The organism is Duganella sp. P38, from assembly GCF_050859475.1.
Classification (GTDB): Bacteria; Pseudomonadota; Gammaproteobacteria; order Burkholderiales; family Burkholderiaceae_D; genus Rugamonas.
Map to the genome: position 1 here is coordinate 3,908,069 of NZ_CP193936.1, position 54,093 is coordinate 3,962,161.

The 54,093-nt window shown below is 64.9% G+C and carries 58 protein-coding genes, 1 tRNA gene and 3 pseudogenes (1 of these 62 running past the window's edge); 35 read left to right on the forward strand and 27 right to left on the reverse strand.

Translation table 11 applies throughout. The annotated features are described in order from the left end of the window. Positions 1–75: 75 nt before the first annotated feature. The 6 genes from ACRQ5J_RS18115 to ssuE form a co-directional block, all read right to left on the reverse strand. A complete protein-coding gene (locus tag ACRQ5J_RS18115) occupies positions 76–642 on the reverse strand; it encodes a YceI family protein (protein WP_432378612.1) in 567 nt (188 codons plus the stop codon). A 272-nt stretch (positions 643–914) separates the two neighbouring features. Beyond that, positions 915–1,727 (reverse strand): ATP-binding cassette domain-containing protein, encoded by an 813-nt coding sequence (locus tag ACRQ5J_RS18120; protein WP_432378614.1) that lies wholly within the window; start codon positions 1,725–1,727, stop codon positions 915–917. 9 nt (positions 1,728–1,736) lie between these two features. Beyond that, on the reverse strand, positions 1,737–2,507 hold the full coding sequence (ssuC, locus tag ACRQ5J_RS18125) for an aliphatic sulfonate ABC transporter permease SsuC (protein WP_432378615.1): 771 nt from the start codon (positions 2,505–2,507) through the stop codon (positions 1,737–1,739). Between the two features lies 1 nt (position 2,508). Next, complete coding sequence (gene ssuD, locus ACRQ5J_RS18130; RefSeq protein ID WP_432383681.1) at positions 2,509–3,654, reverse strand: FMNH2-dependent alkanesulfonate monooxygenase; 1,146 nt, start codon at positions 3,652–3,654, stop codon at positions 2,509–2,511. Between the two features lie 15 nt (positions 3,655–3,669). Then, the gene (locus ACRQ5J_RS18135; protein WP_432378617.1) at positions 3,670–4,653 is read right to left on the reverse strand and encodes a sulfonate ABC transporter substrate-binding protein; all 984 of its coding nucleotides are present in this window, start codon (positions 4,651–4,653) and stop codon (positions 3,670–3,672) included. Between the two features lie 9 nt (positions 4,654–4,662). Next, positions 4,663–5,250, reverse strand: coding sequence for an NADPH-dependent FMN reductase (gene ssuE, locus ACRQ5J_RS18140; RefSeq protein WP_432378619.1), 588 nt, complete (start codon positions 5,248–5,250; stop codon positions 4,663–4,665). A gap of 194 nt (positions 5,251–5,444) precedes the next feature. Between ssuE and ACRQ5J_RS18145 the strand changes: the two genes are divergently transcribed. The 6 genes from ACRQ5J_RS18145 to ACRQ5J_RS18170 are packed head-to-tail and all read left to right on the forward strand — an operon-like array spanning position 5,445 to position 10,984. Further along, positions 5,445–6,641: an acyl-CoA dehydrogenase family protein gene (locus ACRQ5J_RS18145; RefSeq protein WP_432378620.1), complete on the forward strand. Its 1,197-nt coding sequence runs from the start codon at positions 5,445–5,447 to the stop codon at positions 6,639–6,641. Between the two features lies 1 nt (position 6,642). Next, positions 6,643–7,443, forward strand: a complete 801-nt coding sequence (locus ACRQ5J_RS18150) for a methionine ABC transporter ATP-binding protein (RefSeq protein WP_432378622.1) — start codon at positions 6,643–6,645, stop codon at positions 7,441–7,443. After that, positions 7,436–8,128, forward strand: coding sequence for a methionine ABC transporter permease (locus ACRQ5J_RS18155; protein ID WP_432378624.1), 693 nt, complete (start codon positions 7,436–7,438; stop codon positions 8,126–8,128). The genes ACRQ5J_RS18150 and ACRQ5J_RS18155 overlap by 8 nt, the downstream gene beginning before the upstream one ends. 14 nt (positions 8,129–8,142) lie before the next feature. Further along, complete coding sequence (locus ACRQ5J_RS18160) at positions 8,143–8,955, forward strand: MetQ/NlpA family ABC transporter substrate-binding protein (RefSeq protein WP_432378626.1); 813 nt, start codon at positions 8,143–8,145, stop codon at positions 8,953–8,955. Next, on the forward strand, positions 8,955–10,295 hold the full coding sequence (locus ACRQ5J_RS18165) for an LLM class flavin-dependent oxidoreductase (protein WP_432378628.1): 1,341 nt from the start codon (positions 8,955–8,957) through the stop codon (positions 10,293–10,295). The genes ACRQ5J_RS18160 and ACRQ5J_RS18165 overlap by 1 nt, the downstream gene beginning before the upstream one ends. Beyond that, positions 10,292–10,984: a hypothetical protein gene (locus tag ACRQ5J_RS18170; RefSeq protein ID WP_432378630.1), complete on the forward strand. Its 693-nt coding sequence runs from the start codon at positions 10,292–10,294 to the stop codon at positions 10,982–10,984. Before ACRQ5J_RS18165 ends, ACRQ5J_RS18170 begins: the two co-directional genes overlap by 4 nt. Here ACRQ5J_RS18170 and ACRQ5J_RS18175 read toward each other — a convergent pair. Then, on the reverse strand, positions 10,961–11,191 hold the full coding sequence (locus ACRQ5J_RS18175; protein WP_432378632.1) for a hypothetical protein: 231 nt from the start codon (positions 11,189–11,191) through the stop codon (positions 10,961–10,963). The genes ACRQ5J_RS18170 and ACRQ5J_RS18175 overlap by 24 nt on opposite strands. A 114-nt stretch (positions 11,192–11,305) precedes the next feature. Here ACRQ5J_RS18175 and ACRQ5J_RS18180 point away from each other — a divergent pair, with 114 nt between their 5' ends. Beyond that, positions 11,306–12,136: a hypothetical protein gene (locus tag ACRQ5J_RS18180; protein WP_432378634.1), complete on the forward strand. Its 831-nt coding sequence runs from the start codon at positions 11,306–11,308 to the stop codon at positions 12,134–12,136. A gap of 9 nt (positions 12,137–12,145) precedes the next feature. Continuing rightward, on the forward strand, positions 12,146–12,583 hold the full coding sequence (locus ACRQ5J_RS18185; protein WP_432378636.1) for a hypothetical protein: 438 nt from the start codon (positions 12,146–12,148) through the stop codon (positions 12,581–12,583). Here the strand turns inward: ACRQ5J_RS18185 and epsC are convergent. Further along, complete coding sequence (epsC, locus tag ACRQ5J_RS18190) at positions 12,580–13,503, reverse strand: serine O-acetyltransferase EpsC (protein WP_432378638.1); 924 nt, start codon at positions 13,501–13,503, stop codon at positions 12,580–12,582. The genes ACRQ5J_RS18185 and epsC overlap by 4 nt on opposite strands. 149 nt (positions 13,504–13,652) lie before the next feature. On the opposite strand from epsC, the gene ACRQ5J_RS18195 reads away from it, so the two are divergent. Further along, positions 13,653–14,837 (forward strand): multidrug effflux MFS transporter, encoded by a 1,185-nt coding sequence (locus tag ACRQ5J_RS18195; RefSeq protein ID WP_432378639.1) that lies wholly within the window; start codon positions 13,653–13,655, stop codon positions 14,835–14,837. Positions 14,838–15,091: 254 nt separating this feature from the next. On the opposite strand, the gene ACRQ5J_RS18200 is transcribed toward ACRQ5J_RS18195, so the two are convergent. Continuing rightward, complete coding sequence (locus tag ACRQ5J_RS18200; protein WP_432378641.1) at positions 15,092–15,349, reverse strand: hypothetical protein; 258 nt, start codon at positions 15,347–15,349, stop codon at positions 15,092–15,094. A gap of 79 nt (positions 15,350–15,428) precedes the next feature. Between ACRQ5J_RS18200 and ACRQ5J_RS18205 the strand changes: the two are divergent. Then, positions 15,429–15,883: pseudogene (locus ACRQ5J_RS18205) on the forward strand (RrF2 family transcriptional regulator). On the opposite strand, the pseudogene ACRQ5J_RS18210 reads toward ACRQ5J_RS18205, so the two are convergent. Next, positions 15,880–16,745: pseudogene (locus ACRQ5J_RS18210) on the reverse strand (dipeptidase). The pseudogenes ACRQ5J_RS18205 and ACRQ5J_RS18210 overlap by 4 nt on opposite strands. 104 nt (positions 16,746–16,849) lie before the next feature. On the opposite strand from ACRQ5J_RS18210, the gene ACRQ5J_RS18215 reads away from it, so the two are divergent. Then, positions 16,850–16,990 (forward strand): hypothetical protein, encoded by a 141-nt coding sequence (locus tag ACRQ5J_RS18215; RefSeq protein ID WP_432378643.1) that lies wholly within the window; start codon positions 16,850–16,852, stop codon positions 16,988–16,990. On the opposite strand, the gene ACRQ5J_RS18220 is transcribed toward ACRQ5J_RS18215, so the two are convergent. The 4 genes from ACRQ5J_RS18220 to ACRQ5J_RS18235 form a co-directional block, all read right to left on the reverse strand. Continuing rightward, the gene (locus ACRQ5J_RS18220; RefSeq protein ID WP_432378645.1) at positions 16,987–17,457 is read right to left on the reverse strand and encodes a DUF6644 family protein; all 471 of its coding nucleotides are present in this window, start codon (positions 17,455–17,457) and stop codon (positions 16,987–16,989) included. The genes ACRQ5J_RS18215 and ACRQ5J_RS18220 overlap by 4 nt on opposite strands. Before the next feature lie 10 nt (positions 17,458–17,467). Next, the gene (locus ACRQ5J_RS18225) at positions 17,468–17,947 is read right to left on the reverse strand and encodes a DUF6644 family protein (protein WP_432378647.1); all 480 of its coding nucleotides are present in this window, start codon (positions 17,945–17,947) and stop codon (positions 17,468–17,470) included. A gap of 18 nt (positions 17,948–17,965) precedes the next feature. Beyond that, entirely contained in the window at positions 17,966–20,539 is a 2,574-nt protein-coding gene (locus tag ACRQ5J_RS18230; protein WP_432378649.1) for a TonB-dependent receptor plug domain-containing protein, read from the reverse strand. Between the two features lie 187 nt (positions 20,540–20,726). Further along, positions 20,727–21,170 carry a DUF6152 family protein gene (locus tag ACRQ5J_RS18235; RefSeq protein ID WP_432378651.1) on the reverse strand — a complete coding sequence of 148 codons (444 nt, stop codon included), beginning with the start codon at positions 21,168–21,170 and terminating at the stop codon, positions 20,727–20,729. A 156-nt stretch (positions 21,171–21,326) separates the two neighbouring features. Here ACRQ5J_RS18235 and ACRQ5J_RS18240 point away from each other — a divergent pair, with 156 nt between their 5' ends. The 3 genes from ACRQ5J_RS18240 to ACRQ5J_RS18250 all read left to right on the forward strand — a co-directional run bounded on the left by ACRQ5J_RS18240 (position 21,327) and on the right by ACRQ5J_RS18250 (position 23,822). Then, positions 21,327–22,310 (forward strand): hypothetical protein, encoded by a 984-nt coding sequence (locus tag ACRQ5J_RS18240; RefSeq protein WP_432378653.1) that lies wholly within the window; start codon positions 21,327–21,329, stop codon positions 22,308–22,310. Next, entirely contained in the window at positions 22,307–23,167 is an 861-nt protein-coding gene (locus ACRQ5J_RS18245; RefSeq protein ID WP_432378655.1) for a hypothetical protein, read from the forward strand. The genes ACRQ5J_RS18240 and ACRQ5J_RS18245 overlap by 4 nt, the downstream gene beginning before the upstream one ends. Before the next feature lie 79 nt (positions 23,168–23,246). Next, positions 23,247–23,822, forward strand: coding sequence for a cytochrome c (locus ACRQ5J_RS18250; RefSeq protein WP_432378657.1), 576 nt, complete (start codon positions 23,247–23,249; stop codon positions 23,820–23,822). 3 nt (positions 23,823–23,825) lie between these two features. On the opposite strand, the gene ACRQ5J_RS18255 is transcribed toward ACRQ5J_RS18250, so the two are convergent. After that, positions 23,826–24,497 (reverse strand): GntR family transcriptional regulator, encoded by a 672-nt coding sequence (locus ACRQ5J_RS18255; RefSeq protein ID WP_432378659.1) that lies wholly within the window; start codon positions 24,495–24,497, stop codon positions 23,826–23,828. A gap of 113 nt (positions 24,498–24,610) precedes the next feature. Between ACRQ5J_RS18255 and dctP the strand changes: the two genes are divergently transcribed. The 10 genes and pseudogenes from dctP (at position 24,611) to ACRQ5J_RS18305 (ending at position 33,850) form a co-directional block, all read left to right on the forward strand. Further along, positions 24,611–25,627 carry a TRAP transporter substrate-binding protein DctP gene (gene dctP, locus ACRQ5J_RS18260; RefSeq protein WP_432378660.1) on the forward strand — a complete coding sequence of 339 codons (1,017 nt, stop codon included), beginning with the start codon at positions 24,611–24,613 and terminating at the stop codon, positions 25,625–25,627. Beyond that, positions 25,624–26,181, forward strand: coding sequence for a TRAP transporter small permease (locus ACRQ5J_RS18265; protein WP_432378662.1), 558 nt, complete (start codon positions 25,624–25,626; stop codon positions 26,179–26,181). Before dctP ends, ACRQ5J_RS18265 begins: the two co-directional genes overlap by 4 nt. Beyond that, on the forward strand, positions 26,178–27,527 hold the full coding sequence (locus ACRQ5J_RS18270) for a TRAP transporter large permease (RefSeq protein WP_432378664.1): 1,350 nt from the start codon (positions 26,178–26,180) through the stop codon (positions 27,525–27,527). The genes ACRQ5J_RS18265 and ACRQ5J_RS18270 overlap by 4 nt, the downstream gene beginning before the upstream one ends. A 1-nt stretch (position 27,528) precedes the next feature. Continuing rightward, positions 27,529–29,181, forward strand: a complete 1,653-nt coding sequence (gene mdcA, locus ACRQ5J_RS18275) for a malonate decarboxylase subunit alpha (RefSeq protein WP_432378666.1) — start codon at positions 27,529–27,531, stop codon at positions 29,179–29,181. An 81-nt stretch (positions 29,182–29,262) separates the two neighbouring features. Further along, on the forward strand, positions 29,263–29,577 hold the full coding sequence (mdcC, locus tag ACRQ5J_RS18280; RefSeq protein ID WP_432378667.1) for a malonate decarboxylase acyl carrier protein: 315 nt from the start codon (positions 29,263–29,265) through the stop codon (positions 29,575–29,577). Then, positions 29,574–30,473, forward strand: coding sequence for a biotin-independent malonate decarboxylase subunit beta (locus ACRQ5J_RS18285; protein ID WP_432378669.1), 900 nt, complete (start codon positions 29,574–29,576; stop codon positions 30,471–30,473). The genes mdcC and ACRQ5J_RS18285 overlap by 4 nt, the downstream gene beginning before the upstream one ends. Position 30,474: 1 nt before the next feature. Then, positions 30,475–31,191 (forward strand): biotin-independent malonate decarboxylase subunit gamma, encoded by a 717-nt coding sequence (locus tag ACRQ5J_RS18290; RefSeq protein WP_432378671.1) that lies wholly within the window; start codon positions 30,475–30,477, stop codon positions 31,189–31,191. Then, on the forward strand, positions 31,175–31,930 hold the full coding sequence (mdcG, locus tag ACRQ5J_RS18295) for a malonate decarboxylase holo-[acyl-carrier-protein] synthase (RefSeq protein WP_432378673.1): 756 nt from the start codon (positions 31,175–31,177) through the stop codon (positions 31,928–31,930). The genes ACRQ5J_RS18290 and mdcG overlap by 17 nt, the downstream gene beginning before the upstream one ends. A gap of 47 nt (positions 31,931–31,977) precedes the next feature. Then, positions 31,978–32,945, forward strand: a pseudogene (locus tag ACRQ5J_RS18300) (triphosphoribosyl-dephospho-CoA synthase). After that, a complete protein-coding gene (locus ACRQ5J_RS18305; protein WP_432378675.1) occupies positions 32,942–33,850 on the forward strand; it encodes an ACP S-malonyltransferase in 909 nt (302 codons plus the stop codon). Before ACRQ5J_RS18300 ends, ACRQ5J_RS18305 begins: the two are co-directional and overlap by 4 nt. On the opposite strand, the gene trxC is transcribed toward ACRQ5J_RS18305, so the two are convergent. The 3 genes from trxC to ACRQ5J_RS18320 form a co-directional block, all read right to left on the reverse strand. After that, positions 33,847–34,305, reverse strand: coding sequence for a thioredoxin TrxC (gene trxC / locus ACRQ5J_RS18310; protein ID WP_432378677.1), 459 nt, complete (start codon positions 34,303–34,305; stop codon positions 33,847–33,849). The genes ACRQ5J_RS18305 and trxC overlap by 4 nt on opposite strands. A gap of 117 nt (positions 34,306–34,422) precedes the next feature. Then, on the reverse strand, positions 34,423–35,055 hold the full coding sequence (locus tag ACRQ5J_RS18315) for a phasin family protein (protein WP_432378679.1): 633 nt from the start codon (positions 35,053–35,055) through the stop codon (positions 34,423–34,425). A gap of 162 nt (positions 35,056–35,217) precedes the next feature. Next, a complete protein-coding gene (locus tag ACRQ5J_RS18320) occupies positions 35,218–36,846 on the reverse strand; it encodes an OFA family MFS transporter (RefSeq protein ID WP_432378681.1) in 1,629 nt (542 codons plus the stop codon). Between the two features lie 183 nt (positions 36,847–37,029). Between ACRQ5J_RS18320 and ACRQ5J_RS18325 the strand changes: the two genes are divergently transcribed. Continuing rightward, positions 37,030–37,356, forward strand: a complete 327-nt coding sequence (locus tag ACRQ5J_RS18325) for a flagellar basal body rod C-terminal domain-containing protein (RefSeq protein WP_432378683.1) — start codon at positions 37,030–37,032, stop codon at positions 37,354–37,356. A 34-nt stretch (positions 37,357–37,390) separates the two neighbouring features. After that, a complete protein-coding gene (locus tag ACRQ5J_RS18330) occupies positions 37,391–38,947 on the forward strand; it encodes a class I adenylate-forming enzyme family protein (RefSeq protein WP_432378685.1) in 1,557 nt (518 codons plus the stop codon). Here the strand turns inward: ACRQ5J_RS18330 and ACRQ5J_RS18335 are convergent. After that, positions 38,930–39,901: an Lnb N-terminal periplasmic domain-containing protein gene (locus ACRQ5J_RS18335; protein WP_432378687.1), complete on the reverse strand. Its 972-nt coding sequence runs from the start codon at positions 39,899–39,901 to the stop codon at positions 38,930–38,932. The two genes, ACRQ5J_RS18330 and ACRQ5J_RS18335, sit on opposite strands and share 18 nt — an antisense overlap. Before the next feature lie 222 nt (positions 39,902–40,123). Between ACRQ5J_RS18335 and ACRQ5J_RS18340 the strand changes: the two genes are divergently transcribed. Beyond that, positions 40,124–41,026 (forward strand): LysR family transcriptional regulator, encoded by a 903-nt coding sequence (locus ACRQ5J_RS18340; RefSeq protein WP_432378689.1) that lies wholly within the window; start codon positions 40,124–40,126, stop codon positions 41,024–41,026. On the opposite strand, the gene ACRQ5J_RS18345 is transcribed toward ACRQ5J_RS18340, so the two are convergent. Both ACRQ5J_RS18345 and ACRQ5J_RS18350 read right to left on the reverse strand, forming a co-directional pair. Further along, complete coding sequence (locus tag ACRQ5J_RS18345; RefSeq protein WP_432378690.1) at positions 40,998–41,465, reverse strand: DUF421 domain-containing protein; 468 nt, start codon at positions 41,463–41,465, stop codon at positions 40,998–41,000. The two genes, ACRQ5J_RS18340 and ACRQ5J_RS18345, sit on opposite strands and share 29 nt — an antisense overlap. Positions 41,466–41,584: 119 nt before the next feature. Then, the gene (locus ACRQ5J_RS18350) at positions 41,585–42,052 is read right to left on the reverse strand and encodes a KGG domain-containing protein (protein ID WP_432378692.1); all 468 of its coding nucleotides are present in this window, start codon (positions 42,050–42,052) and stop codon (positions 41,585–41,587) included. Positions 42,053–42,334: 282 nt separating this feature from the next. Here ACRQ5J_RS18350 and ACRQ5J_RS18355 point away from each other — a divergent pair, with 282 nt between their 5' ends. The 3 genes from ACRQ5J_RS18355 to ACRQ5J_RS18365 all read left to right on the forward strand — a co-directional run bounded on the left by ACRQ5J_RS18355 (position 42,335) and on the right by ACRQ5J_RS18365 (position 44,420). Then, entirely contained in the window at positions 42,335–42,502 is a 168-nt protein-coding gene (locus ACRQ5J_RS18355) for a hypothetical protein (protein ID WP_432378694.1), read from the forward strand. A 118-nt stretch (positions 42,503–42,620) separates the two neighbouring features. Further along, complete coding sequence (locus ACRQ5J_RS18360; RefSeq protein WP_432378696.1) at positions 42,621–43,616, forward strand: gamma-glutamyl-gamma-aminobutyrate hydrolase family protein; 996 nt, start codon at positions 42,621–42,623, stop codon at positions 43,614–43,616. 75 nt (positions 43,617–43,691) lie between these two features. After that, positions 43,692–44,420, forward strand: coding sequence for a substrate-binding periplasmic protein (locus ACRQ5J_RS18365; protein WP_432378698.1), 729 nt, complete (start codon positions 43,692–43,694; stop codon positions 44,418–44,420). Between the two features lies 1 nt (position 44,421). Here the strand turns inward: ACRQ5J_RS18365 and ACRQ5J_RS18370 are convergent, their stop codons facing one another. Together ACRQ5J_RS18370 and ACRQ5J_RS18375 are read right to left on the reverse strand one after the other, a co-directional pair. Further along, positions 44,422–45,540, reverse strand: coding sequence for a YbdK family carboxylate-amine ligase (locus tag ACRQ5J_RS18370; RefSeq protein WP_432378699.1), 1,119 nt, complete (start codon positions 45,538–45,540; stop codon positions 44,422–44,424). Continuing rightward, positions 45,540–46,724 carry a cation:proton antiporter gene (locus tag ACRQ5J_RS18375; protein ID WP_432378701.1) on the reverse strand — a complete coding sequence of 395 codons (1,185 nt, stop codon included), beginning with the start codon at positions 46,722–46,724 and terminating at the stop codon, positions 45,540–45,542. The genes ACRQ5J_RS18370 and ACRQ5J_RS18375 overlap by 1 nt, the downstream gene beginning before the upstream one ends. 87 nt (positions 46,725–46,811) lie before the next feature. On the opposite strand from ACRQ5J_RS18375, the gene fghA reads away from it, so the two are divergent. After that, positions 46,812–47,654: an S-formylglutathione hydrolase gene (fghA, locus tag ACRQ5J_RS18380; protein ID WP_432378703.1), complete on the forward strand. Its 843-nt coding sequence runs from the start codon at positions 46,812–46,814 to the stop codon at positions 47,652–47,654. Here fghA and ACRQ5J_RS18385 read toward each other — a convergent pair. From ACRQ5J_RS18385 to ACRQ5J_RS18395, 3 genes are all read right to left on the reverse strand, one after another. After that, positions 47,644–48,225 carry a DJ-1/PfpI family protein gene (locus tag ACRQ5J_RS18385; RefSeq protein ID WP_432378705.1) on the reverse strand — a complete coding sequence of 194 codons (582 nt, stop codon included), beginning with the start codon at positions 48,223–48,225 and terminating at the stop codon, positions 47,644–47,646. The two genes, fghA and ACRQ5J_RS18385, sit on opposite strands and share 11 nt — an antisense overlap. 73 nt (positions 48,226–48,298) lie before the next feature. Next, complete coding sequence (locus tag ACRQ5J_RS18390) at positions 48,299–49,264, reverse strand: chemotaxis protein (protein ID WP_432378707.1); 966 nt, start codon at positions 49,262–49,264, stop codon at positions 48,299–48,301. Between the two features lie 146 nt (positions 49,265–49,410). Continuing rightward, a tRNA-Gly gene (locus ACRQ5J_RS18395) sits at positions 49,411–49,486 on the reverse strand. Between the two features lie 121 nt (positions 49,487–49,607). On the opposite strand from ACRQ5J_RS18395, the gene ACRQ5J_RS18400 reads away from it, so the two are divergent. The 3 genes from ACRQ5J_RS18400 to ACRQ5J_RS18410 are packed head-to-tail and all read left to right on the forward strand — an operon-like array spanning position 49,608 to position 53,003. Next, on the forward strand, positions 49,608–51,242 hold the full coding sequence (locus ACRQ5J_RS18400; protein ID WP_432378708.1) for a Na+/H+ antiporter: 1,635 nt from the start codon (positions 49,608–49,610) through the stop codon (positions 51,240–51,242). A gap of 1 nt (position 51,243) precedes the next feature. Beyond that, entirely contained in the window at positions 51,244–52,302 is a 1,059-nt protein-coding gene (locus tag ACRQ5J_RS18405) for a sensor histidine kinase (RefSeq protein WP_432378709.1), read from the forward strand. Next, positions 52,290–53,003, forward strand: a complete 714-nt coding sequence (locus ACRQ5J_RS18410; RefSeq protein ID WP_432378710.1) for a LytR/AlgR family response regulator transcription factor — start codon at positions 52,290–52,292, stop codon at positions 53,001–53,003. The genes ACRQ5J_RS18405 and ACRQ5J_RS18410 overlap by 13 nt, the downstream gene beginning before the upstream one ends. A 32-nt stretch (positions 53,004–53,035) precedes the next feature. Here ACRQ5J_RS18410 and ACRQ5J_RS18415 read toward each other — a convergent pair whose 3' ends face one another. Continuing rightward, on the reverse strand, positions 53,036–53,911 hold the full coding sequence (locus ACRQ5J_RS18415) for a LysR family transcriptional regulator (RefSeq protein ID WP_432378712.1): 876 nt from the start codon (positions 53,909–53,911) through the stop codon (positions 53,036–53,038). A gap of 97 nt (positions 53,912–54,008) precedes the next feature. Here ACRQ5J_RS18415 and ACRQ5J_RS18420 point away from each other — a divergent pair, with 97 nt between their 5' ends. Continuing rightward, positions 54,009–54,093: the beginning of an MFS transporter gene (locus tag ACRQ5J_RS18420; RefSeq protein WP_432378713.1), read on the forward strand. It continues 1,145 nt past the right edge of the window; only the first 85 of its 1,230 coding nucleotides appear in the window; it begins with the start codon at positions 54,009–54,011; its stop codon lies beyond the right edge, outside the window.

Consider the following 54,093-nt stretch of genomic DNA (forward strand, 5'->3'; position numbering starts at 1 on the left):
AAAAAAATGCCGGCGCGGTGAGTGTGCCGCGCCGGCAGCGTGTCAGAGAATTGAGGCGAGCTCAGTTCTCTTGAATTAGTCTTTCAGTGCTTCGATGGCGAAGGTCAGGGTCACGTCGTCGCCCACGTTCGGGGCGTAAGCGCCGGCGTTGAACTCGGTGCGCTTGATGGTCGCGGTAGCGTTGGCGCCGCAAGCCTGTTTCTTGGCCATCGGGTGTTCAGCGCACTTGAAGTGGGTGATGGTCAGGGTGACCGGCTTGGTCACGCCCTTGACGGTCAGGTTGCCTTCGACGGTGGCTGGCACGTCGCCTTTGAAGTTGACCTTGGTCGACTTGTAGGTGATGGTCGGGTACTTGGCGGTGTCCAGGAATTGCTCGCCCTGGATGTGCTGGTCGAACAGCTTCGAGCCGGTGTCGACCGATTTGGCGTCGATCGTGGCTTCCACCGAACCGGTCTTGGCGGCGCGGTCGATGGTGAACTTGGCTTTGGTGTTGTTGAAGCGGCTTTGCTGGGTCGAGAAACCCAGGTGGCTGTAGCTGAAGCTGGAGAAGGTGTGGTGTTCATCCGACGAGTAGCTTTCAGGCGCGGCAAAGGCGGACATCGACAAACCAGCGGCGATCAGCAGGGCAACAATTTTTTTCATTTAGAAACTCCTAATGTGGGGAACAAGATTGTTCGAGTGAGGACGATTATGCTCGCCACACCTAAAGTTGTAAAACGAAAAATTTACCGCTTTACTATCGATAAAATCGATCATGTGTGTGCGGTTATCATAGCGGAATGGCTGGCGGGAGGGGATCTGCCGAAAGGCGGGTCGGGTGATTACCCGGCGGAGTAAAGCTTCCATGGGTTCCGGCCTGCGCCGGAACGACGGCTACGTCGTCCCGGCGCAGGCCGGGACCCATACTGAGCGAATCAGGCCGCGATGGCCGGCGCGACAGCGGTCTGATTGAGGATGCGGCCCAACAAGCGCTGCTCCAGCGCCGCAAACGCCGCGTTGCCGCGCGCGCGCGGGCGCGGCAATTCAACCTTCATATCCAGCGTAATCCGGCCCTCCTCGATCAGCACCACGCGATCGGCCAGCGCCAGCGCCTCCTGCACATCATGCGTGACCAGCACGGCGGTAAAGCCGCGCGCCAGCCACAACGATTCGATCAACTGCTGCATCTCGATCCGAGTCAACGCATCGAGCGCCCCCAGCGGCTCGTCGAGCAGCAGCAACTGCGGCTCATGCAGCAGCGCGCGCGCCAGCGCCACCCGCTGCCGCTGACCGCCGGACAACTCGGCCGGCCAGTCATCGGCGCGCTCGGCCAGGCCAACGGTCGCCAGCGTGGCCGCCGCCGCGTTCAGCGAGCGCGGCAAGCCGATCGCCACATTCTCCAGCACCGTTTTCCACGGCAGCAGACGGGCCTCCTGGAACATGATGCGGATGCTGGCCGCGATGCTGCCGTTCCCTACCCGGACGCTGCCCTGCTCCACCGTCTCCAGCCCGGCGACAGCGCGCAGCAGCGTGCTCTTGCCGCAACCGCTGCGGCCGACAATGGCGACAAACTCGCCCGGCTGCAAATTCAGGTCCACATCATGCAGCACCTGGCGCGGGCCGAAGGCCTTGCCGACGCCGTCCAGATTGAGCGCAACGCCCTGCCGGCGCGGCGGCTGCGCCGAAGTCCAGGTCGCGCTCTCGCGCGGCAAGGCGCCGGTATCGAATAAAGCGGTCGAAATAAACATGGGTTCTCCTTAACGGTAGGCCGGGTTCCAGCGCAGGAAATGCTTCTCCATCGCGCGCGACACCAGATCGGCCGCCTTGCCCAGCAAGGCATACAGCAGAATGCCGACCAGCACCACATCGGTCTGCAGGAATTCGCGGGCGTTCATGGTCATGTAGCCGATGCCGGCCTGGGCGGAAATCGTCTCCGCCACAATCAGCAGCACCCACACCAGGCCAAGCGAGAAGCGTACGCCGACCAGGATCGACGGCAGCGCGGCCGGCAGAATCACATCGCGGTACAGCGGCCAGCCGGACAAGCCGTAGCTGCGCGCCATTTCAATCAGCCCCTGGTCCGCCGAGCGGATGCCGTGGAAGGTGTTCAGATACACCGGGAAGAACACGCCCACCGCCAGCAGGAACAGCTTGGCCGTTTCGTCGATGCCGAACCACAGGATCACCAGCGGAATCAGCGCCAGCGCCGGAATGTTGCGGATCATTTGCAGCGTGGTGTCGAGCGCCGTCTCGGCGCCGCGGAAGCTGCCGGTCAGCAGGCCAAGCGCCAGGCCCAGGCCGGCGCCGATGGCAAAGCCGCTGACCGCGCGCCACAGGCTGGTGCGCAAATGCGTCCACAGCTCGCCCGATTCGGCCAGCGACCAGAAGGCCTTGGCCACCGCCCACGGTTCGGGCAGGATGCGGCTGGACAGCCAGCCCAGTTGCGACGACAGCTGCCAGGCCGCGATCAGCAGCACCGGCAACACCCACGGAGTCCACGCGCTGTGGCGCGGTTTCGCTTTGCTCATCTTATGCAGCCTTCTTCTTTGGCACGATATCGCTGGCCATGATCTCGCCGAACGGGCCGGTCAGCGATTGCTCGCCGTGGTCCTTGCCCTTGCCCAGCAGCGGGAACACCAGCTCCGCGAAGCGGTACGATTCTTCCAGGTGCGGATAGCCCGAGAAGATAAAGGTCTCGATACCCAGGCCGGCGTACTCGCGGATGCGCGCGGCCACGGTGTCGGGGTCCCCCACCAGCGCGGTTCCGGCGCCACCACGCACCAGTCCCACGCCGGCCCAAAGGTTGGGGGATACTTCGAGCTTGTCACGGCGGCCACCGTGCAAAGCTGCCATTCGTTGCTGTCCTACCGAATCCATTTTGGCGAACGCCGCCTGCGCCTTGGCGATGGTGTCGTCGTCCAGGTGGCTGATCAGCTCATCGGCGGCGCGCCACGCCTCCTCGTTGGTCTCGCGCACGATGACGTGCAGGCGGATGCCAAATTTGACCGTGCGGCCGTGCCTTGCGGCGCGCGCGCGGATATCCTCCAGCTTGGCCGCCACCGCCGCCGGCGGTTCGCCCCAGGTCAGGTAGACGTCCATCTGTTCGGCCGCCAGCTCGTGCGCCGGCTCCGACGAGCCGCCGAAATACAGCGGCGGATACGGCTTCTGCACCGGCGGGTACAGCGTCTTTGCGCCCTTGACGGTGATATGCTTGCCTTCGAAATCGTAGCCGTTCTCGCCGCCCTCGCCCGCCAGCGAGGCGCGCCACACGCGGATGAATTCATCCGAAATCTCGTAGCGTTTGGCGTGGTCGGCAAACAGCCCGTCCGCTTCCAGCTCGCCCTGATCGCCGCCGGTGACAACATTGATCAGCAGGCGGCCGTTCGACAGGCGGTCGAAGGTCGAGGCCATGCGCACCGCCAGTCCGGGCGTGGTCAGGCCGGGGCGGATCGCCACCAGGAACTTGAGCTTTTGCGTGACGTGGATCAGCGACGAGGCGACCACCCAAGCATCCTCGCAGGAACGGCCGGTCGGCAGCAGCACGCCGTCGTAGCCCAGCGTATCGGCCGCCACCGCCACCTGTTTCAGGTAGTTGGCGTCGATCGGCCGTGCGCCTTTGGACGTGCCCAGGTAGCGGCTGTCGCCATGCGTCGGAATAAACCAGAACAAATTCAGGGACATCGTATTTCCTTATTGCGCCGCCAGCTGTTTGGCCGGCAGCAGCGCATCCTTGACCGAGATCGGTTTCGGGATCAGTTTCAGGTTGGCGAAAGTGTCGGCCAGCTTCTGCTGCTGTTCCAGCACTTCCCTGCTAATCGGCTTGACGCCATAGCTGTAGCGCGAGGCGGCCAGCGCCACCACGTCCACCGAAAGGCCGGTCTGCGCGGCCAGGATCTGCGACACCTCCTGCGGATTCTTCGCGCCCCAGTCATCGACCTTGGCGATTTCCTCCAGCACGATGCGGACGATGTCGCCGTTCTTTTCGGCGTAAGGACGCGCGGCCAGATAGAACTGGTGATTGGCCACCAGCCCTTTGCCGTCGGCCAGCACGCGGGCATTGATCTGCCTTTCGGCGGCGGCCAGGAATGGGTCCCAGATCACCCAGGCGTCGACCGCGCCGCGCTCGAAGGCCGCGCGGGCGTCGGCCGGCGGCAGGTAGACCACGTTGATATCCTTGTAGTCGACGCCGGCCTTCTCCAGCGCCTTCACCAGCAGGTAGTGCACATTGGAGCCTTTGTTCAGCGCCACCTTCTTGCCCTTCAGGTCAGCCACGGTGCGCAGCCTGGAATCCCTGGGCACGACAATCGCCTCGCTGCCCGGCGATGGCGGCTCGTTGCCGACATAAACCAGGTTGGCGCCGGCCGCCTGCGCAAAGATCGGCGGCGCTTCGCCGACGGTGCCAAAGTCCACGCTGCCGACGTTCAGGCCTTCCAGCAGTTGCGGGCCGGCCGGGAACTCGGTCCATTTAACGCCGATATTGTGCGAGGCCAGGCGCTGCTCCAGCGTGCCGCGCCCTTTCAGCAATGTCAGCGTGCCGTACTTCTGGTAGCCGATGCGGACTTCCCGCCTGGCCTGCGCCTGCACCGGCGCCGAACTGCTGGCGGCCATCACGCCGGCGGCGAACAACAGGCCGAGGGTATGGCGGCGCGCAGCGCGTTTCTGATCGATACTCATCAATTCTCCTTAGCGGGCCAGGCGCACAGGCTGCACCTGCGGCACAAATACGTCGTCGGGTTGGCGGCGCAGCGCGTGCAGCGCCGAGGACAGCGCGTCCACGCCCGCCTGCACCCGCCAGGCGATGGCCGGATCGACCGTCAGGCCGCTGACGTCACTCCACGCCAGCTGCTGCGAGGTGGCGTAAACACTGGTGAACACCTGGCGCGCGTCCAGCGCCTGCAACACGGGCCGCAGCGCATAGTCCAGCGCCAGCATGTGCGACTGGCTGCCGCCGGTTGCCAGCGGCAGCACCAGCTTGTCCTTCAGTCCATCCTGCGGCAGCAAATCGAGGAAGGCTTTCAGCAGGCCGGTGTAGGAAGCTTTATATACCGGCGTGGCAATCACGATCGCCTCCGCCTCGGCCACCGCGCCGATCGCGCGCTTCAGCGACAGGTCGGCGAAGTCGGCGTGCAGCAGGGCTTTCGCCGGCAGGTCGCGCACTTGCAGCTTGCTGTGACGATGGCCCAGCGCCGCCAGCTTGTCGCCGACGTGATCCAGCAAGCGGCCGGTGCTCGATGGCGCGGCCGGGCTGCCGCTGACGAGAAGAATGCTCATGGTGTAAGTCCCCAGATTTGATCGTGGCGTTCAGCATAAATCCGCACCTCCCGATTCAGAACGAATTGTTTTACGCTTCGATATGCAAAATCCATAGCATGATTTTTTCGCATAAGGAAAGCCGGAATTCTTCGTGTACTGGGTCCGAGGTGGTCTGCATACTAGCAAGACCGATACCATCCAGTGGACATACCATGTCTCATGCCCTGCTCAAAACGCCGCACGACCGTGCCGGCGATCCGCTACACGTCGCCGCCGAACTGGCGCGGCGCCTGGCGGCCACCGCCAACGCGCGCGACCAGGCCGGCGGCCACGCGGCGCAGGAGCGCGCGTGGATACGCGAGTCCGGCCTGCTCACCCTGTCCATTCCCGCCGCTTATGGCGGCCAGGGCGCCGACTGGCCCACGGTGTATCAGGCCATACGCATCCTGGCCCGCGCCGACAGCGCGCTGGCCCACGTCTTCGGCTTCCACCACCTGCAACTGGCGGGCATACAGCTGTATGGCAGCGCGCAGCAGCAGCGCCGCTTCCTGACGCAGACGGTGGAACAGGATCTCTTTTGGGGCAACGCCCTTAATCCACTCGACCAGCGCACCATCGCCACCGATGCCGACTATGGCTTCCAGCTCGACGGCGTGAAGAGTTTTTCGTCCGGCTCCGTGGGCTCGGACTGGCTCACCATCTCGGCCTGGCACGCGGAGACGCAGTCGGCGCTGATCGGCGTGGTGCCGACGCGCCAGCACGGCGTGGCGGTGCAGGCGGATTGGGACGCCTTCGGCCAGAAACAGACCGACAGCGGCAATGTGCAATTCCATCAGGTGTCGCTGCCGTCGACGCAGGTGCTGCAAGCGCCCGGCGCCAGGCCGACCGCGCAGGCCACCTTGCGTTCGCAGGTGGCGCAGCTGATCATGGCCAATCTTTACCTCGGCATCGGCGAAGGCGCGTTCGAGGCGGCGCGCGGCTACATCGCGGCGGAAGCGCGGCCGTGGTTCGCCTCGGGCGTCGGCAAGGCTGGCGACGATCCGCTGATCCAGCATCGTGTCGGCCAGTTGCGGCTCAAGCTGCGCCCTGCCGCCGTGCTGGCCGACCACGCGGCCGAAGAACTGGAGCGCCTGTTTCGCCTGGGCGCCGCCGTCACCGCGCAGCAGCGCGGCGAACTGGCGCTGGCCGTGGCCGAGGCCAAGGTGCTGGCGCACCGCGCCGGGGTGGAGGTCAGCAGCGAAATCTTCGAGCTGACCGGCGCCCGTTCCACCTCCGCCAAATATGGCTTCGACCGTTTCTGGCGCAATGCGCGCGTGCATACGCTGCACGATCCGGTCGACTACAAGATCCGCGACCTCGGACGCCATGCGCTCGACGGCACGCTGCCTGAACCTACTGCTTACTCCTGAAATGACTACTCCGTTGATTCGCATCGAGCATGCGAGCAAATCCTTCGATGCCTTCCACGCGGTGCGCGACGTCTCGCTGAACGTGGCCAAGGGCGATATCTATGGCCTGATCGGCAAAAGCGGCGCCGGCAAATCCACGCTGCTACGCCTGATTAACCTGCTGGAGCGTCCGGACAGCGGCGCCATCACCGTCGATGGCCGCGAACTGACCTCGCTGTCGAAGCGCGACCTGCGCGATGCGCGCGCCAACATCGGCATGATCTTCCAGCAGTTCAACCTGCTGCAAAACGCCAGCGTGGCCGATAACGTCGCCTTCCCGCTGCATATCCACGGCGGCCAGGCCAGGGAGCAGATCGCCGCGCGCGTGGCCGATTGCCTGGAGCTGGTAGGCCTGGCCGACAAGGCGGACAGCTACCCGGCACAACTGTCGGGCGGCCAGAAACAGCGCGTGGCGATCGCGCGCGCGCTGGCCAGCAAGCCGGCGGTGCTGCTGTGCGACGAGCCGACATCCGCGCTGGATTCCGAAACCACACGCTCGCTGCTGGCGACGCTGAAGGACATCAACCAGCGGCTCAACGTCACCATCGTCATCGTCAGCCATGAGCTGGACGTGATTGGCGAAATCTGCAAGCGGGTGGCGGTCATCGAAAACGGCGCGGTGGCCGAAGAATTCGCGCTGGACGATGCAGCCAGCCTGGCCGCGCCGCGCCAGACCGCGCTGGGCCGCGAGCTGACCGCCGCCGTCCGCGCCGCCAAGGCGCTGGCCGCCATCACCGCGCACCAGGAGGCCGCCCATGTCTGAATTCCTCTCGCACTTCGGCGCGTCCTTTAACAACATCAACGAGATGGCGCCGGAAATCTGGGACGCCTTCGGCCAGACCTTGCTGATGCTCGGCATCGGCCTGACCTCCGCCATCGTCATCGGCGGACCGCTGGGGATTCTGCTGTTTCTGGTGGGCGATGGCCAGTCGCTGCGCAACCGGCCGGCCGCGCTGGTCGTCGGCTGGGTGGTCAACGTGATCCGCTCGTTCCCGTTCATCATTTTGCTGGTGGTACTGGGGCCGTTCACGCGCACCATCGCCGGCACGTCGATCGGGCCGCTGGCGGCAGCCGTGCCGCTGTCGTTCGCCGCCATCCCCTACTTCGCGCGGCTGGTCGAGCAGAATCTGCGCGAGGTGCCCAAGGGCGTCATCGAAGCGGCGCATGCGATGGGCGCCTCGGAATTTCAGATCATCGTGCGCGTGCTGCTGCTGGAGGCGCGATCGGGCCTGGTGCTGGCGCTGACCGTGCTGGCCATCAGCTTCCTCTCCTACACCGCCGTCGCCGGTGTGGTTGGCGGCGGCGGTATCGGCGATCTCGCCATCCGCTACGGCTACTACCGCTACGAAACAGACATCATGGTCTTCACGGTCACCATCCTGATCGTCATGGTGCAGGCCATCCAGATCACCGGCAACCGCGTCGCCAAACGCCTGGATAAACGCTAACAACAAGGAATCACATGAATACTCGCCGCACCGTTCTGGTAGCCGCACTGGCCGCCGCCGTCAGCCTCACCGCTTACGCCAAGGACCCGAAAGAACTCGTCATCGGCACCAGCGCCGGGCCTTACGCCGACCAGCTCAAGATCGGCATCAAGCCGATTCTGGAAAAGCAGGGCTACAAGGTCAAGATCATTGAGTTCAATGACTACATCCAGCCCAACTTCGCGCTGGCCGAAGGCTCGCTCGACGCCAACGTCTTCCAGCACATCATTTACCTGAACAAGTTCTCGGCCGACCACAAGCTGGCGCTGTCGGAGCTGATCAAGATTCCGACCGCCCCGATTGCGCTCTACAGCAAAAAGCACAAAACGCTGGCCAACATCAAGGAAGGCACCAGCATCGCCCTGCCGAACGACCCGACCAACCAGGCGCGCGCGCTGGTGCTGATGGATCAACAGGGCTGGATCAAGCTGAAAGAGAAAACCGATCCGCTGAAAGCTTCGGAGCGCGATGTCGCCGTCAACCTCAAGAAAATCAAGCTGCTGCCGCTGGAAGCGGCCCAGCTGCCACGCTCCCTGCAGGACGCCGACTATGCCTTCATCAACGGCAACTACGCGCAGGCCTCGGGCCTCAAGCTGAAGGACGCGCTGATTACCGAAAAAATCTCGCCGGCCTACGCCAACCTGGTGGCGGTGCGCACGGCGGACAAGGACAAGCAGTTCGCCAGGGACATCGCGGCGGCGTACCGCTCGCGCGAATTCCTCGCCATCACCAACAAGCACTTCGCGGACTACGCCAAGACCGACTACCAGCTCGCGCTGGAAAAGTAATGCCCAAGCCGATACGCTTCAACGCCTTCCACATGAACACGGTGAGCCACCAGTCGCCCGGACTGTGGACGCACCCGCGCGCCGAGGCGCACCGCTACACGGACCCGGACTACTGGACCGAACTGGCGCAGCTGCTGGAGCGCGGCCGCTTTGACGCCATCTTCCTGGCCGACGTGCTGGGCGCCTACGATGTCTATCAGGGCAGCGCCGACGCGGCCTTGCGCCACGCGGTGCAGGCGCCGCTGAACGATCCGCTGGCGCTGGTGCCGCTGATGGCGCAAGTCACCAGGCACCTCGGCTTCGGCGTCACCTGCGCGTTGACGTATGAGCACCCGTACACCTTTGCGCGCCGCATGTCGACGCTGGACCACCTGACGCGCGGGCGCATCGGCTGGAACATCGTCACCGGTTATCTGGACAGCGCCGCGCGCAATCTTGGCCTCGACCGGCAACTGAGTCACGACGAACGCTACGACCTGGCAGACGAATACATGGAAGTGGTGCACAAGCTGTGGGAGCAAAGCTGGGACGGGGACGCGGTGGTCAACGACAAGCAGCGCGGCGTCTACGCCGAGCCGTCGCGCATCCACCCGATCCGGCACAAAGGCAAATACTTCAAGGTGCCGGGCTTTCACCTGTGCGAACCCTCGCCGCAGCGGACGCCGGTGCTGTACCAGGCCGGCACCTCGCCGCGCGGCACCGCGTTCGCGGCCCGCCACGCCGAATGCACCTTCGTCAGCGGCCCAAGCATCAAGGTGGTGAAGAAGTATGCGGACGAACTGCGCGCCGCCGTGCGGGCCGCCGGACGCGATGGCGACGATCTGAAAATCTACGCACAGGCGCTGATCGTCACCGCGCCGACCGAAGCCGAAGCGCGCGCCAAACACGAGGACTACAAGCGCCATATCGACATCGAAGCCGCGCTGGCACTGCTGTCCGGCTGGACCGGCGTTGACTTCAGCAGGTTTTCGCTGGACGCCACCATCGAATACATCGACTCCGACGCCGGCCGTTCGGCGCTGGCCTCCTTCAGCGCGGCGGACCCGCACCGCACATGGACGGTGCGCGAGGCGGCCGAATTCATTGGCCTCGGCGGACGCGGACCGGTGCTGGTCGGCGATCCGCGGCAGGTGGCCGACCAGCTGGCGCAATGGCAGGACGATACCGGCATCGACGGCTTCAACCTCGCCTACGCGCTGTCGCACGAGAGCATGCGCGATGTGGTGGACCTGATCGTTCCCGAGTTACAGCGGCGCGGCCGCTACCGCATCGACTACAGCCACGGCACGCTGCGTGAAAAACTACACGCCGCGCCAGAAAGCGATATCATTCATGCATGATCAAAAAAGCAAACCCACCACCTGAAGCGGAACCCCGGCTGCGCCTGAGCGCAGATATCGACAGCGACGAATTTGCGCGGATCAGGGCGGCCGTTTTGGCGCTCTGCCGCGCGCGGGAAAGGCAGGCGCACCGGCGCAGCATGGGCGCCGTAATGAAACGCCTGCCAAAGCCCCACCGCAAAGGAATGCTGATCGTCGGCCTGATCGCGCTGTGCGGCACGCTGGTCGGGCTGCTGTTCACCATCAACGGCGGCTTGCTGTATCAGGGCTACCGGCTGGATTACATATTCATCGCCTACTTTGTCGTCCTGACTGCGCTGGCCTACTGGTTCAAGCGGCAGGAGTACCGCCTGAAACGGCGCCAGGTCGCGTTTCTGGGCTGGCTGGCGAGGCAAACCACCAGGCGCCTGCTGTCTTCCGCCGCCAAGTCCGTACCTTTCGGTGCGGAGTACCAGGTCTTCGACGACGAAATCGCCTACGCCAGGATTATCGACGGCGTATCGAATCGGCGCTGGAAGCGCAGGCTGTGCGGCGTGCGCATGGAGGGCGACGGCTTCACGCTGCTGTTTAAAAAAGATACGTCGCGCGATCCCTACGGCATATTGCTTAACCCGCCGTCGGCGGAATTCAGCCAGCAACTGGACCGGCTGGGCCTGCGCCGCATGTCACTTCATGACCAGCTTTTGTAGCACCTCGTAGACCACCAGCGCCAGGAACAGGAACGGCAAGGCCTGCACGACGATGCCGGGAATCTGCGGCACGCTGACCACTTGCGCCAGAACCGTGTAGGCGATGGAGCAGACAAAGGCCAGCGCCAGTATCCAGTTCTTGCGGCCGATGAAGACGCCGACGCACGTTACCGAACCAGCCAAGCTCAACATAGTCGCAATTTGCATTTTGTGCTTCAAAAGTAAACGATGCGCAAATTATACAAAATGGCATGCAGTGCTTGGAACCATTGTTATTTGTAGTATCCTTTATGGCATTTTTCCACGATTAGAAGGATTGCCATGCGCTTTCTTACGGTGTGCGCGCTTGCCGCGCTGCTCAGCGGCTGCGCCAATTTGCAGGCGGTGCGGGAGTTCGGACAGATTTCATCGCTCAGCGCCGGCTATACGCGGCTCAGCGACGACTATGCCCGCAGTCCGCTGGTGAACAAGACTTACACCATGGAGGCCGACGCCCAGCAGCGTGCCCGGCTCGACGCCGAGTACCAGCAACGCCTGCCGCAGGCGGCGCAGCTACAGGTGTACCACAAGACCGTGGCGGCCTACATGGCGACGGTGGCGGAACTGGCCGGCGACGACATCCCGACCGGCGCCGAGGAAGTCGATGGGCTGGTGGACGCTGCCGTCAAGGCCGACCACCTGAGCGAGGCCAATGCCGCGCCGGCGCGCGCCATCGGCAAGCTGCTGACCGACGCCGCGCTGAACGGCTACCGGCACCGCGAACTGAAAAAGGTCATCGCCGACGCCAACCAGCCTATCCAGGCGGTGCTGGCCAGCCTGGTGCAGTCGATGCAGGCCTTCGACGCGTCGCTCAAGATCGAGCGCGCCAACGCCAACCGCTACTACCGCGCGCTGCACGCGCAGGCGCGCGACAACAACCGCGAGCCGGTGGCCGCCGAACTGGCGTGGGCCGGCCTGAATGCCGCCAACGCGCAGTTCGACGAACGCGAGAAAGCCATCCCGCTCTACATCGCGTCGCTGCAACGGATCGCCGCCGCGCACCAGGCGCTGTACGACGGCCGCGAGCATATCGACAACCAGCAGCTGCTGGCCGACCTGAAACGCTACACCAAACAAATCCGCGCCGCCTACAACGCGGTGCGCGCACTCTAAGGAGCGCACATGAGCAACATCACGCTTTCTGCTGACGACGCGCTGAAACTGTCGGCGCAATTTCGCGGCGCCTCGACTGCGCTGGGCGACTATCTCTACGCTCCGGACAACTGGGCCAGGATACCCGAGCCGGACCGCGCCACGCTGCAATCGCTGGAAGTGACGCTGCTGAACGTGGCCAGCGACCTGGTGACGCGCGCGGTCGGCGTCATCATCGAGGACGCCGGGCAAAGCGTGGCCGATCTGCTCGAGGCCACCGGCCAGGCCAGGGATGCGATCAAGACCATCGACAACATCACCCGCGCCATCACCGTGGTGACGGCGATGATCGGATTGGCGGCGATCATCCCGACCGGCAGCGCCGGCGGCATTGCCGCCGCGCTGAAAAACCTGCAAAGCGCCGTCAAGGGCGAGCAGACCGCCAAGGCCAGGAAGGCCAAGGCCTAGTCGTTGCGCATCTGCGCCTGCGACACGCTGCTGGCCGGCGGCACGCTTTGCGTCAGCCACACATTGCCGCCGATGGTGGAGCCGGCGCCGATGGTGATGCGGCCAAGGATCGTCGCGCCGGCGTAGATCACCACGTCGTCCTCGACGATCGGGTGGCGCGGCACGCCCTTGATCAACACGCCCTGCTCGTCGGCCGGGAAGCGCTTGGCGCCGAGCGTCACGTGCTGGTACAGACGCACGCGCTGGCCGATGATGGCGGTTTCGCCGATCACCACGCCGGTGCCGTGGTCGATGAAGAAGCTGGCGCCGATCTGCGCCGCCGGGTGGATGTCGATACCCGTCAGCGAGTGGGCGATGTCCGAAATCAACCGCGCCAGGAACGGCGAGCCAAGCCGGTGCAGGCTGTGCGCCAGCCGGTAGTACAGGATGGCGATGGTGCCCGGATAGCACAGCATGATTTCCGCCACCGAGGTGGCCGCCGGGTCGCCGGAGAACGCGGCCTGCACGTCCGAGACGAGCAGCGCGCGCACCTCCGGCAGACTGGCCGCGAACTGGCGCGTGATTTCGTGCGCCTGCCCGGACAGCGCCTCCTCGTCCGGAATCGCCTCCTCGGCCGAGAATTGCAGGCCGCGCCGCACCTGCTCGGCCAGGCGGTTCAAGGTGGTGTTGAGCGTGTCGCCGACGAAGAAGTCGATGCTCTCGTCGGTCAGGTTGGGCCGCCCGTAGTGGGTGGGGAACAGTGCCGCCTGCAGGCCGTTGACGATGATGGTCAACGCCTCGCGCGACGGCAGTTCGCGCACGCGCCCATGGTGGCGGATGTTGTGGGTGGCTTCGCGCGATACGCGCAACTGCTCGATCACGCTGGCCAGGTTCCAGTGCGATGGCTTGACGGAGGTGCCGTCAAAGATGTCTCTTGTCATGATGTCTCGAAGTCGAAAAACTGGGGCGCAGTCGCCCACGGTGCAGCATAGCCACTTCCTCCTTGCAAGCAAACGAAGGTTTTCAGGCTTTCTTATACGGCAAGCGCATATCGCGTAAAATGCCGGGTCCAACGAACAATACGCTATTCATGAACATTTTGCTGACGCTGCTGCTGGCAGGCCTTTCCATGGTCGGACCGCTGGCCATCGATACCTACCTGCCATCCTTCCCCGCCATCACCCAGGCGTTCGACGCCAGCCCGCTGGTGGTGCAGCAGACGCTGTCGATGTTCCTGTTCTGCTTCGCGTTCATGATGCTGTTTTACGGCACGCTGTCGGATTCCTTCGGCCGCCGGCCGGTGATTCTGGTGTCGCTGGTGGCCTACATCGCCGCCTCGGTGGTGGCGGCCATGGCGCCGTCGATCGGCGTGCTGCTGGCCTGCCGCATCGTGCAGGGTCTGGCCGCGGGCGCCGGTTCGGTGGTGGGCCGCGCGATTGTGCTGGACCGCTTCGACGGCGTGCAGGCGCAGAAAATCCTGTCGCATATCATGATGGTGTTCGGCCTGGCGCCGGCCATCGCGCCGGTGCTGGGCGGCTGGCTGCAAGTGGGCTTCGGCTGGCGCTCGATCTTCTGGTTCCTGGCCGCCTTCGGTGTGCTGATGTTTGTGTCGGTGTATCGCGCGCTGCCGGAAAGCCTGCCGGTCAAGGACCGCCATCCTTTCCATCCGGGCGTGATCGCCAAAAACTACTGGAAGGTGCTGTGCCACCACCACTTCCTGCTGCTGGCGGTGGCCGTGGGCATGAGCTTTGCCGGTGTGGCGCTGTATATCGGTTCCGCCGCTTACTTTGTGATGAACATCCTGCATTTGCCGGAAACCGCGTTCGCGTGGATGTTCGTGCCGCTGATTAGCGGCATGGTGGTCGGCTCTGCGCTGTCCGGCAAGTTCGCGCACCGCTTCTCGCGCAATGCGCAGGTATGGATGGGCTTTGCCATCATGATCGGCGCGGGTGTGATCAACGTGGTGTATAACGCCATGTTTACGGCTGCGGTGCCGTGGGCGGTGATGCCGCTGTTTATTTACTCCTTCGGCCTGGCGCTGGCCATGACGCCGCTGTCGCTGATCGCGCTGGCTTACTTCCCGAACAATAGCGGGCTGGCGTCGTCGATGCAGTCGTTTATTCAGATGCTGCTGTTTGCGCTGGTGTCGGGGCTGGTGGCGCCGCTGCTGTTCGACAGCGCGCTGAAGCTGGCGTGGGGCGTGCTGGCCACGCTGATCGTTAGCCTGGTTGCGTGGATGCTTGCGCTGATCGGCAAGCCGGTAGTGCACGACTAACCGTCGTTCCCGCGAAGGCGGGAACCCATACTGAATTTGCTATTCGGGCGTGCTATGGATTCCCGCCTTCGCGGGAATGACGGCTGAATTTGCTATTCGGGGGTGCCATGGATTCCCGCCTTCGCGGGAATGACGGCTAAATTTGCTATTCAGGGGTGCCATGGATTCCCGCCTTCGCGGGAATGACGGGGTACGCGGCAATTACGGGGTACGCGCGAATGACGGGGTGCGCGCGAATGACGGCGAGTCCCAACTTACGGCCACGGCGCCGGATTAAGATCAACATACTGCGCCCCGCCCTGCTCCGGCTCCGGCTCATTCAACAGCCGTGCGCGGCCCGGCGCCTGCGCCGGATTGCGCAAGCCCAGTATCTCCTTGCGCGACTCGACAAAATCCGCGCTCGACAACGGATTGTCCTTGTCCGGCCAATTCTCCTCGGCCCAGGCCTGCAATTGCTCGAAACGCTGCCACAATTCGCTGATGAACTGGCGGCGTGCATCTTCGTTATCCATGTTTCCTCCTTCGGTTACCCGGCAGTGTGCCGGCGAGCGGCCATATGCGTCAGTACGCAAGTTAACGTAAAATAGACGCATGCGTCTTACCTCTTTACCGACTACTCGCTGCGCACGCTGCTCTACCTGGCGGCCAACCGTGATCGCCTGGTCACCATCCAGGATATCGCCGACCTGCACGTGATATCAAAAAACCATCTAATGAAGGTGGTGTACCAGCTCGGCCAGGCCGGCCTGGTAGAGACGGTGCGCGGGCGCAACGGTGGCTTGCGGCTGGGCAAGGAACCCAAGGACATCAACATCGGCGCGCTGGTGCGCTCGACCGAGACTGACTTCTTCATGGCGGAATGCTTCGACCGCGCCGTCGACACCTGCCCGCTGACCAACGACTGCAAGCTGAAGCACACGCTGAACGACGCCACCCGCGCCTTCCTGGCCGTGCTGGACCAGCAAACGCTGGCCGACATGCTGCCGGCCGATCCGGTCCACAACCAGACCAAGCCGGTGCGCATCATGCGCAGATCGGTCGGCTAGCGGCTGCTGGCGCGCTGTTGCGCCTCGCCCAGCGCGCGCAGAAAGTTTCCACCCCACAACTTGGCGATATCCTGCCCGGTGTAGCCGCGCCGCAGCAGTTCGGCGGTGACGTTTTGCGCCTCCCCTCGTTTTGCCAGCCGTCGACGCCGCCGCCGTGATTGAAGTCCGAGGCGATGCCGACGTGATCGATACCGATACGCTTGACTGCATACGCAATGGCATCGACAAATTGCGCCAGCGTCGCCGGACCAGCCTTCACGCCCTCCGGCGGCGTACGCAGATAGTTGCTGAACGCCACCACCTGCACCACTCCGCCATTCCGCCTGATCAAGTCCAGTTCCTCATCGCTGAGATTGCGCGGCGCGTCCACGATGGCTTTAAGACCGGAGTGGCTGGCGACCACCGGCGCCCGGCTCAGCGCCAGCACCTGTTTCAGCGCCGGCGTGGTCAGTTGCGAGACGTCGATCAGGATGCCCAGTTCGTTCAAGCGCGCCACGCCCTGCTTGCCCAGCGCCGACAGCCCGCCGTGTTCATCCGGCCTGTCGTTGAGGGTTTTGACGGGGCGGGATGAGTCCGACCATGCGTTGTTGCCCGCGTGAGTATAGCCGAGCACACGCACACCGCGCCGATACCAGGCATCGATCTGGCCCACGTCTTCACCGAGCGGATAGGCGTTCAACACGCTGATCAGCACGGCGAACTTGCCCTGCCCGGCGATGCGTTGCACGTCCGCCGGCGTGTAGGCCAGCGCCGCCTTGTCCGGGTTGGCCTCGGCGAAGGCCTTGACCAGTTGGTACTTTTTCTCGGCGTCCTCGCGCGCCCTGGCGTAGCCCTCTGCGGTGCGCGGCCCCTGCGGTATGATACCGCCAGCGACGCGCCCTTCAACTGGCCGCGTGCCGCTTTGGGCAGGTCGATCTGCGTGTTGCCGTCCGCCGCCGCGCCCGGATAATCGAACGGCAGATCGACATGGCTATCGAAGGCAACAATGCGCTGGTGAATTTGCCGCGCCTGTTCCGGCAGATCGGTATTCGCGGCGCCCGCATATGCCGCAAACAGCAGGCCGGCGATCAAGGCGCCCAGGAGTTTCTTGTTCATTGCATGCCTTAAATCAAGCCAATCAAACGGCCGGCGACAATCGCGGCCAGCCACGTCAGCAGCGTGAGCACGGCGATCGGGCGCGCGGGCGCCGCGCCATTCTTCGCCCGTTGCAGCAGCCAGGTCTGCGCCAAGATAATGACGATCAGCAGCACCAGCTTGGTTTTAAACACCGGGTTCGACCAGAATTTCAATACATCGGCGACGAATAGCCACAGGCCGCTGAGCAAGGCGATGCTCAACGCGGTGAGCAAGTAAGGGCGCAGATAGCGCGCGATATCGGCCGGCGGACTGGCCCGCAAGCCGATGCCGGCCAGCCGCAAATCGAGGATCAAGGAGGCGCCGAAGGCCAGCGCCAGACTAAGCAGGTGCAGGCTCATGACGCCGGCGAAAATCCAGGGGTCGGCTTCATTGAAAGCATGGGCGACCGAAGTGTGCGCCAGCCATTCGATGGCGGCCGGATGCGTAGGAACGGACATCGCAAGCTCCTCAAATGTAGAAAGCGATCAGGCGGCCGGCGACCAGCGTCGCTGCCCACAGCAGCAGCGAGGACGCCCCGGCGAACCTGGCTTGCCACGGCAGCGCCGGCGCGCTGCGCCATTGCGCGTGGCGTGAAAAGTTGTAGTGCCAGTAGCCGATATTCAGCGCCGCCAATACCAGCAACAAGGCCTTGGCCTGCAATACCGGGTTCTCCCATATCCTGCCGGCTTGCGGCAAAAACAGGCCGATACCGCTGGGGATGGCGAGCAAGGCGCCGAGTATGGTGAGCGGCAGCACTTGCTTTTGCAGCGTGTCGAGCCCGACCTCGGGAAATACCAGTCCAAGCAAGCGCAAGTCCACCACCGCGATGCTGCCCGCGAGCAGCAATACGCCAACGACATGTACCACATCCAGCGCATTGAACAAATTCAATGATTCCCCGATGCTCTGGCTGACCGGCAGCGCAGCCAGGCTGTCAAAAAACGCCAACAGGCATGGCCTTGCTCCTTAAAATTTGTAGTTCAGCGTGGCCGCGTATAGCGTGCCGAGATCGGCGCCGAGCGGGCCGCTGGTGTCGAAGGCGTACTGGTATTGGGCCTTGGAGGCATTGGTGCGCGAGATCTGCGGCACGCGGCGCGCGCGCTCGTTGAACAGGTTGAACGCAGCCAGTTTTGCCTCGAAGCCGTGGCCGAGATTCCATCCCAGCGTCAGGTCGGTCGTCCACAGCTTGCCGGCGTTCCATTCGCCGGTGGTCGGCAGGCCCAGGGCCGCGTTGTCGGCGTTGGTCCAGAAGCGGCGCACCTTGCCGATGCGGGTTTCACGCAGATTGGCCGAGAAGCCGCCGCTCTTGTAGGTCAGGTCGAGTATCTGCTTGTCGCGCGGCGCCAGGTACAGCGTGTTCTGCTGGGCCGTCTGCGACAGGGTCGAGATATTGGGCAGGCCTTGCAACCTGGCCGGCACGCCGGAGATCCGCGTGAAGGCACTGGTGTTGAGATTCGCCGCCAGATTCCACTTCAGCGTGCCGGCGCCAAGGCGGTGCTTGCCGTCGATGGTCAGGTCCAGGCCGCGACTGCGGACGTCGCCCACATCGGTGAAGTAATGCGCGGTCAGGCCGTTGCCTTGCTGCGGAATGGCCAGCCCGGCCGCGGTGAAGTAGCCTTGCAGAATCGCCAGCTGCGCCGGCGTCAGGACCGCGCCGGTGGCGTCGCGGAACAAGCCGTCGGCATTGGTACGGTCCAAGCCGACGTTGGCGGAGGTGCCCAGCGTGTGCTCCACCTCGGTCTGATAAAAGTCGACCGCGTAATTGATCTGCGAGCTGATCGCGCCCGTGATGCCCAAGGTATAGCCCTTGGCTTTTTCTGGCGCCAGCGGCACCGCGCCCAGCGCCAGGCCCGCCGCCGAGTCCGGCCGTACCAGCGAAGAGATCAGGCCGTTCGGACGGCCGGAGGTATTGCTATACGAAACGGTTTGCAGCGATGGCGCGTGGAAGCCGTTGCTCACGGTGCCGCGCAGCGCAAACGCCGGACTGAAGTCGTAGCGCGTCGACAGCTTGCCGATCAGGCCGCTGCTGCCGAAATCCGAATAGCGCTCGCCGCGTATGCCGCCGTCAAGGAACCAGGCCTCGGTTATATTGGCGCCCGCGCCGGCGTACGCCGAGTAGCTGTGGCGGCTGGTGTCGGCGGCATCGCGCGGCAGGTAGCCGGGCAGCGATTGTGCGCCGCCGCTGCCGCCGCCGCCGTCGCCGGGGATCACGCCGAGGTAGGCGTTCGGCTCGCCGGGCTTGAGCGCATTCTGCTCGCGCGAGTATTCCAGGCCGGCCGACAGGTTCAGCGGCTTTGCGGTCCAGCCAGTCTGCACGCTGCGCGTCAGATCGACGGTGGTGCTCCACAGCGAATACGCGTTCTGGCCGATGTAGAAATCGGTTTGGCCGGCCGACGCCGGCAGCGCGTAGTTGACCGAGTCCACCGTGTAGACATCGACCTTGTCCTTGCCATAGTTGGTGCTCAGGTCCCAGTTCCAGCCGCCAGCCACGCCGCGCAAGCCCGCCACCAGTTGCAGTTGCCGGTCTTTGGTCGACTCCTGCGGCGTGTAGCCGTCCGGATAAAAGCCGTACCAGCCGTTGTTGCGGGCCAGCGCATTGCTGTAGATGGAGAACGGGCTGCGGAAATTCTGCGCCGAATACGCGCGCCGGTCGGCATAGGTGCCGAAGCTGTAAACAGTCAGCTCATTGCCCAGCTCATACTCGCCATTGAAGCCGGCGCTGCCGGTTCGCACGTCCAGCTTTTGCCCGCTGTTTTTCCACGGCGCGTTGTCGCGCGTGGCTTCCCTGGGATGGGGCGTGGCGCCGGCCGGCAGCGCATTGTTGGCGCCGAGCGTGGTGGACAGCGTGCCGTCGGCCCGGATCGCCGGATAGAGCAGATAGCCGCGATTCAGCGGCGAGCTGCGCACTGCCGGCTGCTGCCGGTTCAGTTGAGCGAACAGGCTGACGAAGCCGCGCTCGCCCAGCGCCACGCCCTGGTCCACGGCGATGCTGGCGTTCTCGCCGCCGCCCTTGAAGGTGGAGCCGCCTTTCACGCTGAGGCTGCCGCCCTGCGCGCCGCGTTTCAGGATCACGTTGACCGTGCCGGCAATCGCCGACGAACCGTACAAGGCGGACGCGCCGTCGCGCAGCACCTCAACATGGTCGACCGCGCTGGTGGGAATCAGGCCCAGGTCCACCGCAGCCGAGCCGGAGAAGCCGTTCTCGCTGACGATGGCGGTGGTGTTGCGGCGCTTGCCGTTAATCAGCACCAAGGTGTAGGCAGGCGACAGGTTGCGCTGTTGTACGCCGAGCACAATGCTGCCCAGGTCCGGTTGCGGGGACTGTCCCGGCAGATTGAAAGACGGCACCAGCGCCACCAGCGCGCCGAGCAGATTGTCCGAGCCGGTGTTGCTCAGGTCTTCCTGCGTCAGCAGATCGACCGGCGAGGCGCTGTTTTCCACGGTGCGGCCACTGACGCGCGAGCCGGTGACAACCACCACGCTGCCATCGCCGCCCGCATCGGCCGCGTCTGCCGCATCGGCCGGCGCAAGCACTGTCATGGAAACCGCCAAGGCCAGTGCGGTAAGCGGAACGTTGTGGTGTTGGCTGTTAGGTGGGTTCATCTCGGCGCTTTCATTTTTTATTAACGAAAGCCCAATTTGCCATGTCGCACACACCACTGTCGAAGAATAAAACCTCACACCGTTATGCGGTCCCGCAGCGTAAGCTAATTACAATCCTGACGCGTCACGCGCCGGACGCCTTGGGCGCCTCGGCCGGCCTGGCGTCGCCGGGCCCGCCATCGCCTTCGGTGCCGCCATTGATCACGCGGCCATCGGGCAAGGTAACCACACGGCCATCGATCAGGCGCACGCCGGGCTTCTTGACCAGGTAGCCGTCCACCACCAGCGTGTCGCCAATTTTGATGTCGCCCTTCTTGAAGCCGCGCCGCGACAGCGCGCCAGGCCCCGCGCCCTCCACCGCCCAGTTGTGCGTGACGCCCTTGCTGTCGACCACATCGAGATGGAAGTAGCTGTGCGGATTGGTCCACTCGATCCTGGTCAACGTGCCTTGCAGCCGTATCGGTTTATTGGCGTCGAACAGCGCGGCGAACGAGTGGTGCGCGGAGGCCAGCGGCCCGATGGAACCAACCGCCAGCAGCAGCGCCGCGCGGACAAAAATCTTCTTCATGCTTATCTCCATGGCTAAAGGTCGTTGCAGCTTACCCGCAAACATGGCCGCGACCAAACGCGCACTTATGATATGGATATGCAATAAGCTTATTGGACGGTGGGCAAGCTTGCTGGCAAATTAGGCGCTCCATAAATCACCTACCCAAGAGAACCCATGCCTTATCGAATCAATCCGCTGCATATGGCGGTTGGCCTGGCTCTGTCTGCGGCAGCCTTGACGGTCCATGCGCAGTACCGCGATGAAGCCAGGCCCGATAGCATCACCAAGCAGTCAGAAAAAATTTTGCTCGGCAGCGAATACACCGGCAAGCCTGAAAGCACACCGCGCGACGCCAAGGGCAAACCGGTTCTCAACGGGTACTGGAAGCTACTGCACGAGGCCAACAAGCCGGATGGCAATCTGGCGAAAGACCTGCCGAACTTCCAGCTGCCGTACACGGCCGCCGGCAAGGCCACGCTGGCAGCCAATTTCAAAGTCATCGATCCGGAAGCGCGCTGCATCATCACCGGCCTGCCGCGCGCGCTGACCGGCGTGCTGCCGTTCGAGATACAACATAACGGCGTGCGCTTCGCCACCTTTCACCAGCTGGGCTGGCACCGTCTGGCCTGGCTGGACGGACGCAAGCCAGTGAACGATCCCGATCCGCGCTACAGCGGCAACGGCATCGGCCACTGGGAAGGCGATACGCTGGTAATCCGCTCGCACGCGTTCAAAGACAGCAACGACGGCCGGGTGTGGGCCGATGACAATGCCAATCCGATCAGCAGCGAGGCGGTATTGGTCGAGCGCTGGACGCGTCCCGATCGTCATCACCTGCATCTGGAACTGACGCTGACCGATCCGAAGTACTACAGCCAGCCGATTCGGTATGCCCGCCGTTTCGCGCTGGCGCCGGCCGGCGAAACGCTCAAGGAAGTCTCGTGCGAGTGGAATACCTACTGGATCACCACGCAGCTGGAGCCGGGGCCAGGCAAGATCGGCGCCGACGGCAACCGCTATTTCGGGCCGGACAAGCAGATCGTTCCCGACTGGCCGCTGGGCAATGTGGAGGACCAGGGCCGCGCTACCGGCTACTGGCTGTATCGCAAGAACAAGCCGAAGCCGTCGGACCTGCCACCCAAGCCGGAGGCCAAGTGAACAGCATGAATACGGAGACCAAGTGCATGACGTGGGCAAAGAGTGTCTTGTTATTGAGCATGCTGGCGGCGTTGAGCAGCGACGCGCTGGCGCAAAACCGCCCGGCTCCCGCCCGCCCGGCCGCGAACGACAACGGCGACGCGGAGACGGAAATGTTCAAGCCGCTTAACTACAAGGGGCCGCCGGTGGCGACGCCGCGTCTATCGGACGGCAAACCGGACTTGAGCGGCTTCTGGCAGGGCGTGCGCGATAAAAGCGTCCCCGGCGGCAATCACGGCAAGGACCAGCCTGGCTTTATCCTGCCGTTGAGCGAAAAAGGCAAGCGCGCGATGATCTATTCGCAGAACCACGCGCCGGACCCGGAAGCCGTCTGCATCAATGGCGGCATCCCGCGCCACAACAGCAGCGGCCTGCCGTTCGAGATCCTGCACACGGCCGACCGCTTCGCCACGCTCTACCATTACACCACGCACCGTTCGGCGAGCGTCGGGCCGAAGCGCGAACTGCCGCCGCGAGAGCAAATCGGCAAAACCTATTTCGGCACCAATGTGGCGTACTGGGATGGCGATACGCTGGTGGTTGAAACCAGCGGGCTGCGCGATTCCTCGTTCGAGAAAATCTGGCTCGATGAAAACGGCAACCCGACCAGCGACCAGACCAAGGTGATCGAGCGCTGGTCGCGGCCGGACTACCACCACCTGCGGCTGGAAGAAACCGTGATCGATCCGAAGTATTACCGCGAGCCGTTCAAATTCACGCGCACATGGAATTATGGCGGCGACGGCCGCGGCGTGGGGAATACTCCTGCAACGAAAACAATGTCGAGCACGAGCATATCGGACCGGGCGCCGGCGTGATCGGCCCCGACGGCAACCGCGGCTTCGGCTATAACGCGCCCCTGCCCAAAGCCCCGCCGGGCCCGGAGGCCTACGATTTATGACGATGCGAGAACTTACGACACGACGCGCGGCGGCGCTGGTAGCGCTCGCGCTGCTGGCGGCATGCCAGCCAACACCGGAAGCGCCGCCATATGCGGCGCAGGTCACACTGCAGGACGCCATGAACCATATCATCGATCCAGAGGCGGATGTGATCTGGCATGCCACCGGCACCATCGCCACCAAGGAAGGCGTGATCGAGAATTATCCGAGAACCGATGAGGACTGGGAAGCGCAACGCCGCGCCGCCTTGCGCCTGCTGGAAGCGAGCAATATGTTGCTGATACCGGACCGCAAAGTCACCGATACGCCGTTCGCATCGGCCGGTCCCGGCGTCTACAGCTCGGCCGAAGTGCAGCGCCAGATCGACAGCAATCGCGCCACTTTCAACGCGCTGGCCCTGAACCTGCGCGACGCGTCGCAACAGCTGCTCAAGGCCAGCGACAGGCGCGATGTGGAATCGCTGATGAAACTGGGCGATCACCTCGATCACGCGTGCGAGGGCTGCCACAAGACGTTCTGGTATCCGGCCGAGAAATTCCCGCCGCTGCCGGCGCGGCCGCCTTCGCCGTAACCGCTACGCCGCGTCCTGCCGCAGCTGCGGCGGCGACGCCATCAGGTCCGAAAAACGCTGGCCCTGGATCATGACGTGCTCGCGCAGCAGCCGGGCGGCCAGTTCGCCGTCGCCGGCCAGGATGGCTTGCACCACGCCCTCGTGCTCGTTGTAGGAATTGGCCAGGCGATTGCGCACCCGCAGTTGCAGGCGGCGGTATGGACGCAGGCGGCGGTACAGCGCGCGCGTCTGCTCGATCAGGAACTGGTTGTGGCTGCCGGCGTAGATCGCCTCGTGGAAAATCTCGTTCTGGTAGTAGTAGGTATCCGGCTCCTGCGCCTCCATCGCCGCCTGGCACGCCTGGTGCGCCGCCAGCAGCGCTTGCTGTTCTTCCGGCGTCATGCGGCGCGCGGCCAGCCGGCCGCAGGTCGACTCCAGTTCCGACATCACCTCGAACATCTCCACCAGCTGTTGCGGCCCCAGCTCGGCGACGATGGCGCCGCGCCGTGGCCGGATCACCACCAGCCCCATCGACGATAGCTGGATCAGCGCTTCGCGTATCGGCGTGCGCGATACGCCAAAGCGCGTGGCCAGTTCGGTCTCGTCCAGATGCTGCCCCGGCTTGAACTGGCCGACAGCGATCATCTCTTCAATTTGCTCTCGGAGCGTGGCGGAATGGGTCGTCATGTTGGTCATTATATCGCTTGACAACGTATGCGCAAACGCTATTCTTGTATACACAAAAAAGATTATTGCATGCCAGATGCGAATAATGATAATGTTTCCGTACATCAACCCTTGGAGGACGTATGAGTGCCATCACCCGCCGGTCCGTACTAGCAGCCATCGCCGCTAGCCCGTTGTTGTTGCAGCAAACTGCTTGGGCCCAGACCTCGCTCAAGATTTCCCATCAATTCCCCGGCGGTACGATTGCCGAAGGCGACTTCCGCGACCGCCTGACGCGCATGTTCGCGGCCGAGGTGGAAAAGCGCTCGAAAGGCGCGCTGAAGTTCGCGGTCTATCCCGGCTCCTCGCTGATGAAGACCAACGCCCAGTTCGCGGCCATGCGCAAGGGCGCGCTGGACCTGTCGCTGGTGCCGCTGTCGTATGCCGGCGGAGAAGTGCCGGAAGTGAACATCGGCCTGATGCCGGGCCTGGTGACCTCGTATGAACAGGCCTACGGCTGGAAGAACGCCGAAGTGGGCAAGGAACTGGCGCGCATCCTCTACGACAAGGGCATCGTCATGGTCAGCTGGATCTGGCAGGCCGGCGGCATGGCCTCGCGCACCAAGCCGGTGCTCGACCCGGACGACGCCAAGGGCATGAAGATCCGCGGCGGCTCGCGCGAGATGGACATGATGCTGAAGGCCGCCGGCGCCGCCGTGGTGACGCTGCCGTCCAACGAAATCTACGCGGCGATGCAGACCGGCGCCATGGAAGCGGCGCTGACCTCCTCCACTTCGCTGATCTCGTTCCGCCTCGAAGAGGTGTCGAAGGCGCTGGTGACCGGCCGCACCGGCTCCTACTGGTTCATGCTGGAACCGCTGATGATGTCGCGCGCCATCTTCGACAAGCTGCCGAAGGACCAGCAGCAGCTGATCCTGAACGTCGGCGCCGAACTGGAAGCGTTCGCGCTGAAATCGTCGAAGGAAGACGACCAGCAAGTGGCGGTGGTGTACCAGAAAGCCGGCGCCAAGGTGGCCGACATGAGCGCCGCCTCGCTGAAAAAATGGCAGACCATCGCCCGCGCCACCGCATGGAAGGACTACGGCGACAAGAACGCCAGCTGCGCCAACCTGCTTAAACTGGCGGAGAAAACCCTGTGAGCCACGGCGTGGAACTGACGCCGCCGCGCGGCCCGGCGCCACCGGACAACGCCGTCATCGCGGCGTTGACGGCGGCGCTGGACAAGCTCAATCGCGGCCTGATGATGCTGTCGATGATCGCGCTGGTGCTGACGGCGCTGGTGCTGACCTACTCGGTGGTGTCGCGCTACTTCTTCCAGGCGCCGACCGACTGGCAGGATGAGGCCTCGGTGTTCATGCTGGTGGGCGTGACCTTCTTCACCACCGCCTTCGTCCAGTACCATCGCGGCCATATCGGCATCGAAGCGATTGCCGGCCTGCTGCCGCGCCGCGTCAATGCGGTACGGCTGTTCGTGGTGGACCTGGCGTCGACGCTGTTCTGCGCTTTCTTCACCTGGAAATCGTGGCTGCTGTTCCACGAGGCCTGGGTCGATGGCCAGACCACCTCCTCCACCTTCGCGCCACCGCTGTGGATACCCTACTCGATGATGGCCGCCGGCATGACGCTGCTGACGCTGCAACTGCTGCTGCAAACGCTGGCCCGCCTCACCAACAAACCGGAGCATGCGGCATGAGTGAACTGACTTTGGGCGCGCTGTATGGCGCCGTCACGCTGGTGGTGATGTTCTCGGGCATGCCGATCGCCTTCGCGCTGGGCATCGTCGCCACCGGCTTTATGTACTTCTTCATGCCGGCATCGTCGCTGGACACGATCACGCAGAACGTGTACGAGGAGATGGCGTCGATCACGCTGCTGTCGATTCCGCTGTTCATCCTGAAGGGGGCGGCCATCGGCAAGTCGCCGGCGGGGCGCGACCTGTACTCGGCGATCCACACGTGGATGCACAAGATCCCCGGCGGCCTGGGCATCGCCAACGTGTTTGCCTGCGCGCTGTTCGCGGCGATGGCCGGTTCGTCGCCGGCCACCTGCTCGGCCATCGGCTCGGCCGGCATTCCGGAAATGCGCAAGCGCGGCTACTCGCCGGGCTTCGCCGCCGGCATCATCGCCGCCGGCGGCACGCTGGGCATCCTGCTGCCGCCGTCGATCACCATGATCCTGTACGCGGTGGCCGCCGAGCAGTCGCTGGGACGCCTGTTCCTGGCCGGGATCGGCCCCGGCATCCTGCTGGTGGTGCTGTTCGCCGGCTACGCCGTCTACCGCGCCCGCAAGGAATACCACATGGCGCTGGACATCTACCAGAAAGGCGGAGAGAAATCGGCCTACCTGGAGGACGAACACTTCACGCTGAAGGAAAAAGTGGAGATGCTGCCGCGCGTGCTGCCGTTCATCGTGCTGCTGATCGGCGTGATGGTGGCGCTGTATGGCGGCTTCGCCACGCCGTCGGAAACGGCGGGCCTGGGTGCGCTGCTGGCACTGGCGCTGCTGGCCTGCATCTACGGCGTGTGGAAGCCGAAGGACCTGTCGCCCATCCTCGGTTCGTCGATCAAGGAATCGACCATGCTGTTGCTCATCATCGGCATGTCACTACTGTATTCGTATGTGATGAGCTACCTGCACATCAGCCAGTCCGCCGCCGCGTGGGTGGTCAGCCTGCACCTGTCCAAATGGGTGCTGCTGGCGGTGATACTATTGATGGTGGTGGTGTTCGGCTTCTTCCTGCCGCCGGTGTCCATCATCCTGATGACGGCGCCGATCATCCTGCCGCCGCTGCGGGAAGCCGGCTTTGACCTGATCTGGTTCGGCATCGTCATGACGGTGGTGATGGAGATGGGGCTGATCCACCCGCCGGTGGGACTGAATATTTTCGTCATCAAGAACATTGCGCCGGACATTCCGCTGAAGGATGTGATCTGGGGCGTGTTCCCCTTCCTGTTGCTGATGGTGGTGGCGGTGCTGCTGCTCTGCTTCTTCCCGTCGATTGCAACCGGCCTGCCTGACATGATTATGGGAGCCAAATAAAATGTCCTGGAACACCTTGCAGCAAAATCGCGATGCGCGATTGCAGCGCGCCCGAACGGCACTGGGCAATCAGCTGGACGGCAAAAGCCTGCCGGCCGCGCGCATCGCCGATCTGCTGCATGCGGTCGTCGAATGCGGCGACCGCGTCTGCCTCGAAGGCAATAACCAGAAGCAGGCCGACTTCCTCGGCCATGCGCTGGCCAACCTGGACCCGGCGCGCGTCAACCGGCTGCACATGTTGCAGTCGGTGCTGGCGCTGCCGGAGCATCTGGACGTCTTCGAGCGGGGCGTCGCCGCGCGGCTGGATTTTTCGTTCTCCGGCCCGCAGGCGGCGCGGGTGGCGCGGCTGGCGTCGGCCGGCAAGCTGAATATCGGCGCCATCCACACCTACCTTGAGCTGTTCAGCCGCTACTTCATCGACCTGCCGCCGCGCGTGTGCCTGATCGCGGCGGAGGCGGCCGACCGTCACGGCAACCTTTACACCGGGCCGAATACCGAGGACACGCCGGCCATCGTCGAGGCGACCGCTTTCAAACAGGGCATCGTCATCGTGCAGGTGAATAAACTGGTGGACAAAGTGCCGCGCGTCGACGTGCCGGGGGATTGGGTCGACTTCGTGGTGCAGTCGCCGCGCCCCTACTACATCGAGCCGCTGTTCACGCGCGACCCGGCGCAGATTTCGGAGATCCAGGTGCTGATGGCGATGATGGCCATCAAGGGCATCTACGCCGAATACGAGGTGCAGCGGCTGAACCACGGCATCGGCTTCGACACCGCCGCCATCGAGCTGCTGCTGCCGACGTATGCGGAGTCGCTCGGCCTGCGCGGCAAGATCGGCAAGCATTGGGCGCTGAATCCGCACCCGGCGCTTATCCCTGCGATTGAAGCCGGCTTTGTCACTTCCATCCATTCCTTCGGTTCGGAACTGGGCATGGAGGAATACATCCACGCGCGGCCGGACGTGTTTGCGATCGGCCCGGACGGCAGCATGCGCAGCAACCGCGCCATGTGCCAGGCCGCCGGCCATTATGCCTGCGATATGTTCATCGGCTCGACCTTGCAGATCGACTTGCAGGGCAACTCGTCCACCGCGACGGCCGGCCGCATCTCCGGCTTTGGCGGCGCCTCCAATATGGGCGCCGATGCGCGCGGCCGGCGGCACGCCAGCCCGGCGTGGCTGAAAGCCGGCGAGCAGGCGCGCGCGGGCCGCAATACCATCCCGCGCGGGCAGAAGCTGGTGGTGCAGATGGTCGAGACTTTCCGCGAGCATATGCAGCCGGCCTTTGTCGAGAAGCTGGATGCGTGGGAGCTGATGGAACAGGCCAAGATGGCGATTCCGCCGGTGATGATTTACGGCGACGATGTGACCCACATCCTGACCGAGGAAGGCATCGCCAACCTGCTGCTGTGCCGCACCGACGAGGAACGCGAACAGGCGATACGCGGCGTGGCGGGCTATACGCCGGTCGGGCTGGGACGAGACAAGCGCGCGGTGGAGAACCTGCGCGACCGTGGCGTGATTACCCGTGCCGAGGATCTCGGCATCGACAAGCGCCTGGCCACGCGCGATCTGCTGGCCGCACGTAATATGAAGGACCTGGTGCGCGCATCGGGCGGCTTGTACAATCCGCCCAAGCGTTTCCGCAACTGGTAACCCGTCGTTCCCGCGCAGGCGCGAACCCATGCTGACTATGGATTCCCGCCTGCGCGGGAACGACGACAAGGAGTCCAAAAAATGGAAACACTAAATTACCGCTTTGAACAAGGCACCCACCGCCTGACCGCGCCGCCCGAAGTGGTCGGCGTAGTCGGCTCAGGCAACCTGGAAGTGCTGATCGAGCCGGCCGAATTAAACGGCGCCTGCACCATCGAAATCAACACTGCCGCAGTCGGCTTCGGGCCGATCTGGCAAGCCGTGATGGGCGACTTCCACGCGCGCTGGCAACTGGCCGACACGCGCATTTCGATCAATGACATGGGCGCGACGCCCGCCGTGGTCAGCCTGCGGCTCGACCAGGCCGTGGAAACCATGCTGGGAGAATCCAAATGAGCCGCGCCATCAGCTATCAGGAAGCCACCGCGCGCGAGCGCTTGCAGCACCTGTTCAATCCCGGCAGCTTCGAAGAATTCCTGCCGCCGTCCGAGCGCATCACCAGTCCGCACCTGCCGCAGTTGAACGCGCCGGTGTCGTTCGACGACGGCGTGGTGATCGGCCGCGCGCTGCTGGGCGGCGTGCCGGTCTACGTGGCGGCGCAGGAAGGCGCCTTCATGGGCGGCGCGGTCGGCGAGGTACATGGCGCCAAGCTGGTTGGCCTGCTGCGCAAGGCGGTGGCCGACCGGGTTGCCGCTGTGGTGCTGCTGGTGGAATCGGGTGGCGTGCGCCTGCACGAGGCCAACGCGGGCCTGATCGCGGTGTCGGAAGTGATGCGCGCCCTGCTCGATGCGCGCGATGCCGGCGTGCCGGTGATTGCGCTGGTTGGCGGCGCCAATGGCGCGTTCGGCGGCATGGGCATTGTGACGCGCTGCGCCAATGTGGTCATCATGTCGGAGGAAGGACGGCTGGCGATGTCCGGTCCCGAGGTGATCGAGACGGCTAACGGCGTGGAGGAATTCGATTCGCGCGACCGCGCGCTGGTGTGGCGTACGTCGGGCGGCAAGCATCGCTATCTGCTGGGCGATTGCCAGCGCATCGTGGCCGACGATGTAGCGGCCTTCCGCCTGGCTGCGCAGGAGGCGGTGGCGTCGTTCGCCGGCCAGCCGGCAGGCCTGACGCTGGAAGCGCTGGAAGCCGAGCAGCGGATGCTGGAGTCGCGCCTGCTAAATTTCGGCACGTTGCGCGACCCGGTGGATATCTGGAATGCGATGCAAATTCCGGATGCGGCCAATATCCCCATGCTGGACGTGGACAGTTTTATCGCGGCGGCTTCGCGGCGCAAGGGAGTCTGAGATGGATTGGAAAAAACTGGCGGAGACGCTGTTCCCCGAAGGTCACACGATCGTTGAGCAGAGTGAGTTCCTGTGCGGCGGCGCGCAGGTGGATGGGCAGGCGATCGCGGTGATCGGCACTACCGGGCATACGCCGATCGGCGTGGAGATTGCGTTGGCGCAGGCGCAGGCTATTCTGCGCACGGTGCGCGAGTTTCCTGGCATGCCGATTCTGATGCTGATCGATACGCAGGGGCAGCGTTTGCGGCATCGCGATGAGATGTTGGGCATCAATAGCTACATGGCGCACTTGGGCAAATGCGTGGATCTGGCGCGGCGCAAGGGGCACAAGATTATCGGCGTGGTGTATGACCAGGCGCTGTCGGGTGGCTTCATCACCAGTGGCTTGATGGCGGATGCGTGCCATGCGCTGCCTGATGCGACCATACGCGTGATGGGATTGCCGGCGATGGCGCGCATTACCAAGGTGCCGGAGGAGCAACTGACCGCGCTGGCACAAAGTAATCCGGTGTTTGCGCCGGGACCGGAGAATTATCTGCGCATGGGTGGATTGGAATCGATTTGGGATGGCGATCTGGCTGCGCATTTGCGTGCGGCCTTGGCGCAGCCTGTAACGGGCGATCAGCGCAGCGCGCTGGGCTTGCAGCGTGGCGGGCGTCGCTGGGCGCAGCCGGTGATTGATGCGGTGATCTCTGGCGGTCATGTCCAACGCGCTTGAACGGCATACGCTGGTGTGGCTGACCGCCGCCGGCTGGGACGCAGCCATCGCCGACGCCCAGCCCGAGCACGTGGCGGGCCTGGCGCAGTGGCGCCATCACGACTGGCCAACCATCGTGCGCCGCACCGATCCCCGCCCCGCCAGCAATGGCGGCAGCGTGGCGAGCGCTGACGGCGCTGTGGCGGAAAATGGCGACACCGCGGCGGGCGCTAACGGCACTGTGGCGGGTGATGGCGGCGCGGGGCGGGACGATGTCTGCCTTGGAGTGCCCTTGCCGCCAGACGCCGACGGCGTCAAGGTGCGCATTCCGCTGCGGGCGTCTGCCGGCCATATCGCCCGCACATCGGCGCCGCTCGATCTGCGGGCGGCGCTGCCGGCCGCCGGCCCATGGCGCGAGGGACTGGCAAAACTCGCCGGCGCCGCGCCTTCGCTGCGCGTGTTCGGCTCCCTCGCCATGCAGTCGTTGACCGGCTTGCACTATGTATCGCCAGCCTCGGACATTGATCTGCTGTTTCACCCTGCCAGCGCTGGCCAGCTTGATGAAGTCATCGCACTGCTGGCGCACCACGCCGCGGAGCTGCCGCTGGACGGCGAGATCGTCTTCCCCGGCGGCGCAGCCGTTTCCTGGAAAGAGTGGCTGATGGCGACCAGGCATCCCGCCAAGGTAATGGTCAAGGAACTCGGGGCCGTGCGCCTGGCCGCTACCGCATCGCTGCTGGCGACACTGGAGGCATCATGACCGGCGCCATGGTCCGACGCGCGCCCGGTATCGCTCCCTGCGACGACATGGCTTCCGCATTGGCCGCGCGCCTGGCGCGTGCTGACGGCCGCGCGGCGAGGCTGGCCTTTGCCAGCGAGGTAGCGCGGCTGGCGGTGCGCAGCCTGCACGCGGAATTGTGCTTGTACCCGAAACCCGGCCTGGTATCGCCAGTGGACAGCGGCAGCCATGACGACATGGACGCATCGACCTTCATGCGCAGCATGTTCGCGCTGCGCCACTACTTCAAAAAATCTCTCTCGCGGGATGGAGCGATGCACCGTTCGGGCAACTGAAAAAACTCGGCATCGCGGCGGAAACGGCGATGTTGAAGGCCACGCAAGGCATCAACACGCATCGCGGCGCTATCTTCAGCCTGGGCATGCTGTGCGCCGCCGCCGGCCGCGCGCGCGCGCAAGGCACGCCGCTCAATCCGGCCGCGCTGCGCGCCGTCATGCTGATCCGCTGGGGCGAAGAGCTGGCCCGCCACGCCGCCCCAGAGGCGCCAGCGCCAGCGCCAGTGCCACCACCGCCGCAGCGCGCGGCGCAAAGTCGCCAGCATGCCGGCGCCCGCCCCCATGATGCGCCACTGAGCAACGGCCTGCTGGTGGCAGCCCGCTATGCGGTCAGCGGCGCGCGCGAGGAAGGCGCGCTCGGACTGCCATCGGTATTTGAACTCGGCCTACCTGCCCTGCTGGCAGCCGACGCCCGTGGCGCCGGCGCCACCGAGCAGCGCATCGACACGCTCTACACCCTCATGGCCCACATCAGCGACAGCAACGTCTACCATCGCGCCGGACCGCAAGGCGCACGGATCGTCCGCGAGCACGCGCAACGCTTCATCGCCAACGGCGGCACCGCCAACGCCAACTGGCGCGCCGACGCCCTGCACAGCCACCGAATCTTCATCCAACACCGCCTGTCGCCGGGCGGCGCGGCCGACCTGCTGGCCGCCTGCTGCCTGGTGCAGGCGCTGGCCGCACTGGATCAGCCATGAGCCGCGCGCGCCTGCTGCTGCTGTGCCCCGGCCAGGGCGACCAGCATCCCGACATGTTCGATCTGGCCCGCACCAGCCCCGCCGCCAGCGCGCTGGCGGACCAGCTGCTGGCCGGCCAGCCGAGCGACGACATCTACGCCAACCGCGTCGCCCAGCCGCTGATCGTCGCCGCCACGCTGACGATGTGGGAGGCCATCCGCGACAGCGCGCCGGCGCCGGCGCTGGTGGCCGGCTACAGCATCGGCGAACTGGCGGCCTACGGCGTGGCCGGCGCCATCACGCCGGACCGGGCGGTGGCGCTGGCGGCCCAGCGCGCGCAACTGATGGACGACTGCGCCCGCGCAGCGCCCGGCCAGGCGCTGCTCGCCATCACCGGCCTGACGCTTTCCAGCGCCAGCCAGCTCGCCGCACAGCACGGCTACCACCTCAGCATAGAAACCGGAGAAGACACGTGCATCGCCGGCGGCCCCGCCGCGCAGGCGGACCGGTTGCAGCAGGCGATTGAGGCAGCCGGCGCACGCAGCCGGCGCCTGCCGGTGGCGGTCGCCTCGCACACGCCGTACATGCAAGACGCCGTCGCGCCGTTCGCGCAAGCGCTGCGCAACGCCACATTCGAGCCGCAGCAGGCGCCAGTGCTGGCGGGCATAGACGCGGCCGCGGTGCGCGACCACGGCCGCGCCACCGACACGCTCGCGCGCCAGCTGGCGGAAAAAATTCGCTGGCTGGCCTGCATGGACGCGATAGCCGAAGCCGGCATCACGGTCGCTCTCGAACTCGGCCCCGGCAGCGCGCTGTCGCGCATGCTGCAACACCGCCACCCGCACATCAGCACCCGCTCGGTGGCGGACTTCCGCACGCTGGGCGGCATCCACAAATGGCTGGAGCGCGCCGCCGACGAAGGCTAGCGCGTATTCTGCGTCGCCCAGGCGATGATATTCTGCGCGTCCATCGCACCGGGCTGGCGCGCCACTTCACGCCCGCCCTTGAACAAGGCCAGCGTCGGAATGCTGCGGATCGCGTAGCGCGCCGCCAGGTCCTGCGCCTGTTCGGTATCGACCTTCACCACGCGGAACTGCGGTTCCAGCCGCTGCGTCGCCTGCGCGTAAAACGGCGCCATCGTGCGGCAAGGGCCGCACCACGGCGCCCAGAAGTCCACCAGCACCGGAATGTCGCTGCGCTCGATATGCTTGAGGAAGCGCGCGCTGCTCAGGTCCACCGGCGCGCCGGTGAACAGTTCCTTCTGACATTTGCCGCACACCGGCTGCGCCGCCAGCCGGGCGGACGGGACGCGGTTCACCGCGTCGCAATGCGGGCAAACAATATGCAGCGACTCCGGCTGCGCGTTGGTCGTATTGGTCATCATTCATCTCCTGCAACAAGCTGAGCATGATAATCCAAGGACGAAAAAAATGCCGCGCCACGCGAACTGGCATCGCGCGGGCGGCACAATCAGGGCTTACGCTGCTATGGGATGAGATCAGGTCTCTTTACGAGCGCCAGTCTGCTTGCCGCTCTGCGCGGCGGCTTGGGCGGCGGTTTGGGCCTGGGTGGCCTGCCCTTGAAGATTACCGCTATCACGGCCTTCGGCGCCGTTCTGGCCGTTTTGCTGCGGCTGGCCGCTGCGGCCTTCGTTACCGCGCGCTTGGCGGGCGCCATCGGTGCGGAATGGGTCGGTGAATTTCTGCACCGCGTCCTGGTGGTTGCGCAGCGTCTTTTCGGTTTCCTCCGACGTCACGCGCGCCACCTCGTCGGCCAGCGCCTTGGCCGTGCGGCTGGTTTCCTGTACGTGCTCTTCCGCCACTTTGGACAGGTCGACATGGGTGTCGGCGGCGATGCGCGACAGGTGCTGCTGGTAGGCGCGCAGTTTCTCGGCGGTTGGCTGGGCGTGCGCTGCGGCCGCCGCCAGCACCTCGGTCGGGCGATGGGCGGTGATGACCTGCTGGCTGGCCTGCGTGGTTTCTTCCAGCAGGGTCTGCGCCAGTTGGATGTTCAGGTCGCTGTATTGCTGAACGGTGCGGAACATGGATTTGGACATGTCGTTGAAGAACGACAGTTGCGCTTCCAGATGGTTTTTAGCTGCCGGGGTAACAGATTGGGAAAATGGGTACATAGATGCCTCGTTGAGTTGTCAGCGCCGCGACATGCAGCGCGAACGTCAAGGCTACGTTAGCCCGATTTGCCAGGTTTGATCTGCGTCAAACGTGGGCGCATGGCGCGCCCAAAAGAAAACGGGGCCGCCGCCGGCCCGCATGCTATCGCTATCGCTGCCCTGTTACTTGAACAGCGCCGCGGCTTTCTGCATGGTGATGGCGATGCCGATCGCCAGCGGAATGCCGACCGCCAGCCAGCCGAAGGCCACCGCCAGCGGGCTGGTGACGCCGTTCGAGGCCTGCGCCGCGCCGCTTGCCGCCGCCGCGTCGCGCTCGTGCGCCAGCTTCTTCTCGGCGGCCAGTTCGGCCTCGGTCATGAAGTGCTTGTCGGCCACCGGGCGCACCAGCAGGTTGCAGATCAGGCCGACGACCAGCAGCCCGGCCAGCACGTACATCGTGATGTCGTAGGCCTGCGCCTTCGGCACGCCGTGCGCGATCTGGTATTCGCGCACGAAGCCGATCAGCAGCGGACCGAACACGCCGGCGGCCGACCACGCGGTCAGCAGGCGGCCGTGGATGGCGCCCACCATCTGCGTGCCGAACAGGTCGGCCAGATAGGCCGGCACGGTGGCGAAGCCGCCGCCGTACATCGACAGGATGACGCAGAAGAAAATCACGAACAGCGCCAGGTGGCCGCCGTGCGCCATGGCCGGAATCGACGCGTACAGCGCCAGCCCCAGCACGAAGAAGATGCCATAGGTGACCTTGCGGCCCAGGAAATCCGAGCACGAGGCCCAGAAGAAGCGGCCGCCGATATTAAACAGCGACAGCAGGCCGGTGAAGCCGGCGGCGATGGCGGCGATCTGCGATTTCTGCGCGGCGTCCAGTTCATTGAAGCTCAGCGGCAGGTTCAGCAGCTGGCCGCCGAAGATTTCCTGCAGCAGCGGCGAGGCCATGCCCAGGATGCCGATGCCGGCCGTCACGTTCAGGCACAGCACCCACCACACCAGCCAGAATTGCGGAATGCCCCAGACCTTGCTGGCGTGCACGTGGCGGGTGGTGATCATGGCATTGCCGTTGGCGGCAGGCGGCGTCCAGCCGGCCGGTTTCCAGCCGGCCGCCGGCACCCGGTACGACAGCGCGCCAGCCATCATGAACACGAAGTAGATCGCGGCCATGACCAGGAAGGTCTGCCACACGCCCACCGCATCCGGCGTGGCGAAGTATTTCATCAGCTTGTCGGCCAGCGGCGCGCCGATCACGGCGCCGCCGCCAAAGCCCATGATGGCCATGCCGGTGGCCATGCCGCGGCGGTCCGGGAACCATTTGATCAGCGTCGACACCGGCGAGATGTATCCGAGGCCCAGGCCGATGCCGCCGATCACGCCTGAACCCAGCCACATCAGCCAGATCTGGTGGTGGTAGATGCCCAGCGCCGAAATCACCAGGCCGCCGCACCAGCACAGCGCCGACACCACGCCGGCCTTGCGCGGGCCGGCATGTTCCAGCCAGCCGCCGAACAGCCAGGCCGACAGGCCGAGGAAGACGAAGAACATGGTGTACATCCACTGCAACATGGAAATCTGCCAGTCGCAGCTGGTCGACAGGATGCGTTCCAGCATGCCGATATCAGCCGGGCAAGCCAGCCCGTCCTTGCCCAGCGCTTTCGACAGCGGCAGCCAGAATACGGAGAAACCGTAGGCCATGCCGATGCACAGATGAATTGCCAGCGCCGCAGGCGGCACCAGCCAACGATTGAAACCGGCACCGGCAACGGTGCGTTCCTTTTCCAGAAAATCAAACAAAGCCATTCACTTTTTCCCCGTATAGTGTTTCTTGTGAACAATGTGGGGCGCAAGAATAACACATACATAATCCATACAAGCCGGTTGCGCCTTACTTGCAACACAGAAACGCCCAATTTTTGATCAGCACGTGCAAATAGTTGAAGATCGGTGTAAACTGTCGTTATTGCCGAAGGGAAACTAAACATCATGGCCATCGCCGCACTCAGCTCTGGAGTCACCGGTCTCAACGCCGCGGAACGCGCGTTGGGCAATAGCGCGCACGCCATCGCCAACATCGGCACCCAGGGCTTCCAGCCGTCGCAGGCGCAGTTCACCGAGAATGCGCCGGCCGGCTCGGGCGTGTCGATCTCGCTGCGCGGCCAGCAGCTGTCACAGGGGGAAGGCCCGAGCGCCACCGACCTGGCGACGGAAACCACCAACTCGCTGGTCTACAAGGCGCAATTCGACCTTTCGGCCAAGGTGATCCAGGCCGCCGACCAGAATCTCGGCACGCTGATCGACATCCAGGCTTGATCGGCAGCGGCCATATCGGCCACAATGCGCGGTGATGAATACCGCCCAACTACTCGCTTCCCTGCCTTCCCGCATTTCCGACATTGCGCGCCGCTGGGCCGAGCGCACGCCGCATGCGCCCGCGCTGCATGACGGCGAGCGCCACTGGTCCTATGCCGAGCTGGCCGACGCCGTCACGCAGGCGGCCGCGCAACTGCGCGCCTGGCGCCTCCGGCCCGGCGACCGGCTGGCCGTGATCGGCGAGAACTGCGTTGCGCAGGTGGCGCTGACTTTTGCCGCCGCCGAGCTGGACGCGTGGGTGGTGCACATCAACGGCCGCCTGTCGCCGCGCGAGGTGGACGTGGTGCTGGAGCACAGCGGCGCGCGCCTCGCCATTTACCTGACCACCGCCGCCTCGCCGGAAACCGCCGCCCACGCAGTGCGGACCGGCGCGCGCGCGGTGTGCACGCCGCTGGGGCCGTGGATGGTGAGCGCCGCCAATGCGGACTGCGCGCCGGAGCCGGTGCACGCCGCTGCGCACGAACAGGTCGCCGCGCTGATCTACACCACCGGCACCACCGGCGCGCCCAAGGGCGTGATGCTCACCCACCGCAACCTGCTGTTCGTAGCCGCCGTCTCCAGCACGCTGCGCGGCCTGACGCCGGACGACCGCGCCTACGGCGTGCTGCCGATCACCCACGTCTACGGCCTGACGTCCGTCATGCTGGGCACCCTGTACGCCGGCGCCTGCCTCTACCTGTGCCCGCGCTTCACGCCGGGCGGCCTGCTGTCGGCCTTGCAGGCGCACCGGCTGACCATCGTGCAGGGCGTGCCGGCCATGTACGCGCGGCTGCTGGAAAAGCTGGGCGGCGCTGCCGCCGTTCCGCTGCAAACGCAGCTGCGCTTCGCCTACGCCGGCGGGTCGCCGCTGCCGCCATCGCTGAAGGCGCAGGTGGAGCGCTTGCTCGGCATGCCGCTGCACAACGGCTACGGCCTGACGGAAAGCGCGCCCACCGTCAGCCAGACCCGGCTCGACCAGCCGCGCGGCGACACCTCGGTCGGCCAGCCAATACCCGGCGTGGCGGCGCGCGTGCTGCTGGCGGACGGCAGCGCGGCCGCGCCGGGCCAGGCCGGCGAACTGTGGGTGCGCGGCCCCAACGTCATGCGCGGCTACTACCGGCAGCCGGAACTGACCGCCGCCGTCATCGACGCCGGCGGCTGGCTGAATACCGGCGACATGGTGCGGCAGGAGGCCGACGGCGCGCTGTTCATCGTTGGCCGCAGCAAGGAGTTGATTATCCGTTCCGGTTTCAACGTCTACCCGCTGGAAGTGGAAACGCTGTTGAACGCGCATCCTGCCGTGACCCAGTCGGCGGTGGTCGGCCGTCCGGCGGACGATGGCGACGAGGAAGTGGTCGCCTTTGTCGAACTCGACGCCCGCCACCCGGCCGGCATGCGGCAGCTGCACGACTATCTGGCTGAACGGCTGGCGCCGTACAAGCGCCCGGCCGAGATCATCACCCTGGCCGCGCTGCCGGCCGCGCCCAGCGGCAAGATCCTCAAGCACCAGCTGAAGCAGATGGCTTGCCCGTCGTCAGCGGATGCGGGCTGAAAAATCCGCCGCCTGGTCGGCCGCGCGGGCGCGCGCCGTGATGTGGGCGCGCTGGCGCAGCGCGTCGAAACCGCCCTGCCCTTGCAGCGCGCCCAGCTGGTACAGGTAGCGGTCCAGATAGCCGGAGGCCAGCAGGCGCCAGTCCAGCGGCAGGCCGGGGCTGATGCGGCGCGCCATCTGGTAGACGATGGTGGTGCAGTTGCCGGTCAGCGTGTTGTAGAAGCGCGGCGTGCGCCTGAGCTGCGCGCCCTCGTCCAGATAAGCCAGGAACAGCGAGCGCATCATCTGCGGCGGCATCTGCAGCCGGTACAGCCACATGTCCTCGCCGCGGACGTTGGTGCGCACGCGCAGGATGTCGCGCTCGTCGGCGGCAATCAGCACGGTTTCGTAGCGCTTGAAAAAGCCGGCCAGGCCGTCGAAACTTTCGCCGCGCTCCTTGCGGATCTCGATCGAGAACGTCAGGTAGCGGCCGTCGCTGAAGCCGAACGACACCAGCGTGTGGGCGATGGCCGGCCCCATCCAGTACGACAAGGCCACATCGACCGAGCGCAGCTGGTTCAAATCATAGCGGCGCGGCGCCCAGCGCACCGTATAATCGGTATCGCTGCGCCAGTCGAAGTTGCGCACCTGGTCCAGCGTGACCATGCTGCCATCGACCTTGCCGCTGACCATGCGGGCCACATCGTCGGCCCAGATACGGTCGTGCGAGGGCGCGATCGTGCTCCACCAGGCCAGCAGCGCCAGCAGCAAGCCTAGCCAGATGGCCGGCAGGCGGTAGCGGCGGCGCCACAAGGCTAGCAGCGCGATCAGGCTGAACAGCGGCCACGCGAGCAGCGCCAGCTTGCGCGCGAGGTCGCCCAACGGTAGCTGGAACCACAGGGCGCCAGCGCCCCACGCGGCCAGCGACACCATTACCAATGTGCCGAGAGCAAGGAAGAATATGCGTTTGATCATGCCGCGATTATGCGGCTAATCCTCCCGATCGTCGACGCCGCTTGCGCAGCCGATCTGGACGCAGATCATTTTTACTGCAATACTCAGCACCACGCCGATAACGCCTAGCAATCCCAACATGGCAGGTTCCGTAAATGAAGAAGAGACGCTTCACTTTAACGGCCGCCCGGGAATTGATCCAATATCAAAAACGGCGGCCAACTATCTCGAAACGGCATAACGGTGATTTCGTTTAAACAGTTTAAGTATTTTATAGAGATCGTGGACGCCGGCAGCTATTCGCGCGCCGCAGAAAAATTGTACATCGCGCAGTCGGCGCTGAGCCGGCAGATCAAGGAGCTGGAGGACGAGCTGCAAACGCCGCTGCTGACGCGCGACGCGCGCCAGTTCGAGCTGACGCCGGCCGGCCAGCTGTTCTACGAGCGCGGCAAACGCATCCTCGAAGACATCGACGATACGCTGGTGCAGGCGCGGCACGTCGGCAAGGGCGCGCAGGGCGTGATCCGGCTCCAGCATTCCAGCTCGGTGATACTGACGCCGCGCATCAGCAATGCGCTGGCCCTGGCGCTGGCGCGCCATCCGGGCGTGACGCTCGATGTGTCGATGCTGCCGTCTGAAAACCAGACGCTGGAAATCGAGGAAGGCCGCGTCGATATCGGCCTGCTGCGGCTGCCGACCTTGCGCCGCCATCCGCACATCCAGGTGCACGAGATCGGCAGCGAGCAGCTGATGGTGGCGGTGGCGCGGGATTCGCCGCTGGCCGCGCGCGGCAATGTGGAACTGGCCGAACTGAGCGAGGAAGCCTTCATCTCGATCCCGCACAAGGATCGCGGCGGCCTGAGCTATCTGGTCGCCAACCTGTGCCTGGAGCAGGGCTTCTTTCCCAAGCCGGCGCGCGCGCTGTCGCGCAAATCCTCGCAGCTGAACCTGATCGAGGCCGGCCTCGGCATCGCCATCGTGCCGGAATGCATGCGGCTGACGGCGCCGGCCGGCGTGCATTTCGTGCCGCTGGCGCATGGCGCCCTGCGCAGCACGGTGGGCCTGGCCACGCGGCGCGAGGCCGACCCGCTGGTCACCGCCTTCGCCGACACCTTCGTCAGCCGCCTTTCTGCTCCAGCACCGTGATGCTGCCGTCGGCTTCAAGGAAGATGCAGCGGGCGTCTGCCAGCTCGACGTCGGCCTCGCGCAGCGCCTGCTCGACGTCGCTCTCGGCGATGCGGTTCTTCTTCAGCACGTCGTGGTAAAGCCGGCCGTCGCGCCCGAGCAGCACGCTTTCGCCATCGATGATGGTGGCCAGCCTCTTGCTGCGCGACGAGACGAAGCCAAGCGAGATATTCAGCGCGATCAGCGTGCAGGCGATCAGCAGCCCGCCGCCGATCGAATCATCGCCGCCGGAAAGCGAGTTGGACACGGCTTCGCTCAAGAGCATCACCACCAGCAGGTCGAACGGCGTGAACTGGCCGACGGTGCGCTTGCCGGACATCCGCACCAGCACCAGCAGCGCGCAATACACGATCACGCCGCGCACGATGAATTCCCACCACGGCAAACTGAGGTCGAACATGCTGCCTCCCAAGAATGGAGTTCCACCATAGCGCGACAGCAGACGGCGGTATGTGCGTGGGCTAACCGAACAAAAACGGCGGCCCTGAGGCCGCCGTCGGTCCGTCCGGCGCAGCCGGATCAGCGATCGTTCTTATGGCTTTGACGCCCTGCCGCGGCGTGCTGCTCCGGCGTGCCGCCACGGGTGCCGCCGGACGAGCCGGTGTTGCCGCCGCTGCCGCCGCCGCTTTGCTGGCTGCCGCCCTGCTGGTCGCCGCTGCTGCCGCGATTACCGGCCTGGCCGCCCTGACCGCCCTGATTGCCCTGGCCGCCGCCGCCCTGTTCGCCATCCTGGCGGCCGCGCGAACCGGCCGAGGAGCCGCTCTGCTGGTTGCCGTCGTTCTTATGGCTCATGCTGCCGGCGCGGCGCGCTTCTTCCGACGTGAATTCGTGCGCATTGCCCGATGCATGGGCGGCGCGTCCGCCTTCAGCCGCGATCTCGCGTTGACGCTCCGGATCCATCGACGCGAAGCCGCGGTTGCTGGTATCGCTCTGTTGGTTTTTACCACCTTGGTTACCGCCTTGGTTGCCTTGATTCGAGTTGGCCATGATTGGTCTCCTAAAAAGTGAAACTCGCCTGCCGCCTGAGGTGCAACAGGAGAGATGCCATCGTAAGGGCAGCACAATTGCGCGTGTAGGGCACTCACGCCTGTGCTTGCGTAGGACTTTCCTTGCGACTTGAGAGCACAGGTCACATACTGTTGAGCCACCCGGTTGCATGAGCGCGGACCTACAGCAGCACGCGCTTTTTCCTACAGCCCCGGCTTGCCGATCGGATTAGGATCATCGCAACGCGCCCGTGGTGGGCGCGCCTACCATCAGGAGAGCGTCATGAGCAAACCGACCCAGGGCGGCAAAAACGGCGGCAATAGCAGCTTGCAAGAAGCGAAGGGCAGCAAGTCGTCCACCACCGGCAACAGCGGCGGCGGCAAGGGCAACAGCCAGTCGGCCGGCAGCGGCAGCAGCAAGAGCAACAAGTCCGGCAACAAGTCGAAGTAGGCAGCCGGGGGCGCCGGGGCATGCTGGCTGCGCGCGCTCCCGCTCAACTGGCGTAGAGGACGACTGGCGGTCTGCAGGTGTGGCAAACTAATGCTATCCGAGACTTACAGGAACCAGCATGAGCGCCGGACCAGACGATCAAGATCCACCGCAGTCCCCTCCCCCGCAACGCCGCGCCACCGATCACGGCGAGCGCCGCAAGGCCGAACAGCGCACCACGCAGGACGCCGGCACGCCGCGCTACCTCGACCCGGGCGACACCGTGTTCAGCCTGTGGGGCCGGGTCATCATGGCGCGCTACCGCCGCATCGCGGCGGCCGCCACACGCCACATCATCCAGCGCCCGCTGCACATCGGCGTCTCGGCGCGCATCTTCCATCCCGAACCCGGCGCGACCGGCCTGCGCAGCAAAAATCTGCAATACCTCGAAGAGTCGATCGCCCAGTGGGTGATGTCGCGCGATGTGCTGGTGTTCATGATACCGACGGTGAATACCGACGGCCTGCTGCACCCGTCCAACATCCGCCTGCGCGACTATGCCAAGCACCTCGACGGCCTGGTGCTGCAAGGCGGCGCCGACGTGTCGCCGCAAAGCTATTCCGAATCGCCGACCCGGCCCGAATGGGGCGGCGACCGCGCGCGCGACATGTACGAGCTGGAACTGCTGCACGAATTCGTCGAAGCCGGCAAGCCGGTGCTGGGCATCTGCCGCGGCTGCCAGCTGATCAATGTCGCCTTCGGCGGCACGCTGTACCAGGACATCGCCACCGACATGCCGGAATCGCTGGCCCACGTCAACGACGACTACGACCGCAACCGCCACGAAATCGTCTTCCCGCCCGGCTCCTCGCTGTCGCGCATGTTGCAGGGCAACACAAGCGGGCTGGTCAACTCCATCCACCACCAGGCCGTCAAGACACTGGGGCGCGACATGTCGATCGAAGCGCTGTCGGTGCCGGATAATGTGGTCGAGGCGATCCGCTACCGCAAGGCGCCGTTTGTCATGGGCCTGCAATGGCATCCGGAGTTTCACCAGGCCGGCGGCGTCGAGCTGATGGACTGCAACGGCATCCTCGACAACTTCCTGCGGGTCGCGCGCGAGACGCGTTTCTAATGCTTTAAATAAATATATTTTGATAAAATGCCATCATTAGCGTAGACTAAAGGCTTCTCAACCGGATGGAATGTCATGGGAAGTCCGCGCCGCCCCGCCGTCATTGCAGCGAGCCTGTGGTTTGCCTGGCCGGTGGCGTCGGCCGTGGAAATCGTTCACGTTGCCTACAGCGAACGTCCGCCGTATATGATGGCGCAGCCGGACGGCGCGCCCGCCGGCCTGACCGGGGCGCCGGCGGCGGCGGCGTTCAGGCAGGCCCAGATTCCGGTGCAATGGCATAAGGTGCCGACCAACCGTCAGTTGCTGATGGTCAAGGACCAGGGCAGCCTGAACTGCGCGGTCGGCTGGTTCGCCACGCCGGAGCGCCAGCAGTACGCCAAGTTCACCAGGCCCATCTACCGCGACCGCAGCTGGGTGGTGCTGACCAACGCCGCCTTCGCCGCGCGCGGCATCGGCTCGCTGGCGGAACTGGCGCGCCACCGCGACGCCCGGGTGCTGATCAAGGAGAATTATTCCTACGGCGGGCTGGAAGACTTCCTCAAGCAGTGGCAGCCGGTCACCGGCGTCTCCACCGCCTCCACCGTCAAGATGGTGCGCTCGGTCAGCCGGGGCCTGGTCGACCTGATGTTCGTCTCGGAAGACGAAGGCGACTACATCATCAGGCAGATGAGCGAGCGCGCGCCCAACCTGCGGCTGCTGCAATTCAAGGACATGCCGCGCGGCCTGGAACGCCACATCATGTGCGGCAAGAACGTGCCCGACGAGGTGATCGCCCGCCTCAACAAGGCGATCACCTATAAATAACTCAGCGGCCGCGGAAGCGCTGGATCGCCGCATCCACCACGCCTTCGACGCTGCCGCTGCGGTCGAACTGCTGGCGCAGGTAGTGGGCGTCGCTGCCCTCGTGCGTGACCTGCACCAGGTGTTGCAGGCCGGCCGTGGCGCCCAGCTGCACGCCGTACGGCTCCATCTTGCGCAGCGTGGTCAGGATGTCTTCGCGCAGAGACAGGCTCTCGTAGGTTTTCGGATGCACCACCGTGCCGTCCAGGCCGAAGCGGCAGGCCTGGAAGCGGTTGTAGTTGTAGACCAGGTAGTCGTCCTCCGCCGGCGCTTCCTCGCGCCGCTCCAGCAGGTAGGCGCACAGCGATTGCAGGTACACCGCCAGCGCGGCCGCCCGCTCCACCGTCAGCGGCGTGTCGCACACGCGCAGCTCGATGGTGCCGAATTCCGGCTTCGGCCGGATATCCCAGTAGAAGTCCTTCATGCTCTTGATCACGCCGGTGTGTTCCATCTTGGCGAAATACTCGTGCTCGAAGGTGTGCCAGCTTTGCGTGAACGGCGCGCGACCGCTCATCGGGAAGGCGAACACCGAGTTCAGGCGCGCCGAGTTGAACAGCGTGTCGTTACCCTGCACGTACGGCGACGACGACGACAGCGCGATGAAATGCGGCACGTAACGGCTCAGCGCGTGCAGCAGGAACAGCGCGTCGTCGCCCGAGGCGCAGCCGATGTGCACGTGCTGGCCAAAAATCGTGAACTGCTTGGCCAGATAGCCATACAGCTCGGACACTTCCTTGAAACGCGGCTTGGCGAAAATCCGCCGGTCCGACCATTTCTGGAACGGGTGCGTGCCGCCGCCGCAGATGCCGATGTTGAGCTGCTCGCCGGCCTGCACCAGCGTGTCGCGGATCACCTGCAATTGCTTGACCAGCTCGGTGTGGTTGGTGTGCACGTCGCTGTTAATCTCGATCATGCTCTCGGTGATTTCCGGCGTGACGTTGCCGGGGAAAGGCTTGCGGCTCAACAGGTGCAGCAGGTCCGGGCTGGACGCGGTCAGGTCGAAGTCCGACAGGCTGACCAGTTGCAGCTCCAGCTCCACGCCCATGGTCAGCGGTTGCGACGATTTAAATTCTTCCAATGCCATTATTTTGCCTCCTGATGGGTTTCTTTCGCCCAGACCAGCGCGCGCTGCGTGATGATCGGGCCGAGCACCTCCAGCAGCAGCGTCATCGCCGCCAGCGCGGCCAGTTCATCGACCAGCACGATGCCCATGTATTTGGTTTGCTCCAGCAGCAGCGTGACGAACACCGACATCGGCGACATCGCGATACCGGTCGCCACGCCCTTGCGCCACGAGATGCCGCTGACGTGCGCGAACGCCGTCACGCTGGCCGTCTTGACCAGGAAACGCGCCAGCAGCAGCACCGCCGCCAGGCCGGCGCCATCGACCACGCGCTCCCATTCCAGCGTCGAGACGGCGAACACGAACAGCAGCACGGTCAGCAGTTCGCCGATGCCGCCGAAGTTGCGTTCGGTGCGGCTGAAGGCCACGCGGTTGTGGCGCGCCACCAGGCCGAAGGTCAGCGTCGCCAGCACCGGCGAGACGTCGAACGCGCGCGCCGCCGCCACCAGCAGGATCACGCCCAGCGCGAAGGCGATGGTGCCGTCGCGCGCCAGCGCGCCCAGCCGGCGCAGCACGGCCGGCACCAGGAAGCCCATCACCGCGCCCATCGCGGCCGAACCGAGCAGTTCGATGCCGCTGTGCGACATCGCCTGCGTCAGGCTGCCGGAAGTCTCGAACACCCAGAAGCCGACCACCACCTTGAACACGAACAGCGCCACCACGCTGTTGATCGCCACCAGGTGCAGCACGCGTTCGGTCACCTGGCCCGACGAGTCTTCTTCATTAATCACGCGCAGCACGCCGGCCGGCGAGGTCGACATGGCCAGCGAGGCCAGCAACAGCGAGGTCAGCGGCGGCATGCCGGTCAGGTGGGAAATCGCATACACCACGATAAACGTGGCGGCCGACTCCACCAGGCCGGTGACGGCAATCCATGGATTGATGCGCAGCCAGTGCAGGTTGATGCGGTAGCCAAATTCAAACAGGATCAGGCCGAAGGCCAGGTTGGCGATGATGGTGACGTTGCTTGAGGCGCCGCTGCTGAGCGCTTCCGGGAAAGCCTGGGCCAGTGCGAAGCCGACCAGGCCGTAGACGCTGATGCGCGGCAGGCGCGTCCAGCGGTGCAAGAGTTCCCCTGTAAGCCAGGCGACGGCGATGGCCAGCGGCCATCCCATATCGGCCAAAATGACCTGAATATCCGGCATGTACTTCTCCTTTTTATCAATACTTGTACAATTCTGCGGTATGGCTAGCGCCATCACTGTGCGCTAGGGAACTTAAGGAAACATTTAATGCCCGAAATTGTTAACGAACATGCGTGCTTCGGCGGCGTGCAGCGTGTGTACCGCCACGAGTCGCGCGAAATCGGCTTGCCGATGCGCTTCTCGGTCTTCATTCCTGCGCAGGCAAAGCACGGCCCTGTGCCTGCCCTGTTCTATCTCGCCGGCCTGACCTGCACCGAAGAGACCTTCATGATCAAGGCCGGCGCGCAGCGCGTGGCCGCCGAACTCGGCCTGATGCTGATCGCGCCGGACACCAGCCCGCGCGGCGCCAATGTCGACGGCGAGAGCGAGAGCTGGGACTTCGGCGTCGGCGCGGGTTTTTATCTGGATGCCACGCAGGCGAAGTGGGCCAAACACTATCGCATGTACAGCTATATTCATGAGCTGCGTGAGCTGGTGGGGCAGGAACTGCCGGTCGATGCGCAGCGCATCGGCGTTTTCGGTCACTCCATGGGCGGCCATGGCGCATTGACGCTAGCGCTGAAACGCCCCGACCTGTTCAAGTCGGTGTCCGCGTTTGCGCCGATTGCCGCGCCATCGCAGTGCCCGTGGGGCAGGAAGGCCTTCACCGGTTATCTCGGCGAAGACCAGGGCGCGTGGGCGCAGTATGACGCCAGTTTGCTGATGGCGCAAGTGCAGACGCCCTTCCCGGCCGGCATCCTGATAGACCAGGGACTGGCCGACAAGTTCCTCGCCGAGCAGCTGTACCCGGAAGCGTTCGAGGCCGCCTGCGCGACGGCGGCGCAGCCGCTGACGCTGCGCCGCCATGCCGGCTACGACCACGGCTACTACTTCATCCAGACATTCGTGGAAGACCACCTGCGCTTCCACGCGAACAACCTCAGAGCCTGATCTCCGTGCCCAGCGCCTTGAGCAACTGGGCAATCCACGCCGGATGCGCCGGCCAGGCCGGCGCGGTGACGAAGATGCCGTCGGTGACCGCCTGGTCGACCGCGATGTCGGCGTAGCTGGCGCCGGCCAGCCGCACCTCCGGCGCGCAGGCCGGATACGCGGAAATCGTTTTGCCGCGGATGACGTCGGCCGCGGCCAGCAGCTGCGCGCCATGGCAGATCGCCGCGATCGGCTTGTTGGCGTCGGCGAACTGCCGCACCAGTTCGATCACGCGCGGATTCAGCCGCAGGTATTCCGGCGCGCGGCCGCCGGCGATGGCCAGCGCGTCGTAGTGGCCGGCGTCGGCCCCGGCGAAGTCGGCGTTGAGCGTGAAGCGGTGGCCCGGCTTTTCGGTGTAGGTCTGGTCGCCCTCGAAATCGTGGATGGCGGTCTTGATGGTGTCGCCGGCCTGCTTGTCCGGGCACACGGCGTGCACGGTATGGCCGACCGCCTGCAGCGCCTGGAACGGCACCATGGTTTCGTAATCTTCGGCAAAATCGCCCGTCAAAAACAGAATTTTCTTCGCTGCCACGGTAGATCCTTTCGTGAAAGTAAAGGGCCACGATGTCGCCATCGTGGCCCCTGATACTACCTTGTTTTATTGCTTACGCGGCAGCCGCCTTGGTCAGCACGGTGCGGATGGTGCCGGCCAGGTCCTCGGCGGAGAACTTGGCCACATACGCATCGGCGCCGACGCCCTTGACGTGGTCTTCGTTGGTCTTGCCCGACAACGAAGAGTGAATCACCACAGGGATCTTGGCAAAGCGCGGGTCCTGCTTGACCAGGCGGGTCAGCGTGAAGCCGTCCATCTCCGGCATTTCCAGGTCGGTCAGGATCATGGCGACACGGTCGCTGATGCCCACGCCTTCGGCCTTGGCGCCTTCGGCGATGGCTTGCAGGCGGTCCCATGCCTCCTTGCCCGACTTGGTCATGATGAAGTGGGCGCCCATCGCTTCCAGGCCCTTTTCAATCAGATTGCGCGCGACGACCGAATCGTCGGCGGCGAGGATGACAGCGCCCTGTTTGAGCAGCACTTTCGGTCCGATGGTTTCGGGATCGACATCCTTGCCTTCCGGCGGCACCAGTTCGCGCAGAATGGTTTCCACGTCCAGCACCTGCGCCAGACGGGTGTTCTGCACGTCGCCGTCGACGCGGGCGATACTGGTGACCTTGCCGCCGGCCGTGCCTTCGGCAGTCAGCACCTGGCTCCAGTCCAGGCGCACGATTTCATCCACTGACTCGACCGCGAACGCTTGCGTGGTGCGCGCGAATTCAGTGACCAACATAATATTCAGACCGGTTTTTGGGGTCACACCGACGATGCCTGGCAAATCCAGCACCGTGATGATTTGCCCGCGAAGGTTCACAACACCCAACATGTGTGGCGGGGACCCGGCCACGGCAGTTACTTCGGGCATTGCTACGATTTCGCGGATTTTGAAGACGTTAATACCGAACAACTCCGAATGTTCGCCATTGGCGTCGCCGCCCAGGCGGAACAGGAGGAGTTCGAATTTGTTGGAGTTGGTCAGGTTGCTACGCTCATCAACTTCCTGTTGAACAGATTTCATGGATATCGTCTCCTTCGGTGGTCCGCTACCAGTATAACGTTTGCAACGCGGAAGATGTTGTATTGGAGAACGATAAACAACAAAAAAGGCGGCCCGCGGGCCGCCTTTTTCCAAGAATAGCTCACTACCAATGTGCTATTGAATTCTGGAGCGGGAGAAGAGTCTCGAACTCTCGACCTCAACCTTGGCAAGGTTGCGCTCTACCAACTGAGCTACTCCCGCAGAAGGCATGCAGTATGCCAGAAAAATTGGGATTCCGCCAGTGCCATAGCTCAACTTCTTACCGAACTTCCAATAGTGTAAGCTTAGTCCGTTTTGGTATTCACGTAGGAAAAGGAAGTTAATGGATTCAATCGAAGTCGTGCTGATCATGTTGCTGGCGGTGGTCGCCAGCGCTTACCTGCGCAAAGTGCTGCCCGGCGCGATACCGCTGCCGCTGGTGCAGATCGGCCTGGGCGCGCTGATCGCCGCCAAGTCAACCCATGGCGTGGACCTGGACCCGGAGCTGTTCTTCCTGGTGTTCCTGCCGCCGCTGCTGTTCCTCGACGGCTGGCGCATCCCCAAAAGCGGCCTGCTGCGCGACAAGGGCACCATCCTCGAGCTGGCGCTCGGCCTGGTGGTGTTTACCGTCATCGGCGCCGGCTTCCTGATCCACTGGCTGATCCCGACCGTGCCGCTGGCGGTGGCGTTCGCGCTGGCGGCGATCGTCTCGCCGACCGACCCGATCGCGGTCAGCTCGATCACCGCCTCGACGCCGATCCCGAAACGGCTGATGCACATCCTCGAAGGCGAATCGCTGCTGAACGACGCCTCCGGCCTGGTGTGCTTCCGCTTCGCGGTGGCGGCGGCGATGACCGGCGCCTTCTCGCTGCAAAGCGCCGCCCTCACCTTCGTCTGGGTGGTGGTGGGCGGCATCGGCGCCGGCGTCGGCGTCACCATGCTCATCACCTGGGTGCAGCGCTGGCTGACGCGCCACTTCGGCGAGCCGCCAGGTTCGCCGATCCTGGTCAACCTGCTGATTCCGTTCGGCGCCTACCTGGTGGCCGAGCGCCTGCACGCCTCCGGCATCCTGGCGGCGGTGGCGGCCGGCATCACCATGAGCTATGTGGAACTGAGCGGCCACGCGATGGCCAGCACCCGCATCCAGCGCTCGGCCGTATGGGACACGGTGCAGTTCTCGCTGAACGGCGTGATGTTCGTGCTGCTCGGTGAACAGCTGCCGGAAATCTTCCGCCTGGCCGGCGCCTCGCTGGAGGAAAGCGGCCATATGAACCGCTGGTGGCTGCTGGTGTACGCGCTGGCCATCACCGCCGGCCTGCTGGCGCTGCGCTTCGCGTGGGTGTGGGCGTCGCTGCGGCTGACCATCTTCAAGCAGAAATACCGCCACCAGCCGCGCCACAAGATCAATCCGCGCCTGCTGCTGGCCACCACGCTGGCCGGCGCGCGCGGCACCATCACGCTGGCCGGTGTATTGACGCTGCCGCTGGCGCTGCCGAACGGCGATCCGTTCCCGGCGCGCGCGCTGACCATCTTCCTGGCCTGCTCGGTGATTCTGCTGTCGCTGCTGATCGCCAGCGTGGCCTTGCCACGCCTGCTGGCCGGCATGACCTTCCCGGCCGAGCCGGAAGAACAGCAGGAAGAAGACCTGGCGCGCCGCGCGGCCGCCAACGCCGCCATCGCCGCCATCGAAAAAACCCAGGTCGAGCTGATGGAATCGGACGCCTGCATCGATCCGGATGTCTATCCGCAGGCGGCGGCGCGGGTCATCGCCTTCTACGAGCACAAACTGAAAGAGGTCGATCCGGAAAGCGAGCAAGCCTGGCGCAAGACCGATTATGCCGAGAAGGAGCTGCGCCTGGCGGCGCTGGCGGCCGAGCGCCGCACGGTGTTCGACCTGGCGCGCCACGATCACATCTCCGACGAAATCTCGCGCAAGCTGGTGCGCGAGATCGACCTGATGGAATCGCGCTACCGCTGACATGCCACGCTCCCGCACCCGCCTCCTGCTGATACTCGCGTGGCTGCTGTTCTGGGGCCTGATGGTCTCGACCGCCGTGCAGGACTTCATCCATGACGGCGGCCGCGAATACTGGAAGCCGGTGTTGTGGGAGACGTCGTCGGCGCTGACCTGCACGCTGCTGCTGCTGGCGCAGCGGCGCATGACGCGCCAGCATGACGCGCTGATATCGTCGCCGCCGCGCTGGTTCGCGCGCCAGCTGGCGTGGCTGCCGATGTACTGGCTGCTGTTCACGCCGGTGGCGTTCGGCATGCGCCATGCGGTGTACGCATTCAATGGCCAGGCCTACACCCACACGCCGTGGCCGGAGACTTTCCTGTACGAGAACGTGAAGATCACGGTCTTCTTCGCTCTTTTCACCGGCATCGTGTTCGGCCTGCTGTCCTTCCATGCGATGCTGGAGGAAAGGCTGCGCGCCGCGCAGGCGCAGGCCTCGTTGCGCGAGGCGCAGCTGCTGCGCCTGGGCCAGCAGATGCAGCCGCACTTCCTGTTCAACGCGCTCAACACGATATCGTCGCTGATGTACAGCGACGTGCAACGCGCGGACGCCATGCTGGTCCAACTGTCCGACGTGCTGCGCGCCACGCTCGATGTCGGCGAACGCCATCTGGTGCCGCTGGAAACCGAACTGCGCATCCTGCGCGGCTATGCGGCGCTGATGGCAGAGCGTTTTTCGGACCGCGTCAGCATCGGCTGGCATATCGACGAATCGCTGCTGGACTGTGACGTGCCTGTGATGAGCATGCAGCCGCTGTTGGAAAACATCTTCAAGCACACGGTGGAAAAACGCCGCCAGCCGACCGCCATTCGCATCTCCGCGCAACGCCACGGCGATGCGCTTGTGTTGCGGCTGGAGGACGACGCCGGCGCGCTGCCAACCGGCGGCGCATCGCCTGGCATCGGCGTGCGCAATCTGCGCGAGCGGCTCGACGCCCTGTATGCCGGCCGGGCGGCGTTTGCGCTGACGGCGCTATCGCCGGCCGGCGTGCGCGCCGAAGTGAGGCTGCCATGCGCATCCTGATCGTCGACGACGAGCGGCCCGCGCGCGACAAGCTGCGGCGCATGCTGGCGTCAGAACCGGACATTAGCGCCATCGGCGAGGCGCGCGATGGCGTGGAGGCGCTGGAAATGCTGCCCGCTTTCGCGCCGGACCTGCTGCTGCTTGACATCCAGATGCCGGAAGTCTCGGGCCTCGATGTCGCCGCCTCGCTGCCGGCGCCCACGCCGCTGGTGGTGTTCGTCACGGCCTACGACGAATACGCCATCCGCGCCTTCGACGCCAACGCCATCGACTATCTGCTCAAGCCTTACGACCAGCCGCGCCTGCAACGCGCCCTGCAACGCGCGCGCGAACGGCGCGCGGCGCAGCGCCCCGCCAGCGCCGCGCCGCTGCCCGCGGTCACGCAGTTGCTGATCCCGGAGCGCAGTGGCACGCGGGTGCTCAAGGTCGAGCAAATCCAGTGGATAGAAACCGCCGACAACTACGTTATCCTGCATACTGCCGACGGCAAACCGCTGATGCGCCAGACGCTGGCCGGGCTGCTGGAAAAACTCGGCCCGCGCTTCATGCGCTGCCACCGCCGCGCCGCCGTGCAACTCGACTGGGTCGCCAGCATCGTCAATCACGACAAGGGCGACGGCGAACTGCTGCTGCGCGGCGGGGCGCGGGTCCCGCTGAGCCGCCAGTACCGGGCCGAGGTCGCAAGCCGGCTGGCCGCTTGAGCAGCCACCGGCGCCCGGCCAGCCGCTGATGGCTACAGCGGGAACAGCTGCGTCGCGATAAAGTCCACAAACACGCGGATCTTCGACGGCAGGTGCCGGCTCGAAGGCCACAGCACATAGAACTCCAGCTCCTGCGTGACATGCTTGTCCAGCACCGTCACCAGCCGGCCGGCCCGCAGTTGCTGGCGCACGGCGATATCCGGCACATAAGCCAGGCCTGCGCCCTGCTCCGCCAGGCACACCTGCGGTTCCAGCGTGTTGGCGATGGCGCTGGCCGGCAGCCCTTGCGGTACGCCGTCCCATGGCCACATATCGAGCTTGCCCGTTTGCGGATAGCGGTACAGGATGCAGTCGTGCTTCAGCAAGTCCAGTCGCTTGCGCGGCACGCCTGCCCGTTGCAGGTAGTCCGGCGAAGCGACGACGATTCTGCGGCAGGCGCCGATGCGCCGCGCGGCCAGGCGCGAGTCGGCCAGTTGGCCGGTGCGGATGACGGCGTCGAAACCCTCCTCGATGACATCGACAAAACGGTCGGAGCAATCGATGTCCAGCGCGATCTCGCGATACAGGCGCTTGAAGTGCGCCAGCCGCGACATGAACATCGCGCCCACCGACGGTACGCTGATGCGCAGCCTGCCGCGCGGCGCACCTTGCGCTTGCAGCAGTTCCGCCTCGGCCGACTCCACCTGCGCCAGGATGTGGCGGCAGCGTTCCAGGAACAGCAGCCCTTCCGGCGTCAGGCTCACCGTCCGTGTCGAACGGTGAAACAGGCGCACGCCCAGCCGCGCCTCCAGCCGGCCTATCGATTTGCTGACCGCCGAAGCGCTCACGCCCAGCTGCTTGCCGGCCTCCGTAAAACTGCTTGCTTCGCCCACGCGCACGAACACGTTCAGGGCACTGAGGTTATCCACCTTTGATGACTCCGATGACACAAGTGTTGTGAACTATAGCCTATTTTTCATTGATCGATCTTTCGTCACACTACGGCTTTATCCAACGGAAGATCATATGAACGCATTACCGATGGGCGCCCTGCTCGCCCTGGCCACCGCCGGTTTTCTGGCCCTGCTCACGGAAATCATCCCGGCCGGCA

Coding starts and splice junctions, on each gene's coding strand:
- ACRQ5J_RS18405 (WP_432378709.1), top strand. CDS start 51,244: ATGCCACGCTCCCGCACCCGCCTCCTGCTGATACTCGCGTGGCTGCTG.
- ACRQ5J_RS18325 (WP_432378683.1), top strand. CDS start 37,030: ATGGCCATCGCCGCACTCAGCTCTGGAGTCACCGGTCTCAACGCCGCG.
- mdcA (WP_432378666.1), top strand. CDS start 27,529: ATGTCCTGGAACACCTTGCAGCAAAATCGCGATGCGCGATTGCAGCGC.
- ACRQ5J_RS18390 (WP_432378707.1), bottom strand. CDS start 49,264: ATGAAATCTGTTCAACAGGAAGTTGATGAGCGTAGCAACCTGACCAAC.
- ACRQ5J_RS18345 (WP_432378690.1), bottom strand. CDS start 41,465: ATGTTCGACCTCAGTTTGCCGTGGTGGGAATTCATCGTGCGCGGCGTG.
- ACRQ5J_RS18145 (WP_432378620.1), top strand. CDS start 5,445: ATGTCTCATGCCCTGCTCAAAACGCCGCACGACCGTGCCGGCGATCCG.
- ACRQ5J_RS18180 (WP_432378634.1), top strand. CDS start 11,306: ATGCGCTTTCTTACGGTGTGCGCGCTTGCCGCGCTGCTCAGCGGCTGC.
- epsC (WP_432378638.1), bottom strand. CDS start 13,503: ATGACAAGAGACATCTTTGACGGCACCTCCGTCAAGCCATCGCACTGG.
- ACRQ5J_RS18285 (WP_432378669.1), top strand. CDS start 29,574: ATGAGCCGCGCCATCAGCTATCAGGAAGCCACCGCGCGCGAGCGCTTG.
- mdcC (WP_432378667.1), top strand. CDS start 29,263: ATGGAAACACTAAATTACCGCTTTGAACAAGGCACCCACCGCCTGACC.
- ACRQ5J_RS18235 (WP_432378651.1), bottom strand. CDS start 21,170: ATGAAGAAGATTTTTGTCCGCGCGGCGCTGCTGCTGGCGGTTGGTTCC.
- ACRQ5J_RS18355 (WP_432378694.1), top strand. CDS start 42,335: ATGAGCAAACCGACCCAGGGCGGCAAAAACGGCGGCAATAGCAGCTTG.
- ACRQ5J_RS18305 (WP_432378675.1), top strand. CDS start 32,942: ATGAGCCGCGCGCGCCTGCTGCTGCTGTGCCCCGGCCAGGGCGACCAG.
- ACRQ5J_RS18120 (WP_432378614.1), bottom strand. CDS start 1,727: ATGTTTATTTCGACCGCTTTATTCGATACCGGCGCCTTGCCGCGCGAG.
- ACRQ5J_RS18365 (WP_432378698.1), top strand. CDS start 43,692: ATGGGAAGTCCGCGCCGCCCCGCCGTCATTGCAGCGAGCCTGTGGTTT.
- ACRQ5J_RS18170 (WP_432378630.1), top strand. CDS start 10,292: ATGATCAAAAAAGCAAACCCACCACCTGAAGCGGAACCCCGGCTGCGC.
- ACRQ5J_RS18175 (WP_432378632.1), bottom strand. CDS start 11,191: ATGCAAATTGCGACTATGTTGAGCTTGGCTGGTTCGGTAACGTGCGTC.
- ACRQ5J_RS18215 (WP_432378643.1), top strand. CDS start 16,850: ATGGCTATCGAAGGCAACAATGCGCTGGTGAATTTGCCGCGCCTGTTC.
- ACRQ5J_RS18195 (WP_432378639.1), top strand. CDS start 13,653: ATGAACATTTTGCTGACGCTGCTGCTGGCAGGCCTTTCCATGGTCGGA.
- ssuC (WP_432378615.1), bottom strand. CDS start 2,507: ATGAGCAAAGCGAAACCGCGCCACAGCGCGTGGACTCCGTGGGTGTTG.
- ACRQ5J_RS18155 (WP_432378624.1), top strand. CDS start 7,436: ATGTCTGAATTCCTCTCGCACTTCGGCGCGTCCTTTAACAACATCAAC.
- ACRQ5J_RS18400 (WP_432378708.1), top strand. CDS start 49,608: ATGGATTCAATCGAAGTCGTGCTGATCATGTTGCTGGCGGTGGTCGCC.
- ssuE (WP_432378619.1), bottom strand. CDS start 5,250: ATGAGCATTCTTCTCGTCAGCGGCAGCCCGGCCGCGCCATCGAGCACC.
- dctP (WP_432378660.1), top strand. CDS start 24,611: ATGAGTGCCATCACCCGCCGGTCCGTACTAGCAGCCATCGCCGCTAGC.
- ACRQ5J_RS18165 (WP_432378628.1), top strand. CDS start 8,955: ATGCCCAAGCCGATACGCTTCAACGCCTTCCACATGAACACGGTGAGC.
- fghA (WP_432378703.1), top strand. CDS start 46,812: ATGCCCGAAATTGTTAACGAACATGCGTGCTTCGGCGGCGTGCAGCGT.
- ACRQ5J_RS18375 (WP_432378701.1), bottom strand. CDS start 46,724: ATGCCGGATATTCAGGTCATTTTGGCCGATATGGGATGGCCGCTGGCC.
- ACRQ5J_RS18230 (WP_432378649.1), bottom strand. CDS start 20,539: ATGACAGTGCTTGCGCCGGCCGATGCGGCAGACGCGGCCGATGCGGGC.
- ACRQ5J_RS18150 (WP_432378622.1), top strand. CDS start 6,643: ATGACTACTCCGTTGATTCGCATCGAGCATGCGAGCAAATCCTTCGAT.
- ACRQ5J_RS18350 (WP_432378692.1), bottom strand. CDS start 42,052: ATGGCCAACTCGAATCAAGGCAACCAAGGCGGTAACCAAGGTGGTAAA.
- ACRQ5J_RS18315 (WP_432378679.1), bottom strand. CDS start 35,055: ATGTACCCATTTTCCCAATCTGTTACCCCGGCAGCTAAAAACCATCTG.
- ACRQ5J_RS18200 (WP_432378641.1), bottom strand. CDS start 15,349: ATGGATAACGAAGATGCACGCCGCCAGTTCATCAGCGAATTGTGGCAG.
- ACRQ5J_RS18290 (WP_432378671.1), top strand. CDS start 30,475: ATGGATTGGAAAAAACTGGCGGAGACGCTGTTCCCCGAAGGTCACACG.
- ACRQ5J_RS18255 (WP_432378659.1), bottom strand. CDS start 24,497: ATGACCAACATGACGACCCATTCCGCCACGCTCCGAGAGCAAATTGAA.
- ACRQ5J_RS18185 (WP_432378636.1), top strand. CDS start 12,146: ATGAGCAACATCACGCTTTCTGCTGACGACGCGCTGAAACTGTCGGCG.
- ACRQ5J_RS18160 (WP_432378626.1), top strand. CDS start 8,143: ATGAATACTCGCCGCACCGTTCTGGTAGCCGCACTGGCCGCCGCCGTC.
- ACRQ5J_RS18220 (WP_432378645.1), bottom strand. CDS start 17,457: ATGTCCGTTCCTACGCATCCGGCCGCCATCGAATGGCTGGCGCACACT.
- ACRQ5J_RS18270 (WP_432378664.1), top strand. CDS start 26,178: ATGAGTGAACTGACTTTGGGCGCGCTGTATGGCGCCGTCACGCTGGTG.
- ACRQ5J_RS18320 (WP_432378681.1), bottom strand. CDS start 36,846: ATGGCTTTGTTTGATTTTCTGGAAAAGGAACGCACCGTTGCCGGTGCC.
- ACRQ5J_RS18250 (WP_432378657.1), top strand. CDS start 23,247: ATGACGATGCGAGAACTTACGACACGACGCGCGGCGGCGCTGGTAGCG.
- ACRQ5J_RS18410 (WP_432378710.1), top strand. CDS start 52,290: ATGCGCATCCTGATCGTCGACGACGAGCGGCCCGCGCGCGACAAGCTG.
- ACRQ5J_RS18330 (WP_432378685.1), top strand. CDS start 37,391: ATGAATACCGCCCAACTACTCGCTTCCCTGCCTTCCCGCATTTCCGAC.
- ACRQ5J_RS18115 (WP_432378612.1), bottom strand. CDS start 642: ATGAAAAAAATTGTTGCCCTGCTGATCGCCGCTGGTTTGTCGATGTCC.
- ACRQ5J_RS18335 (WP_432378687.1), bottom strand. CDS start 39,901: ATGATCAAACGCATATTCTTCCTTGCTCTCGGCACATTGGTAATGGTG.
- ACRQ5J_RS18135 (WP_432378617.1), bottom strand. CDS start 4,653: ATGAGTATCGATCAGAAACGCGCTGCGCGCCGCCATACCCTCGGCCTG.
- mdcG (WP_432378673.1), top strand. CDS start 31,175: ATGTCCAACGCGCTTGAACGGCATACGCTGGTGTGGCTGACCGCCGCC.
- trxC (WP_432378677.1), bottom strand. CDS start 34,305: ATGACCAATACGACCAACGCGCAGCCGGAGTCGCTGCATATTGTTTGC.
- ACRQ5J_RS18240 (WP_432378653.1), top strand. CDS start 21,327: ATGCCTTATCGAATCAATCCGCTGCATATGGCGGTTGGCCTGGCTCTG.
- ACRQ5J_RS18370 (WP_432378699.1), bottom strand. CDS start 45,540: ATGGCATTGGAAGAATTTAAATCGTCGCAACCGCTGACCATGGGCGTG.
- ACRQ5J_RS18360 (WP_432378696.1), top strand. CDS start 42,621: ATGAGCGCCGGACCAGACGATCAAGATCCACCGCAGTCCCCTCCCCCG.